This is a genomic window from Streptomyces luteolus (assembly GCF_029968015.1).
Classification (GTDB): Bacteria; Actinomycetota; Actinomycetes; order Streptomycetales; family Streptomycetaceae; genus Streptomyces; species Streptomyces luteolus.
Genome location: NZ_JASCIS010000061.1, coordinates 1 through 43,538 on the forward strand (window position 1 = coordinate 1; position 43,538 = coordinate 43,538).

Genomic DNA, 43,538 nt, shown 5'->3' on the forward strand with positions numbered 1-43,538 from the left:
CTAGCGAGGGGTAGTTGACTATGCCAGCGGCGTCCGCGTCCTTGCCGTGAGTGATGGCCGAGAGGGTGGCCAACGGGATGTCGCGGGCTGCGGCTCCAGGGTCGGTGACCAGCGGTACTTTGTGCGGCCCGAGGACGAGAGGGCTCAGGGTCATCGTGCGCCACTGGCGGGTGCCGATGGCGAACGGGCCGGAGGCCCACTCCACGGTGGCCTTGTCCTGGCACGTGACGAGCAGGACGAGGGGCAGTCCGTATTTGGAGTGCAGGTGTGCGGTGTAGTACGCCCAACTCGCGAGTTTGGCCTTGTCTTTCCTGCCCTGGGATTCGACGGCGAGCAGATAGCTGCCCTCGTCGCGCGTCCGCATGTGCAGCAGTGTGTCCACCCGTCGTTCCAGTGGCCTGGTCTCCGTGAGGTCGGTGGGCATCAGGGACACCTCGACGGGGTCCGGGAACGGCAGGCCCAGGGTGCGAAAGGTTCGGGAGAACACGTCGGGGATCTCCTGGAAGATCTGGTGCAGGGCTTCGTGGGGTGACCTGACCACGACGGGGACGTTAGGCGGGCCGCGCGGCATGCACCTCTGGCATATGCCTAATCAGTCACTCGATCGAGTGTGGATGGAGACCCGCCCTTGGGCTGCTGCTGCGGGGTCACAGGTAGTGCTCCCAGGTGTGACCGCCCCGGTGCTTCTCGAAGAGCCAGCAGGCGTCGCTCCCCGACGGGGTGGTGGACGGGCAGTAGGGGAGCACGTCCAGACGAGGCGGATGGCCGTCCTCCCACCGGGCCCAGGCGGCCCCCTCGCCACTGCCGGTGTCCAAGTCCCGGACCATCGCCATGTGTTCGCCGTACGGGTGGTGGTCCAGGTCGCAGACGGCCGTGCCGGGGACGGGTTCGTCGTCCACTGCGGGGTAGGCCATGGCCTGATCTCGCAGTTCCTCCGGCATGCCGGTCGCCGCGTAGCACCTCATGCGTCACCGCCCGGCGGGTCGGTCAGAGTGGCGGGCAGGAGGTCGTTGAGGGCTGCCTCCCACTCCACGCCGCCGCACAGCGGGCGCAGTTGTACACGCGGGCCCACGTGCCCCATGACCTGGCCCACGCGGTCGCGGGCGGCGTCCCAGACGGTGTCGCCGACGGCGGGCGGGGCCGTCACGCGCTCACCTCCACTCCGTGGATGAGCCGGGGGCCGATGTCCACTCCGTGCAGCGCCAGCCAGAGCTCCCGTCGCCGCGCCCGTTGCCGCAACAGCTCCTGCCATTGCTCTTCCTGCCGCCGACGTTGCTGCTCCTGTCGTCGCTCGTGAGCGATCACGTACGGGCGTACGAGCGGGGAGTCCTCGCCGCGCAGTACGGGGATGCGTACCACTGGGGCGGACACAGGGTGCGCGGCGGCCGGAGGTTCGGCGGGCAGCCGGTGCCGGCCGGGAGGGGCGGGCAGCAGGAATCGGAGCACCGATTCCAGCAGCCTCGCGATAGCGTGAGTCACGTCGTCAATTCCTTGGGTTGATGGCCATGCCCCCGGGCCGCTCCCAGTGCGGTCGCGGGGGTCTGTCGTGCGTGGCGGCTTCGTCACTCCAGGAAACTGTCTGGTCACGCAGAGCGGTACCGTTGTCGCGGGAGCCGTTTTTAAGAGCTTTAAGTTCTCGACGAGCGCGGGGAGTTGAGGGTCTGTGGGTACGCCGACGCCGAACGAAGGACTGCACCGCCTGTACCGCGAATCCGGCTGGACGCTGCGTCAGTTCGCCCAGGAGGTCAACCGCGTCGGCACGCAGCGCGGAACGCCCCTCCGGTACCGCGAGCCGTCGGTGCATCAGTGGCTGAAGGGGCACTTGCCGCGAGCGGACGTCCGGCCCTTGATTCTCGAAGCGCTCGCGCGCAGGCTCCGTCGCGCTGTCACGTACAGCGAAGCGGGCTTCCCGCCTGCCTCGGCCCATGGGCTGGCGCCCTCGAACCCAAGTACGGTGGAAGGAATCCTGGATCTTGGGAGGCGAGACATGGATCCGTCCCGCCGTGGCGTCATGGGGGCAGCACTCTTCTCCGTGGCCCTGACCGTGCCGAACTGGCCCGACGTGGTGGGCCGCATGGAAGCCGCCGGGGGTGGCGGCGTTCAGCGCATCGGGATGCCCGAAGTGAACATGGTCATCGACATGACCGAGCGGATCTCCGACCTGGACGACCAGTTCGGCGGGCGGCATGCGCGCCCCATGGCGGCGGCGTTCCTGGTCAACACGGTGTCGCCGTATCTACGAGCGGACGCGCCCGATGGCGTACGTAGGGCGATGCTGTCCGCAGCCTCGGATCTGCTGTACCTGACTGGGTACATGGCCGTGGACGAAGGGCTGCACGGCCTCGCTCAGAACTACTACCTCAAGGCCCTGGAACTGGCGGGCGCGGCCGAGGATCACCTTACGTACTGCACCACCCTGCGGGGCATGAGCGTGCAGGCGGTCGACCTGCGGCACGGTGCGAAGGCGATGGAACTGGCCGATGCCGCTGCTGCGGCTTCCCCCAACGCGGGGCCCCGTCTTCAGGCATTCCTCTCGGGGCAGCAGGCCCACGCCGCCGCGCAGATCGGCAACCGCAGTGCTGCCCTGCGGCATATCCGAGAAGCCGAGGCGTTCATGGACCGGGCAGAGGGCCGTGCCAAGGCGCTTGGCTCGTACGACCCGGCGTCGCTCAACTACCACGTCAGTCAGATGCGTTACGAACTCGGAGACGCAGAAGGTGCCGTCGAGGCGATGCAGCGGGCTGACCGGTTGCGTCCCAGTGTCTACCGGCGCACCCGCACGCATGAGCGGGGCACACTCGCCGAACGCCAATTCGCGATCGGCCACCTCGAAGCCGCCTGCACCACCTGGCACCAGGCCCTGGACGACTACCCCATGGTCCAGTCCGGCCGCGCCGACGACCGCATCAGGGCGATGTTCCGCCTCCTGCGCCCTCACCTGAAGAACGGCGCCGCGCGCGATCTCCACGAGCGGGCCCGACTGGTGACCCCGGCCTCACTCCTCGCCTGAGCCCCTATAGGAGCCGCCCAGCCCCTTGTCTGATGAACCATCAGCCCCCACGATGGCCCCCATCGTAGACATGACGATCCATCAGATCGAGGGGTTGCGGCCATGGTGGAAGCCTTCCCGCAGTGGAAGTTGTCGTACGGCATCCAACTGCCGATCCAGTCCCAGAGCACCCTCTACGCCGAACCCTGGGAAGCCGAAGCGGGCGCGGCCGACCTCGCCGAGATCGCGAGGACCGCCGACCGCAGCGGCTTCGCCTACATCGCCTGCTGCGAGCACGTCGCGATCCCCCGCCGACTCGCGGCAGCGATGAGCACCATCTGGTACGACCCCGTCGCCACCCTCTCCTTCCTCGCCGGGATCACCGAGAACGTACGGCTGCTCAGCCACGTCGCCGTCGTCGGCCTGCGGCACCCGCTCGCGAGCGCCAAGCAGTACGCCACGCTCGACCACCTCAGCGGCGGCCGGCTGGTCCTCGGTGTCGGGGCCGGGCATGTGCGCGAGGAGTTCGAGGTGCTCGGGGCGGACTTCGAGGGGCGTGGGGCTGTGCTCGACGAGACGATCGACGCGCTGCGGGCCGCGCTCGGCGAGGACGAGTACCCCGAACACCACGGTGAGCGCTACGAGTTCAGCGGGCTCGGGCAGCTGCCGCGCCCCGCGCAGGAGCGCGTGCCGATTTGGGTCGGCGGCTCCTCCGTGCCCGCCGTCCGCAGGGCCGCCACGCGCGGCGACGGCTGGCTGCCGCAGGGCGACCGGCGTACCGAACTGCCCGCGAAGATCGACCGGATCAGGGAGCTGCGCGAGGCGGCCGGAGTCGAGGCGCCGCTGACCGTCGGCACCATCGCCGAGCCGCTGTACGTGGGCGAGGCGGACTGGGACGTGGGCCGCTGGACCCTGAGCGGCAAGGCGGAGGCGATCGCCGAGTCGCTGCGCGAGTACGCGGCGATGGGCGTGCAGCAGATCCAGGTGCGGTTCCGGAGCCGTTCCCGTACCGAACTCACCGACCAGATGGCCGCGTTCGGGGCCGAGGTCGGCCCGTACCTCAACGACTAGGAGTGATCCATGGGCAAGCTGGACGGCCGTGTCGTCATCGTCACCGGGGCCGCGCGCGGCCAGGGCGAGCAGGAGGCGCGGCTCTTCGCCGCGGAGGGCGCGCGCGTGGTGCTCGCGGACGTGCTGGACGAGCAGGGCGAGGCGGTGGCCAAGGAGATAGGGGAAGGACGGGCGCGGTACGTCCACCTCGACGTGAGCAGGGAAGAGGAGTGGACGGCCGCGGTGGCCACCGCGAAGGAGGCGTTCGGGAAGGTCGACGGGCTGGTCAACAATGCGGGGATCCTCCGGTTCAACGCCCTGGTCGACACGCCTCTGGACGAGTTCATGCAGGTCGTGAACGTCAATCAGGTGGGGTGTTTTCTGGGGATACGGGCCGTGGCTCCCGCGATCGGCGAGGCGGGCGGCGGCACGATCGTGAACACCGCCTCGTACACGGCCGTGACCGGCATGCCCGCCGTCGGCACGTACGCCGCGACCAAGCACGCGATCCTCGGCCTCACCCGGGTCGCCGCGATGGAGCTGGCGGACAGCGGGATCCGGGTGAACGCGGTCTGCCCGGGCGCCATCGACACCGCCATGTCCAACCCGGCCCAGCTGGACCCGGACGCCGACCCGGCGGCGATGACGGAGGCGCTCGACGAGCTGTACCGGAAGCTCGTGCCGCTCGGCCGGGTCGGGCGGCCGCGTGAGGTGGCCGACCTGGCGCTCTTCCTGTCCAGCGAGGACTCCTCGTACATCACGGGGCAGCCGTTCGTGATCGACGGCGGGTGGCTGGCGGGGGTGAGCATCGTGTGACCGGTCCCCGGCAAGGCTCTGACCGGTCCCCGGCAAGGTTCTGACCGGCCCCCGGCAAGGCTCTGACGTGTCGTCAGGTATTGACGGTCGTCGTGTGCGGTGGAACAGTCGGGCCCGTCAGATCTGACGGTGCGTCAGGAAATTAAGGGCTAGGGGCGGTGAACTTCCTTGGAATTCGGGCTCTTTGTTCAGGGGTACGTCGGCAAGCGGGCGGAGACCGACCCGCTCGCCGAGCACAAGGCGCTGATGGAGGAGACCGAGTACGTCATCCAGGCGGACAAGTCCGGCTTCAAGTACGCCTGGGCGTCCGAGCACCACTTCCTGGAGGAGTACTCGCATCTCTCGGCCAACGACGTGTTCCTCGGCTACCTCGCGCACGCCACCGAGCGGATCCATCTGGGCTCCGGGATCTTCAACCCGCTGGCCCAGGTCAACCACCCGGTGAAGGTCGCCGAGAAGGTCGCCATGCTCGACCATCTCTCCGAGGGGCGGCACGAGTTCGGGTCCGGGCGCGGCGCCGGGTCGCACGAGATCCTCGGGTTCATTCCGGGCGTCACGGACATGAACTTCACGAAGGAGGTGTGGGAGGAGACCATCGCCGAGTTCCCCAAGATGTGGCTCCAGGAGGAGTACCAGGGGTTCCAGGGCAAGCACTGGTCACTGCCGCCGCGCAAGATCCTCCCCAAGCCGTACGGCAAGTCCCACCCCGCGATGTGGTACGCCGCCGGCTCCCCGCCCTCGTACGCGATGGCGGCGCGCAAGGGGCTCGGGGTGCTCGGGTTCAGTGTGCAGAAGGTGTCCGATATGGAGTGGGTCCTTGAGCAGTACAAGGGGGCGATCAAGGACGCCGAGCCCGTCGGGGACTACGTCAACGACAACGTGATGGTGACGTCTACGGCGATCTGCGCGCCCACGCACGAGGAGGCCGTGCGGATCGCGGCTCGCGGCGGGCTGAACTACCTGCAGTCGCTCGTCTTCCGCTACCACGACACGTTCCCTCGGCCCGAGGGCTTCCCGGTGTGGCCGGAGACGCTGCCCGAGTTCAACGAGGAGATCGTCGAACTCCTCATCGCCGAGGAGCTGTTGATCTGCGGTGATCCCGATGAGGTGCTTGCGCAGTGCGGGCGGTGGGAGCGGGCGGGGGCGGATCAGCTGTCGTTCGGGCTGCCGATCGGGATCTCCAAGGCTGACACCTTGCAGACGATTCGGCTGGTGGGTGAGCACGTGATCCCGAAGATTGACACGGATCCGGTCCATCGGACCACCCGCTTCCGCCAGGCCGCGTGATTTCTCCCCGCCCCGCCCCTTCCCGAAAGCCTGCGGCGCTTCGGGGGCCAGCCCCCGGACCCCCGCTCCTCAAACGCCGGAGGGGCTGAAAACAAGCCCCGGAGGGGCGGGTTTTCAGGGGCGCGGGGCTGTGACATTTGCGGCTCCGCCGCGGGGCGCGACCAGCCACGACGGCGCGGCAGCCGAACGACAGCTCCGCAGGATTTCGGGAAGGGGCGGGGAGGGGAATCCAAGCGCGGGGCCACGGGCATCCCGGACCAGTGACCCCGTACCTGTCCCGGCCGGAGCCCCCCGCGGCGGCCCCGGCCGGGGCAGAGCCACGTACGCAGACACGTACCGCAGACGTACCCCCAGCGAGAAAGGGACGCCATGCTCGACCACCTCATCAAGGGCGCGACCATCGTCGACGGAACCGGCGCACCCGCGTACCGCGCGGACCTCGGCATCCGGGACGGGCGGATCGCCGTGATCGCGGAGCCCGGCACCGTGACCGAAGAGGCCCGCGGCAGCGAGGACGCCACCGGCAAGGTGCTCGCGCCCGGCTTCGTCGACCCGCACACGCACTACGACGCCCAGCTGTTCTGGGACCCGTACGCCACCCCGTCCCTGAACCACGGCGTGACCACCGTCGCGGGCGGCAACTGCGGGTTCACGCTCGCCCCGCTCAACCCGCAGCGGCCCGGCGACGCCGACTACACGCGCCGCATGATGTCCAAGGTGGAGGGCATGTCGCTGGTCGCCCTGGAGGAGGGAGCGCCCTGGAACTGGTCCGGGTTCGGCGAGTACCTGGACCGGCTCGAAGGGCGGATAGCCGTCAACGCCGGTTTCATGGTGGGCCATTGCGCGCTGCGCCGGTACGTGATGGGCGAGGAGGCCATCGGTGGAAAGGCGAGCCCCGAGCAGTTGCAGACCATGCTCGACCTCTTCCACCGGGCCATGGAGGAGGGCGCCTGGGGGCTGTCCACCACCCAGTCGTCCACGCACTCCGACGGCGACGGGGCGCCCGTCGCCTCCCGGCACGCCGACCCCGAGGAGCTGCTCGCCCTGTCGCGGGCCGTCGCCGAGCACGAGGGGACGCAGCTGGAGGCGATCGTCGCGGGCTGCCTCGATCAGTTCAGTGATGATGAGATCGATCTGTTCGTGGAGATGTCCGCCGCGGCCGGGCGGCCGCTCAACTGGAACGTGCTGACCATCGACGCCGCCGTGCCCGAACGCGTGCCGCGCCAGCTCGTGCCGAGCGAGCGGGCCCGCAAGGCCGGGGGCCGGATCGTCGCCCTGACCATGCCCATCCTCACGCCGATGAACATGTCCCTCGGCACCTTCTGCGCCCTCAACCTCATCCCCGGCTGGGGCGACATCCTCGGCCTGCCCGTGCCCGAGCGGATCGCCAAGCTCCGCGACCCCGACGTACGGGCGGAGATGCTGCGCCGCGCCGACTCCAAGGAGGCGGGCGTCTTTAGGCGGCTCGCGGACTTCGGGCGGTACGTCATCGGCGACACCTACAGCCCGGAGAACGAGGGCCTTGAGGGGCGCGTCGTGCAGGACATCGCGGCCGAGCGCGGGCAGGACCCGTTCCAGTGCCTGGTCGAGATCTGCGCCAACGACGAGCTGCGTACGGTGCTTTGGCCGATGCCGCCGGACAACGACCCGGCGTCCTGGGAGCTGCGCCGGCAGACCTGGGAGCACGAGGACGTCATGCTCGGCGGCTCGGACGCGGGCGCCCATCTGGACCGCATGTGCGGGGCCCCGTACACGACGCGGTTCATCGGGGACTGTCTGCGCGGCCGGAAGCTGACCTCCCTGGAGCAGGCCGTGAAGATGCTGACCGACGACCCGGCGCGGCTCTTCGGCCTCGTCGACCGCGGCCGGATCACCGAGGGCTACCACGCGGACCTTGTCCTCTTCGACCCGGAGCGGATCGACGCGGGCAAGGCGACCCTCGTCCACGACCTGCCCGGCGACTCCCCGCGCCTCGACTCCAAGGCGATCGGCGTGAACGCGGTGTGGGTCAACGGTGTCGAGGCGCTCCGCGAGGACGTGGTGAGCGGCGCGGTGCCCGGCAAGGTGCTGCGCTCGGGCCGCGACACCCGGACGGTGAGCACCACATGACGTCCCAAGTACCTTTCCAGGAAAGCCTGTTCGTCGGCGGCGAGTGGGTCGAGCCGGACGGCGGGCACTACGAGGTGGTGAACCCGGCGAGCGAGGAGGTCGTCGGGCTGGCCCCGGAGGCCTCGCGCGCGCAGGTGCACGCGGCGGCGGCCGCGGCGCGCGCGGCCTTCGACGGCTGGTCGCGGACAAGCCCCGAGGAGCGGGCCCGCGTCCTCGACAAGGCCGCCGACCTGATCCAGCGGGACGCGGGCCCGGCCGTGCGGCTCGCCCGGGCCGAGACCGGCGCGACGACCGGCACGGCCCGCGGCATGCAGGTCGCGGTGGGCGCGGCCCGGTTCCGGCGGTACGCGAAGGGCGCCCTGGAGCCGGTCGAGGAGGCGCTCGCGCCGCAGATCACGGAGGCGGGGCCGATGGGCCCGGCGAGCGTGCTCGGCGCGCTCGCGGTACGCCAGCCGGTCGGCGTGGTCACCTGCATCACCTCGTACAACAATCCGTGGGCCAACCCGGCGGGCAAGGTCGCGCCCGCGCTCGCGATGGGCAACACGGTGGTCGTGAAGCCCGCGCCGCAGGACCCGCTGTCGGTGTACCGGATGGCGCGGGCCCTTGAGGAGGCGGGCGTGCCGCGCGGGGTGGTCAACGTCGTCTCCGGCACTTCGGTGGATGTCGGCGAGGCGGCCGTGGACTCCCCGGACGTCGACATGGTCAGCTTCACCGGCTCCACGGCCGTCGGGCAGCGCATCGCCGAGGTGTGCGGCCGGGGCATGAAGCGGCAGCTGATGGAGCTGGGCGGCAAGGGGGCGGCGCTGGTCCTGGACGACATTGACGATGCGGGCCTTGCCGCGGCGGTGCGCGGCATCGGCACGACGTACGCCTTCTACAGCGGGCAGATCTGTACGGCGCCCACGCGGGTGCTCGCGCAGCGCGGGATCTACGAGCGGCTGATCGAGAAGCTGACGGGCTACCTCGCCTTCATGAAGGTCGGCGATCCGGCGGCGCAGGGCACCGTGGTCGGCCCGGTGATCTCGGCGGCGCACCGGGACCGGGTCGAGTCGTACGTGGAGCTCGGGCGGAAGGAGGGCGCGCGGGTGGTCGCGGGCGGCGAGCGGCCGGACTTCGAGCGGGGCTTCTATGTCGCGCCCACCCTGCTCGCCGACTGCACCAACGACATGCGGGTCGCGCGCGAGGAGATCTTCGGGCCGGTGGTCGTGGTGATCCCCTTCGACGACGAGGAGGAGGGCGTACGCCTCGCCAACGACAGCGACTACGGGCTGATCGACTACGTCTGGTCCGGCGACGTGTCCCGCGCCTTCCGGCTCGCGCGCAGGCTGCGCGCCGGGGGCGTGGGCGTGAACACGGTGGGCCGGAACATGGAGGCGCCGTTCGGAGGGTTCAAGCAGAGCGGGGTGGGCCGGGACGTGGGCTCGTACGCGCTGCACGCCTACAGCGAGCTGCAGTCGCTCGTGTGGCCAGGGTGACGGGGCACCGGCGAGGGTTACGTAGCATTGGCCGAGGGTGACGGTGCGTGGGCCGAGGGTGACAGGAAAACACCGCACGGGAAAATTTTGAAACGGACATTTAGGGCGCTCCTGCGATTCCCGCATCGTGGAATTGCGGGAGTAGGCCTTGGTGTGGCGGGCCAAGGTGCGCAGGCGACCTGTGAATCGATGATCGATTACCGATTTGTATGGCCTGATTAAAGGGCGGTTACCCGGAGTTCAACCTTCCGGACATGGAAACCGCAGCACTTAACGTCCTGTTCATGACGCAGCTGGAAACCCCGCCCCAGGGCGGAGACACGGTACGGGGCGTGACCGAGGCCGGAAGCGGTGTGCGGTCCAAAGGGCTCGGCGGGAACTCCGTCGGCCTCGTCGGCAGTGCCGTCATCGGCATCTCGACCGTCGCCCCGGTCTACTGCCTCACCTCGACACTCGGCTCCACCGCGGGCGAGGTGGGCGTGCAGATGCCCGCCGTCTTCCTGGCCGGATTCCTGCCGATGCTGCTCGTGGCCTTCGCCTACCGCGAGCTCAACAAGGCGATGCCGGACTGCGGCACCTCCTTCACCTGGACCGTGAAGGCCTTCGGCCCGCGCGTTGGATGGATGTGCGGCTGGGGCCTGGTGATCGCCACGATCATCGTGCTCTCGAACCTCGCGGGCGTCGCCACCTCGTACTTCTGGCTCCTGGCCGGTGAGGTCACGGGCTCCCCGGCGATCGCGGCCCTGGACGACAGCAAGCCGGTGCACATCGTCACCTGCCTCGCCCTGATCGCCGCCGCCACCGCCATCAGCTACCGCGGCATGACGGCCACGAAGGGCGTGCAGTACGCCCTCGTCGGACTCCAGCTCGTCGTGCTCGTGATCTTCGTGACCATGGCGTTCCAGAAGGCGGGCAGCGGCGAGTTCGCCACCGGGCTCGACTTCTCCTGGTCCTGGCTGAACCCCTTCGCGGTGCAGTCCTTCGCCGCCTTCACCGCGGGCCTCTCGCTCTCCATCTTCATGTTCTGGGGCTGGGACGCCTGCCTCACCGCCAACGAGGAGACCTCCGGCAGCGAGAAGACGCCCGGCCGGGCCGCGCTCATCGCGATGGTCGTGCTCGTCGGCTCCTACCTCGCCACCGGCGTCGCCGCGCAGATGGCGGTCGGCTCGGGCGACAAGGGCCTCGGCCTCGGCAACCCGGACACGTCCGACAACGTCTTCGCCGCGCTCGCCGGACCCGTGATGGGCCCGCTGCTCGGCATCCTGCTCTTCCTCGCGGTCCTCGCCTCGGCGGCGGCCAGCCTGCAGACCACGTTCATCCCGGTCGCGCGTACGGTGCTCGCGATGTCGACGTACGAGGCGCTGCCGCCCTCGTACGCCCGCGTCCACCCCCGATTCAAGACGCCGGGCCGCGCGACGATCGTGGCCGGTGTCGCGACCGGCTTCTTCTACACGGTCATGACGCTGGTCAGCGAGCACGTCCTGGTCGACACGATCTACGCGCTCGGCCTCATGATCTGCTTCTACTACGCCCTGACGGCGTTCGCCTGCGCCTGGTACTTCCGCCGCGAACTCACCCGCTCGGTGCGGGACCTGGTCTACAAGGGCCTGTGCCCGGTCCTCGGCGGCGCGCTCCTGACGGCGGTCTTCGGCAAGACGCTGTACGACATGTGGGACCCGGCGTACGGCAGCGGATCGTCCGTCTTCGGTGTCGGATCCGTGTTCGTGATCGGCGTGGGTCTGCTCGCCCTCGGCGTGGTCATCATGATCGTCACGGAGCGGCGGAGTCCGGGGTTCTTCCGGGGGCAGGTTCTGACGAAGGACACGCCGGCCCTGGTCGTCCAGGACTGAGCGCCCAGGCCGCCGCCGGAAAGCGCTCGGCCCCGCCGCACCCTGACTTGGGGGTGCGGCGGGGCCGTTGTCATCGGAGAGTTGACGGCTCGATGGCCATGAGGCGGCTGGTGAATCCCTCGTTGCGCAGCCGGTCGTAGGCCTCCCGGACGTCGTCCGGCACGGGCAGGCTGATCATGAAGCCTTGCTCCGGGTAGATGAGGAGTCGCTGAAGCGCGCCTACGAGCATGTCGATCACCAGGCGGGCGTCCCGGATGGAGTCCACGTACTCATCGAGCGTCATCGGGGTGGAGGCACTGACGATCTCGACCTCGGGCCACAGCTTGCGGGCCGTAGCGTACGCGCGGCGCTCCTCGTACGGCTTGCTGATCAGCAGCACGGACTCCGGGTGTACGCCCGCCTCTTCGAGGACCTTCTTGGAGAACTCGATGTTCTGGCCGGTATTGCGGGCGTTGGGCTCCACGAGGACGGCTGAGCTGGGCACGCCGCGTTCCAGGGCTCGTTCGCGGTAGTGGACGGCTTCGCCGCGGGGCATGCGCTCGCGCGTCGTGGGGCTCGTGGCTCCGGTGAACACAAGCAGGGGCGCCAGGCCGCGCTCGTACAGGTCCACCGCCGTGTCGGCCACGCCGAGGTCGTGGCTGCCCAGGCCGATCGCCACTGAGCACGGCTTCAGGGTGTGGCCCATCTGGTGGTAGTCCCACAGGCGACGTACGTCGGCCCATGCCTGTGTCGAGATCATTGCTGCCCTTCCCGTCGGCCCCGCCGTTCCCCAACTCGGGTCTACGGCGGGGCTGTTGGTGCGCGGGTGGTTCAGGCGGCGCCCAGTCGGCCGTCTTTGACGCCGGTGAGGAAGTGTGAGAAAGCGTCAGTGTGGATGTTGAGGGTGGGGCCGGTGGGGTTCTTGGAGTCGCGCACGGGAACGGTGCTGCGGGTTGCGGCGAGGTTGGTGGCGACCTCTACGCACTGGCCGCCGTTGTCGCTGTAGGAGGACTTGAACCAGCGGGGGGATTCGGTCGTCACGGGGTGCCCTTTCTCAGCTGGCGGATCATGGCCACCGACTCCGCTTGGGAGAGCGATTCGGCCTGCAGTTGATGGTAGGCCTTCAACAGGGGCACTACGAACGTACTTTCCCTCTCCAGGCCGCCCCGGTGGGAGGACTCCGCGTAGGACATGAGTGAGCGGTCCGCCATCGTCAGCACAGTGACCGGAAGATTGAAGGGGCGCAGGACCCCCATGCTGAAGGGCGCGACCTGAAGCGTCGTGTTCGGTTGCTCCGCGAAGTCGATCAGGTGCGCCAACTGCGCGTCCATGGCCTCCGGTTCGCCGATGGGGCGGCGGACGCAGCCCTCGTCCAGCACGACGAAGATCTCCGGTGGATTCTTCCTGCGGTCCAGGATCGACTGGCGCTCCGCGACGACCGAGACGCGCTCGCGCGCCTGCTCCGCGGTGATCGCCCTCCGCTTGAGCGCGCTGTCCGCCAGCGCGGACGCGTACTGCGGTGTCTGGAGAAGGCCCGGTATGACGCCGACCTCGTACAGCCGGATCTCGGCGGCTCGCCCCTCGTAGCCCACGAACTCCGGGAATCCTTCAAGCAGCGAGCCGTGCTGCATCTCGCGCCACTGGCGTTCGAACGTGTCGGCGGTCCCATCGGTGCCCAGTGCACGGTCAACACTGCGCGAGAAGCGAAGAGTTGGAATCTTGCGACCAGTTTCGACGGCCGAGATGTGCGTGCTGGAGTAGTCCATCAGGATGGCCAGCTCTTCCTGCTTCAGCCCTTTCGACTCTCGCTCCCTGCGTAAGCGGGCCCCGAACGCTGCCGCTGGGCTGCTGTCCGGGTTCAGTTCCTTGATATTCACCATGCGGGCGCAACCTTTCCTGCCGCATTGACAGCTTGAATGCGATTTGACCCTAGGCCACGCTGAAGGCTCCCGGTAGTCGAATGACTACAGACAGGAGTAATTGTGTGCCCACCCCACATGCCCACCCCTGCCCCTGCGATCGGAACGCTTCTCCTGGACCTCGTCCGCGATCAACTCGGTGAGTTCCGAGGCGAATTGGGCAACCGCTGGTTCCTGCGGCCCGCGTGCGGGGGGACGGAGTGGGAGGTCGCCCCCGAGCGCACCCGGCCGGCCACCGCCGAACAGCGCTTACGTGTCGCGACCGCCCGGGCGAACGCCCGCTCCCGAGGGGAGTTGCTGTGACCGTCGATGCGCTCAAGGAGGCCGAGGAGGCCCTCGCCGAGCTGGACGCCGCCCTCGCCGCCGCCGGTGTCACGCTGCCGTCCCTCGGCGTCGACCTGGTCGCGTACACCCGTCAACAGCCGTTTGCCCTCGTCGAGTTGGGGCGCTGCAACGTCGCCACCGCCCGGGCTCTGACCGCCGCCCTGCGTGCAGGTAACACCCCATGCGTGCCCTCTTAGCCCGCGCCCTCTCCTGGGTCCCTTGGCGGCGACGCCCCGGACGGCACAGTGCGAAACACCTCGCCGCGCAGCGGGCCGCCGTACCCGTACCCGAACCCGTATCCCCGTGGGCCCGGCCGTGGACCTCCCCCTCGGCCGCGGACGTACGGGCGATCTTCCGGGACCCGCAGGTCCTCGCGCTGCCCACCCCGCAGCGCGAACGTGCGTGGGCCGCCGCGTTCGCGGAGCTGGGCGTGGACTACGACCACCCCGCAGCAGAACCCCTGGGCAGCCTCGTCACCCCCGTACGAGTTGCGGCATGACTGCCCATCGAGTCGTCCCGCCCCGACCGTGGGTGGGCAAGGACAGGAGGAGACCGCCTTGAGCGCCACCAGCATCGAACCCGCCGAACCCACCCAACCGTTCGCCATGCGCTTCGCCGCCCGGCAGACCAGTGCCCCCGCCGACACGACGGGCGTCACGTACGACAACCACCTGCAGGTTGCCCTCACCCGCGAGGGCAACCCGTGGGCGATGACCGCCGCCGGAGAGACCAGCAGCAACACGAACTCCGACAGCCGGAACGACGAAGGCACCGACTTCTACTAGGAGAGCTCGAGGTGACGGAACCTCACGGACCAAGCACAGGAGCGGTGCTGGTGCTGACCAACCAGCTCGACTCCACCGCGGACCTGGTCGTCGACCGGCTGAACCACCGGAACGTTCCGGTGTTCCGGTGCGACACCGCCGAGTTCCCCCTGGAACTCACGCTGACGGCGACGCTCGGGGAGCAGCGCTGGGGCGGAGAGCTCGACAACGGGCATCGAACCCTCGACCTCGCCGACGTGCGGTCGGTGTACTTCCGCAGGCCCGAAGAGTTCCGGTTGCCCGACAGCATGTCCGAGGCTGAGCGGCGGTTCGCCGCCGCCCAGTCGCGGGCGGGCTTCGTCGGGGTGGCCGTGGCTCTGCCGTGCCTGTGGATCAACCATCCCGCGCGGGACCTGGACGCGAACCACAAGCCGTGGCAGCTCGCGGTCGCCCGGTGCCTCGGCCTCGAACCGCCGCGCAGCATCATCACCAACAACCCTTACGTGGCACGGGAGTTCGCCACGCAGATCTGCGGGCCGGTCATCACCAAGAGCCTCGGCGCCCCGGTGGACACCGTGATCGTGGACCCCGCCGAGCTCGACGACTCCGTGCGGCTGTGCGCCCACCTGTTCCAGGAGTGGATCGACAAGGCGCACGAAGTACGGCTGACCGTGGTCGGCGGCCGGTTCTTCGCCGTGGAGATTCACGCGGGCTCCGCCGAGACCCGGATCGACTGGCGCACGGACTACGACAGCCTCACGTACGAACCGACCACCGTGCCCGACCGCGTACGGCACGCTGTCACCGCGTTCATGCGGCACTTCGGGCTGGTCTTCGGAGCGTTCGACTTCATCGTGACGCCGTCGGGGCGGTGGCGGTTCCTGGAGGTGAACCCCAACGGCCAGTGGTCGTGGATCGAGCACCGGACCGGCGTGCCCATCTCGCACGCCATCGCCGAACTCCTGGAGAAGGGCATGACGCATGAGTGACACCGGGCAGCACGCACAGACCTCACAGACCTCACGGAGTCTTAGGGCCCGTCTCGCCGACGAACTGGAACAGCACGGAGCGGTGCGCTCGCCGCACTGGCGGGCCGCCGTGGAGACGGTGCCTCGGGAGGCGTTCCTGCCGTCGTTCTTCACAGATGCGCCGGGCCGGGACGGCATCACCCGGTACACGCGGGTCAGCCGGAACAGCGGCGAGGGGGAGTGGCTGAGGCTCGTCTACCAGAACAGGACGTGGGTGACCCAGCTCGACCACGGCACCACGACCGGGGACGGCGGCGAACCGGTCCTCGGCGTTCCCACCAGCTCGTCCACGCTGCCGAGTGTCGTCGTCGGCATGTACGAGGACTTCGACGTACCGCAAGGCAAGCGGATCTACGAAGCGGGCAGCGGCACCGGCTATTCGACCGCCCTGGCGTGTGTCCGATACGGCGACGCGTTCGTCACTAGCACCGAGCACGATCCGCGCCTTTCCGCCCTCGTCAGCGAGCGCCTCGCGTCCCTCGGCCATCATCCGAACCTGTTGACCGGGGACGCCGCCCAGGTCAGCCCCTCGGGAGCGCCGTACGGCGGGGTCATCGCGACGTACTCTCCGAGCAGCGTGCCCGCGGAGTGGGTCGAGCAGACCGAGACGGGTGGGGTGATCCTCGTTTCCCTCGGCGGCAGCCTGGACGCGTACGGATACGTCCGCCTGGTCAAGACCGGCAACGGCACAGCGGAGGGCCGATTCCTCAACGGCGACGTGTCGTTCATGCTCTCCCGCGAGCTGACGCGGCCGGACATCGGGCCGATGATGCGGTCCGCGCTTGCCCGCCGGGGTGCTGCCCACCCCGTGGACGTCGGAGTCGATCCCGGCGTCCTGGAGAGCACCGCGCTGATGTGGGCCGCACAGATCGCCCTGCCCGGAACCGTGCGGGTGGGGCTCACCACGGGTGAGACGTCGGGCCGCTGGTTCCTGCACCCCGACGGTTCGTGGGCGGTCCTGGAGATGTCACCGGGCAAGTCGCCGCGCGCGTACGAGGCTGGGCCGAAGCGAATGTGGACGGCCCTTGAGGAGACCGCGGCGAGGTGGCTCGCCGACGGCCATCCCGGCATCGAGCGGTACGGGCTGACCGTGACCGGCGGCGAGAACACCGTCTGGCTCGACACCCCGGACCGGCCGGTCGGCGCACTCCCGGCCGGCCCGGGCCAGTCGTCTCGCTAGGCCGGACGCTTCGGCGAAAGCTCCGCCATCGCGCCCCAGCCCTGGGCGTCCGGGATCTCCACGTTGATGATCTCGGGCGTCGAGGCGATCGCGTCCGCCATCGCCTCCAGGCCCGCCTTGAAGTGGTCCGACTGGACGTGCGCCGCCCCCGCGTCCCCGTCCGCGAAGGCCTCGAGCAGGACGAACTGGTTCGGGTTCTCCACGGAGCGCGACCAGTCGAAGAACAGGTTCCCCGGCTCGGCGCGGGTCGCGGCGGTGAAGTCGGCGACGAGGTCGAGCCACTCGTCGGCGCGGTCGGCATGCACGGTGAAACGTACGGCGATGAAGATCATGGCTCCAGGCTGCCGCGCTCGGGCGGGCGGAGCCAAATTCAGCCGTGCATGCATTTTGCAGCTGACGGCTCTAAACTGCATTCATGACAGTCCTGACTATTCGAGACGTGCCCGACGAGGAAGTGCAGACGCTCAAGGTCCGGGCAGCCCAGGCCGGACAGAGCCTGCAGGCCTATGTGCGAGACCTCCTGGCCCGCGAGACGGCCAAGCCGACGCTTGCCGAGATGATGGAGCGCCTCGACCGCGAGGCGAACGCCGACGTCAGCGCCGGTGACGTGCTGGGGGTCATCGACGAGATGAGGGCCGGGCGGTGATCGTCGTCGACTGCTCGGCCCTGGTCCCCGTCCTGACCTCCGGCTCGGCCGATGCGCACCTCCTTCGGCAGCGCGTCGCCGAAGCGGGCTCCCTCTTCGCCCCCACCCTCCTCGACTACGAGATCCAGTCCGCGCTCCTGGGTCTGGAACGCGGCGGCAAGCTGAACCACAGCCAGGTCACCAAGGCGGTCGGCGACTACCGGCAGATTCCCCTGACGCGCCACGAGACGCTGCCGTTCTTCGACCGCATCCGCACACTGCGCCAGAACCTGTCCGTGTACGACGCCCAATACGTTGCCCTGGCCGAGGTCTTGGCCGCCCCGCTGATCACCTGCGACGCACGCATCGCCCGCAGCGGCGCGGCCAAGTGCCCGGTGGAGGTCTTCGGCGCCTGACGCAGGCCCGGCAGCCCGGATCTAGCTCCGCTCGCCCAGGAACACCGGGTTCGTGAACGCAGCAAGCGCCCCCGGCAGCCCCGGCACCGTCGCCGGGTGTCGTACCTCGGCGCGTACGTACGAGGCGTACGCGGGTGTCGTCCGCCACTCCACGCTGCCCGAGTCCGAGGTGAGCAGGGTGCCCTGGTCCGTGACGAGGCGGAGCGTGCAGCCCGGTGCCCCCGACACCTCCAGGCGGACCGTGACCGGGGCGTCGCGGTCGACGGCGAGGCGTTCGCCGATGCCCGCCCTGCGGCCCCGGCCGCCGACCGCCGAGAAGTCGAGGGAGACGGCGGAGGACTCCGCGACGTACGAACGTCCGGCCCGCAGGCCCGCGAGGATCGCCGTGCGGCTCAACTCGTCGGCGAGGACGACGGTTTGGGGGCCGCCGATCCGGTCCGGGTCGCGGTGGGCGTCGCTGCTGCCCATCGCCGGGATCCAGTGTCCGCGGCGGCCGGCCGCCTCCAGGCGCGCGTCCCAGTCGGCCAGCGACACCTCGTCGTCGGGCGTGTAGGGGCCGTTCCACACCTCCACCACGTCGGCCTCGCCGAAGCCGAACTTCCAGTTGCAGCCGATGCAGGTGGCGTGCGGGTGGGCGGGGACGACGAGCCCGCCGGCGCGACGGATCTCGCGGGCGTAGTGGCCGAAGCGGTTGTCGCGGGCCCGGTAGCGCCAGTCGACGAACGTGCCCGGGTCGGTGCCGAGCGCCACCACGTGGCCGTTGCGGGTGGTGACCTCCTCGCCGAGCAGGATCAGCAGGTCGTCACCCGCGTGCTCGGCCCAATGAGCGTGCGCGGCATGGGTGTTGTGCTCCGAGCTGTTGATGAAGTCGAGCCCGGCCTCGCGGGCGAGCGCGGCGATCTCGGCGGGGGTGCGGCGGCCGTCGGAGTGCACGGAGTGCAGATGGCAGTCGCCGCGGTACCAGGCCCGGCCCCGGCCCGCCGCCCGCTCCGGGGGGTAGCTGGGCCTCGGGGTGGCGCCGGGCGCGCCGTACCGCAGCGTGACCGTGATCTCGTACGCGAGGCCCTCGGGCGCGACCGTGTACGGGCCGAGTGCGATGTGCCAGGTGCCGGGGCGGATGCGGCCGGGCAGATAGCCGGGCGTGGCGGCGTCGGCGCGGACGAAGAACTCGCTGCGGGCGCCGCCGGACCAGCCGCGGAAGCCCCGGCCGCCGAGGTCGGTGCCGCGCTCGTCGAAGAGGCCGATGTCGAGCGCGTTGCCCTGGGTGCCGGGTGGCACGGCCGGTTTGTCGTAGCGGTAGGAGACGTGTAACTCCCGTACGCCGTCCGGGACTTCTACGGGTACGTAGACGTAGTCGGGGGAACCGGTGGGCAGCGTGCCGCGCACGGTTCTCGTGTCGTGACTGCCGGTGGCGCTCGCGAAGCTCACGCCGTTCAACGTAAGCGCGGTGGCGGCCGAGGTCACGAGCAGCGCGCGTCTGTGGATGTCGGTGCGGCGTATCGGGTGCTGTGCGTCCTTGCGCATGGTGGCGGCTCCCCAGGGGCGGACGGTGCGAAGTGGCGTACGCAACCCTGGTATTGAGCCGTGAACGGACCGGCAAGGGAAGAGGGCGGTACGGGTACGGGCACCCGTACCGCCGGAGCGTCAGGCCTCGGTGGTCGCCTCGGCCTCCGCGCCCTGCGGGATGCTGTCCATGAACGAGCTGACGGAGAAGACGGCGCGGCCGGGTCCCGCGGGGCCGTATCCGGGCGGGGAGGTCAGGCCGTACTCCTCAAGCGTCGCGCGGTAGGTCTCCAGGAGCCGGATGTGGTACTCCAGCGGCGCGCCCTGCGGGTTGGCCTTGCCGAGCGGGGTGGTCGGCTCCGGGCACCAGGTGGTGAAGCGGGGGACGACACCCTGTGACATGAAGAAGCGCAGGCCCTCGTGGGTGGAGGCGATGGCCTCGTCCACGGTCTGGAAGCCGAACGGCTCGGCCATCTCGACGCCCGCGACGAAGTTCGGGATCACGTTCCGCGCGCCGAACACGTCCCGGGAGTCCAGGATCCGCTTGTGCCACTCCTCGCGGCCGACGTAGCGCTCCTTGCCGGGGCAGTACAGCTCGAAGAGCCGCTTGTCCCAGACCTCGAAGTTCGGGTGGTAGATCTGGATGCCGTAGTCGTGGAAGCGCTTGACGTCGTCGAGCGGCAGCGCCTGCGCGACGACCTTGCCGATCCAGCGGCGCGGGAAGGTCTCCTCGATGGCCTTGGCGTAGCTGCCGTAGAAGTCGGCCTCGTCCTTGCCGCCGACCTTCGAGGTGATGGAGCCGCCGGTCAGGGTGTACGCGGTGGAGGTCTTGGCGGTGTCGTACTTGTCGATGATCTCAAGCGCTTCGAGGATCTCGTCGGACGGCTTCACGCCCGTGTACGGCCGGCCGGCGGCCTTGTGCTGGCGCCAGTTGTGGTTGATGTCGCAGTACTGGCACTCCTCCTTGGCGCCGAAGTACTGGCACACCCGGAAGACGGTGAGGTAGATCAGGTACCCCCACTGGATCGTCGGGGCCACCTCCATCACGGACTTCCCGTTGGACAGCTTGTGCCGGTAGTACTCGGGCATCGGCGGAAGCCCGACGTCCGAGATCCGCTTCCCGTCGAGGTAGAGCCCGAGTGTGCCGTGCTCGTCGCCCTTGACGCGGTACGGCGAGTCCGGGTTCACACGCACCGAGACGACGGTGCGGCGCAGCTCGTACGGGCCGCCGGTGAGCACGATCTCCTCCGGCGGCCGGTTCAGGGCGGCCTGGCCGAGCTCGGGCAGGGTGCGGTGGTCGAAGGAGAAGATGAAGTACGACTTCGGCTTCACGTCACCGCCGGACCCGTCGGCGCCTCCGGACAGCGCGGACTCGTCGAAGGCCATGCCGCCCCGCAGCAGGTCTTCCTTGATCACGGCTTCCCGTGGGACATGCGGGAAGCGTTCCATGAGGTCTTCGACGAGTGCGGTGCGATTCGGCGTCTCCATGTCCTCATTGGACCAGAGTCGTGCGGGCGGCTCGCGGTCCGGGTAGGTGACTCTCGCCGATTGACTTCGGAACGTATTCCGAACTATGGTGGGGGCATGACTGCTCCCACGGTTTCGTTCTCCGAGCTGTCCAAGAACTCGAAGCGCGTCGCCGAGACGCTGGACAAGGCGCAGCGGGTTCACATCGCTCGGCGCGACGGTGAGGACCTGTATCTCACTACGGCCCGGCACGATCAGCAGCGGGACGAGACGGCCGAGGTCGTAGCGCGCCTGCTCACGGCTCTGGTGGGAGCTGAGGGCGGGGATCGGGCCATCAGACGCGCATTGCCAGAGGTCTTCCCCTGGGTGAGGCACCTGTCCGGGGACGAGATGCGTGAGTTCGTCCAGGACCTCATCCACGCGACGCACGACGCAGTCGAGTTGGACGTCCACGCCAATCTGCACGGCACCATCGTCGAGTGGCGTGCGACGGCCCGCATCCTCGCCGACCCGGAACTCACCGCCCAGCTGATGCGGAACTACGCGGATGAGGACCACGGCGAGGTGACCGCACCTTGACGCCGAAGCGTGGAGACGACGTGGCCCCGCCGCCCGTCGGCGGGGAGTGGCGGCTGAAGTTCGGGACGAACGAAGCGGCCAAGGGCTGGGCCGAGTTGTGCGCCGAGGCTCCGGGCAATGCTCGCCGCTGCTTCGAGGCGCTGCGGGCCGATCCTGTGTCGTACGCAGACCGGGACCGGTAGCACCGGCTGCGCGGCCGGCTCGCGACCGCGACCATAGGTGGGCGCACGCATCCCCAGTGGGAGTACGAAGTCACGGCAGGAGGCCGCGTGCGCTACCTGGTCGACGAACCGCGCCGCACGGTGCACCTCGTGTACGCGTCGACGCGCCACCCCAAGGACACGGAGTAGCGCATGGGGCATAGCGGTTGGGGGATGCGGCGGGGGCGCACGGCCCCGGGGTACGAGGAGGCCGAGGGTGTGACCGAGGTATGGCGTGAGATCCGGCTGTCGTTGGCGCTCGCGCAGGCCGCGTACGTGATCACGCGTCGCGGCGGCATGACGGCGTCCCTGCGATCCGTAGCACCCTGAACACGTACGGTAGTGCAATCGGCGTTGCCCGTACGGGCGTTGAATAAACCCGCGTACCCCGCTCGTATCCTCGGGGGATGACGGATCAGCAGGCAGCCCCGAGTCCGCAGCCGCCCACCGCCAACTCCATGCGGCGAGCCCTCAAGCGGGCCCGGGACGGGGTCGCGATCGATGTGGCCGAGGCCGCCGTGCTGTTGCAGGCGCGGGGCGAGGACCTGGAGGATCTGGCCGCCTCCGCCGCACGCGTGCGCGACGCGGGCCTGGAAGCAGCGGGCCGCGCCGGTGTGCTGACGTACTCGAAGAGCATCTTCGTCCCGCTCACCCGGCTGTGCCGGGACCGTTGCCACTACTGCACGTTCGCGACCGTCCCCGGCAAGCTGCGCCGGGCCGGGCACGGGATGTTCATGTCGCCGGACGAGGTGCTCGACCTCGCCCGGCGCGGAGCCGAACTCGGCTGCAAGGAAGCGCTCATCACCCTCGGCGACAAGCCCGAGGACCGCTGGCCCGAGGCCCGCGAATGGCTGGACGCGCACGGCTACGACGACACCATCGCGTACGTACGGGCCATCTCGATCCGGATTCTCGAAGAGACCGGACTGCTGCCGCACCTCAACCCGGGCGTCATGTCCTGGACCGACTTCCAGCGGCTCAAGCCGGTCTCCCCCTCCATGGGGCTGATGCTGGAGACGACCGCCGAGCGGCTGTGGAGCGAGCCCGGCGGACCGCACCACGGGTCGCCCGACAAGGCCCCGGCCGTACGGCTGCGGCATCTGGAGGACGCCGGGCGCAGTTCCGTGCCGCTCACCAGCGGGCTGCTGCTCGGCATCGGGGAGACCCCGCAGGAGCGCGCCGAGTCGCTGTTCGCGCTGCGCCGTATCTCCCGTGCCTACCACGGCATCCAGGAGCTGATCCTGCAGAACTTCCGCGCCAAGCCGGACACGGCGATGCGGGGCATGCCGGACGCCGAGCTGGACGACCTGGTCGCGACCGTCGCCGTCGCGCGGCACATCATCGGGCCGTCCGGCTGCCTCCAGGCCCCGCCCAACCTCGTGGACGACGAGTTCGCGCGGCTCATCGCGGCCGGAGTCGACGACTGGGGCGGCGTCTCGCCCATCACGCCCGACCATGTGAACCCCGAGCGGCCCTGGCCCCAGATCGAGCAACTCGCCGCGAAATCCGCCGAGTCGGGCTTCCGGCTCGAAGAACGGCTCGCCGTCTACCCCGAGTTCATCCAGCGCGGCGAGCCGTGGATCGACCCGCGCGTCCTGCCGCACGTACGCGCCCTCGCCGACCCCGAGACCGGCCTCGCGAACCCGGACGCCGAGGTGCGCGGACTGCCCTGGCAGGAGCCCGAGGACAGCTTCGTCCCCTCCGGCCGCACCGACCTGCACCGCACCATCGACACCGAGGGCCGTACGTCGGACCGGCGAGACGACTTCGACGAGGTGTACGGCGACTGGGAGTCCCTGCGCGAACAGGCCGCGCCCGGGATGGTGCCCTCCCGCATCGACACGGACGTACGGGCGGCCCTGCGCGTCGCCGCCGACGACCCGACCCGGCTCACCGACGACGAGGCGCTCGCCCTGCTGCACGCGGAGGGGCCCGCGCTCGACGCGCTGTGCCAAGTGGCCGACGACGTACGGAAGTCGGTGGTCGGCGAGGACGTCACGTACATCGTCACGCGGAACATCAACTTCACCAACGTCTGCTACACCGGCTGCCGCTTCTGCGCCTTCGCCCAGCGCCGCACCGACGCCGACGCGTACACGCTCTCCCTCGACCAGGTCGCCGACCGCGCGCAGCAGGCCTGGGACGTGGGGGCGGTGGAGGTCTGCATGCAGGGCGGCATCCACCCGGACCTTCCGGGCACGGCCTACTTCGACATCGCGCGGGCCGTGAAGGAACGCGTCCCCGGCATGCACGTGCACGCCTTCTCGCCGATGGAGGTCGTCAACGGCGCCACCAGGACCGGCTTGAGCATCCGGGACTGGCTGGCCGAGGCGCGCGCGGCCGGCCTCGACTCCATCCCGGGCACGGCCGCCGAGATCCTCGACGACGAGGTCCGCTGGGTGCTGACGAAGGGCAAGCTGCCGGCGGCGACGTGGATCGAGGTCATCCGCACCGCGCACGAACTGGGCATTCGTTCCTCGTCCACGATGATGTACGGGCATGTGGACCAGCCCCGGCACTGGCTCGGGCACTTCCGGACGCTGGCCGCGATCCAGCGGGAGACCGGAGGGTTCACGGAGTTCGTGACGCTGCCGTTCATCCACACCAACGCGCCGGTGTACCTGGCCGGGATCGCCCGGCCGGGCCCGTCGACGCGTGACAACCGCGCCGTCACGGCCATGGCCCGGCTGCTGCTGCACCCGCACATCCCGAACATCCAGACCAGCTGGGTCAAACTCGGCACGGAGGGTGCCGCGGAGATGCTCCGCTCCGGCGCCAACGACCTGGGCGGCACGCTGATGGAGGAGACCATCTCCCGGATGGCGGGCTCCAGTTACGGCTCGTACCGCTCCATCGAGGACCTCGTCGCCATCGCGGACGCCGCGGGGCGACCGGCGAAGCCGCGTACGACGCTGTACGGCGAGGTGCCGCAGGAACGGCAGCGGGTCGCGGCGGCGTCGGACGGCCACTTGCCGCAGCTGCTGCCGGTGGTGGAAGGGGACTAGCCTCCTTCCGGCCCCCGCTCGCGCCGGTGCGGCTGGTTTCTCCTCAATCGCCGGAGGGGCTCAATTTGAGCCCCTCCGGCGATTGAGGAGGCCCGTCCGGCGAGGACTTTCGGTAAGGGGCGGGGAGGGGGAAAATAGCGCGCCCTGAACAGCCCGTCCCCGTTCGATTACAGTGCTGCGAAGTCGTGGAAGGAGGCGCGGTGAGCGCAGGTGTGACAGCGGTCTGGGGCCGCGCCGAACAGCAGGACTTCCGCAGCCGCGTACGGGGCTCACTCCTCGGCGCGGCGCTCGGGGACGCACTCGGCGCCCCCGTGACCCGCCTCGACCTGGAGGCGATCCGCACCGAGCACGGCGCGGAGGGCCTCGCGGACCTGGCCCCCGCGTACGGCCGCCGAGGCACCGTCACCGCGGCCACGCAGCTCGCCCTGTTCACCGTGGACGGACTGATCCGCGCCCAGGTCCGCCGGGACACCGGCGCCTGGCACCCGCCCACCGACATCCACCGCGCCCACCGCCGCTGGGCCGTCACGCAGACCGAGTGGGGCCCCGACGAGCGCCGCAAGGAGGACGGCTGGCTGGCCCGCGAGGAGTGGCTGTACGCCCGCCGCGACCCGGCCCGTGCCTGCCTCACCGGGTTCGCCGACGACGCGATGGGCACCCTGGAGACCCCGCGCAACCCCACCGAGCGCGGCCCCGAGGCCCTCACGCGTTCCGCGCCGTTCGGGCTGCTCGTCGGCTGGGAGCCGCAGCTCGTCCTGCAACTGGCCGTGGAGTGCGCCGCGCAGACGCACGGGCACCCCTCCGCGTACCTCGCGGCGGGCGCCCACGCGGTGATCGTGCACGCCCTGGCCCGGGGCGAGTCCCTGGACGGGGCGGTGCAGCGGGCGCTTGCCCTGCTCGCCACCCGGCCGGGGCACCAGCCCGTCACGGACGCGCTCAAGCAGGCGCTCGGCGCGGTCCGGCAGGGCATGCCGAGCCCGGCCCGGGTCGAGTCCCTCGCCGAGGAGGGCACGGCGGACGCGGTGCTCGGGGCGGCGGTGTACTGCGCGACGGTCTGCGAGGACATCCGGCACGGACTGCGGCTCGCCGTGAACCAGGGCGGCGACTCCTCGTCGGTGGCGTGCCTGACCGGTGCGATGCTCGGCGCCCTGCACGGCGAGACGGCCCTCCCGCCCGGCTGGGTGGCCGAGCTGGAGGGCCGTTCGACGATGCTTGAGCTGGCGGACGACTTCGCGATGGAGATGACCCAGGGACCCGCGCTGCATGGCCCTGCCGGGTCGTCGCCGGGGTGGTTGGCGCGGTACCCGCGCACGTAGCCGTTCGGTGGCGCCGCCTCAGCGGTTCGGTCGCCGCCTCAGCGGTTCGGTGACCGTCGCACGGCCAGGATCGCCACGTCGTCGTGCTGCTCTCCCTCTCCCTCTCCCTCTCCCTCTCCCTCTCCGGCGAACGCGCGCGAGTCGTCGTAGAGCGTGCGCGGCAGCTTGGTGGCGGAGAGCGGGACAAGTCGCCTGAGGCTCTCGGTGAGGGGGTAGAACTCGCCGTCGGCAGCACGCGTCTCGGTCAGCCCGTCCGTGGTCAGCAGCAGCGTCGCGCCCGGCGGGAAGGCGAACCAGTCGACCGTCGCGGGTTCGGCGGCGAGTTCGGCGAGGCCGAGGGGGACGCCGAAGGTGAGGGCCGGCGTGCTGACGGTGGTGTCGTGCAGTACCTGCGGCAGGACGTGACCGCAGTTGATGGCCTGCACCTCCGCGTGCGCGTCGACGCTGACGATGAGTGCGGTGACGAACCGTTCGTCGTCGCCGGTCTGCGCGGCGTAGGAATTGTGCCGTACGACGGAGGCGTCCAGGGCGTCGACGAGCGCGGTCAGGGTGGGCTCCCGGTGGGCCGTCGCACGAAAGGCGCCGATCACGGCGAACGCCGCCCCGACCGCGGGCAGGCCCTTGCCCTGTACGTCGCCGATGAGGAGGCGAGTGCCCCAGGGCGAGTCGACGACGTCGTAGATGTCACCGCCGACGAGCCGGTCCTCCTGTACGGGTTCGTACACCCCGTCGACCAGGACGTCGTCGGTGAGCAGGGGCAGCGGGCGCAGGATGTGGCGCTGCATCGCCGCGGCGGTCGAGCGCAGCCGCAGCATTTCCTGCTCGCGGCCGATGCGGCGGTGACAGGCGTAGACGGAGGCCGCGCCCAGGACGAGCGTGAGCAGAATCATGAGCATCCTGTCGAGCCACGGCCACCCGTCCCCCTGCCGGAGCAGCATGGCGGCGATGACCACGAGCCCGGTCCAGGCGAACACGAACTGCGTCTGGCGGACGGTGCACAGGGCGGATGCCGCTCCGGGCAGGAACACGAGCAGTCCGAGCAGCCACACCGGGGACTCCGACAGGGCCCCCAGGACCATCACCAGGAGCGTCACCGAGGCGACCGAGACCACGACTTCGGCTCCGCTCGGTGGCTCGATCACCTCGATCGGGCGGGCCGACCTCTTCTGATGCTTGCGGAGCATGGGACCTCCCGGGCGGATGGAGCATTTCCCCTCATACCGTAGGCAGGTTCGACACGGCCCGGTCTCGCCCCGCCGGACAGGGGCCCGGCCGGGCCAGCCGACCGCCCCCGCACCTCCGCCGTTCGCCCGATCACGGCCTGCCGGATACACCCCGGCCGCGATCACGGAGGCCGCGCTGTCCTGCTCGTACGACGGCGGGACCACCTGGACCGAGGCTCCGGTCCGCTCACTGACGAAAGGGCGTTGCGGAGGGCGGCTACCGCATCAGCTCACCCGCGTTCACCAGCAGCGACTGCCCCGTGATGGCCCGCGCCCGGTCCGAGGCCAGGAAGACGCAGGCATCCGCCACGTCCCCGTCCGTGGCCAGCTCCGGCAGCGCCATCCGCTCGCTGAGCCGCCGCTTCACCTCCTCCTCGGGTACGCCCTCGGTGTGCGCGGTGAACTGGACGTACGCCTCGACCGGCGGCCCCCACATCCAGCCCGGCTGGACCGTGTTGACCCGGATGCGGTGCGGGCCCAGTTCGCGCGCGAGGGAGTACATGGCGGAGACCAGGCCGCCCTTCGAGGCCGCGTACGCCGCCTGCCGCACCTGCGACGGCGCCGCCACCGAGGACTGCGTGCCGACCAGGACGAGCGCGCCGCCGCGCTCCTTGAGCGCCGGGAGGCAGGCCCGCGCCATCCGCAGGCTGCCGAGCAGATTGACGTCGAGCACGCTCTGCCAGGTCGCGAAGTCCGCGTCCTCCAGGCCGCCGAAGTGCGAGTCGAGGGCGGCGACTTGGACGAGCGCGTCGATCCGGCCGAAGCGCTCCACGGCAAGGGCGGCGAGGGCCCGGCACTGCTCCTCGTCGGCGATGTCGGTGGCCCGGTACGCGGTGTGCGCGCCGCCCGGGTCGATCCCGGCGGCCGCCTTGGCGAGGTTGGCCTCCGTGCGGGCGCCGAGCACGGCGTTGCCGCCGTCGCGGACCACGGCGGCGGCGACCTCGTGGCCGAGTCCGGCGCCGACCCCCGAGACGATCACGGTCTTTCCGTCGAGCAGCATCGGCGCCTCCGTAGCCCTGGTGGATTCCCTGACGGGGCGTCAGAGTAGGGCCGTCCTGCAGGGGAAGGAAGGGGAGCACCATGGGCGAGGAGACCCGCAGCGAGACCTACGCGGAGCTGGCGTCGGTAGGGCCGTACGGCGTGCGCCCCGGGCACGCCCTGATCACCATGGTCGAGCCGCACCCGGGCCACGAGCACGCCTACAACCGCTGGTACGAGGACGACCACTACTACGCGGGCGCGATGGCCATGCCCTGGATGTACGCGGGCCGCCGCTGGGTCGCGACCCGGGATCTGCAACTCCTGCGCCGCCCGGAGAAGTCGGCGGTCGCCCAGCCCGTCACGGCCGGCTGCTACCTCTCCACGTACTGGATCACCGAGGGCCGCTACGACGACCACATGCGCTGGACCGTCGGCATCAACAAGCGCCTGGGCCGCGACGGCCGCGTCCACCAGGACCGCACCCACGTCTTCACGGCCTTCCAGGACCACGTGGCCACGGTCTACCGGGACGGCGCCGGCGGACCGCGTGACTTCCACGCGCTCGACCACCCGTACCAGGGCCTCGTCCTGGAGGTCATCGACGCCGAAGGGCCCGAGCGGCGCGCCGAGTTGCTTGAGTGGCTGCGCTCACACCACCTGCCGGGCAAGCTCGCGCAGTCCCCGGCCGCGATGGTCGTCCTGTTCCGGCCGACCCCGCTGCCGGGCGACCGGATGTCGTACGTGAAGCAGGTCGAGGGTGTCGACGACCGGCTGACGCTGCTGTGGTTCCTGCAGTCCGACCCGCGTGCCTGCTGGCCGGAACTCTTCGCCGGACGCGAGGCGGAAGTGGCTGAATCCGGCCTCGGACGGGTCGAGTTGGTGGCGCCGTTCGTTCCCACGGTGCCGGGCACGGACCTCTACGTGGATCAGTTGCGGTAGGTCCGGGGGTTCCGGGGTTCTCGGGGAAAGGCCGAGCCCTCTCGGCCGGGACGGCGGACCAGTCGAGAGGGCTCTTCGGTGGAGCTGGTGGTGCGGTTGTGTTTCTCGTGGTGCTTGTCCTGCTCGTATTGCTCGTACTGCTTGTCCTGCTCGTACCGCTGGTTCTGCTGTCGTGCTCAGGATCAGGCGTCCCACGTACCCCGCGTGACCTGACCGACGAACGCGCTCCAGGACTCCGGAGCGAACGCCAGCGCCGGGCCCTCGGGGACCTTCGAGTCACGCACGTCGATCGCGTGCGTCACCGGGGACTTGACCTCTACACATGCGCCGTTTCCGGTGGAATACGAGGACTTGGTCCAGGTGTCCGTGACGCCTTGCTGAATTGCCATGTTCGCTCCGCTTGCCTATCGCCGGTTGTGTGGGGGTGCGATGCCAACGGCTGGATCTTGCTTGCTTGTTGTTGGCGTGATCGACGCTACTCGCCAACATCGGCGCGCGAGGCGGGCATTCACTCGACCGGATGGCATATACCGGTTGGGGCTTCCCTGTTGACGAGGCCAGGGTGTACCGTGCCGCGCCTTCAGAATCGAACGCTCCGGATACGGCGGTCCCCGGGTCGCTCAGGCTTGTTCGCGGGCATAGGCCTTGGCCGCTTCCGAGATGAACTGCCGGGTCTGGTCCACATTGAGGGCTTGCGCCCGCAAGTGCTCGTACATGACGCTGTACTTCTGCACGTCGTTCGCCTTCTCCAGGTAGAGGTCGCTGGTCACGCCCTCGATGTAGACGACGCTGGAGTCGGCGGCGTCGGGGAACTCGAGAATCGCGTACTGGCCGTTCACGCCCGGGTGCGCGCCCATCGTGAACGGCATCACCTGCACCGTGACGTGCGGCTCGTGCGACATCTCGACGAGATGCTCCAGCTGCTCGATCATCAGCTGCCGGTCGCCGACCACACGACGCAGCGCCGCCTCGTCGAGCACGGCCCAGAGCCGCAGCGGGGCCTCCCCGGAGTTGATCCGCTCCTGGCGCCGCATCCGGACCTGGACGCGCTTCTCGATGTCCGTGGTCGCGGTCTCCGGCAGCGCCCCGGCGATCAGCGCCTCGGCGTACGCGTGCGTCTGCAGCAGCCCGGGCACGACCTGCGGCTCGTACACGCGCAGCGAGGCCGCGTCCGTCTCCAGACCGATGTAGACGCTGTACGGAATGTCGCCGAAGGCGTGCCACCAGCCCTGCTGCCGGCTGTCCTTGGCCATCTGCATCAGCGACTCGACGACGCGGTGGTCCTCGACCTCGTACACCCCGCACAAGTCGCGGACATCGCGCTGGCTGATGCTGCGCCGGCCGTTCTCAAGGCGGCTGATCTTCGACTGGGAGACGAGGAGTTTGTCCGCCACCTCCTCGGCCGTCATGCCTTTGAGCTCGCGGAGCCTGCGCAACTCCTGGCCCAATCGGCGTCGCCTGACGGTGGGATTGACATTGGACGCCACGGGACGTGCACCTCCGGCTGCGGGCCTCTACTTTGCGTATCTACTGCTCAGCAGAGTGCCACCAACGAGTGTCATAGCGCTGGGAAACGGCGGATATGCGAGAGCGCGGGGCGGCGGCCGGTGTCGTCGTCCAGGACGACCGGCCACCACCCCGCGCTCCTGTGCGGCTCCCGAACCGGTCTCAGGGGGACTACGGTGCGGTGTCGGTGGTGCGAGTGGTGCGAGTGGTGCGGAGGTGGGGCTTGTGGTGCGGTGGATCTCTTCCCGGGCGTACGAGCCGTGCCTCAGTGGGCGACCGCCCGTGCCATGGGACCTCGGCGTGGCTGCATCGGAATCCCGCTGCCGCCGGCCTCCTGGGCGGCCGCACGGTCCGGTTTGCGGGCCGTGGCCGTGGCCGGGGAGCGGCGGGGCTGGGCCGCCACTCCGTTCTGGACGTCCATGACGGCGTGCGCCACGAGGCCGCCCATCGGGTCGTGCCTGATCAGATCCCGGAGGCGGGAGCGCGACGAGCGCCCTTCGTTCCCGGGATACAGGTGCTTGCCGAGACCGACCGCATGGGCCAGCGCGGCGAGCGCCGCGGTCCGCGGGTCCGGCGGGACGCCGGTGCGGATCGCGGAGTCCAGCCGGGACCTGATCTCCCGGCTGATGGCCGTGTCCGTCGCCTGGTAGCGAGTCGTCGGCAGCACTCCGCACATCTGGCCCGCCACGGCATGCACCATGCCGCACCGCTCCAGATGCGAGAGATAGGTCTGGCGCAACCCCAGCCGGGGCCCGCCGATCCAGTGGACCGCGCGCACCGGTGCCCCGCGCCTGCGGAGTAGTTCCAGTGCACAGTCCAGTGTCGGATCTCCGGTCGGCCGTGGTACTACCACGGCGATACGATCCCCGTCTGGGGCTATCCGTCCGGCCAGAGCCAGCTCTACTAGCTGTGCTCCTGCCAGACCGAGGTCGAGCGACTGCGGCTGCGCTGTGGTACCCGTGGTCGGGTCCAGAGCGAGCAGCAGAAGCTCCTCCGGAATTGTTCTGCGGCTCCTGCCCATCCATGCCTCCCCGCGTGGATGAATGACAGGGTGACCCCTCTCACATTGGTCTGTCGAGAGTGCGTGTCCGGTTCGTAATGGAACCGGGAGATATGTCGTTCTCGTCTAGCCCGGCGGGCAATCCCGCACACAGGACACTGGTACATGGTTCGGACACTGACGTAGCGCGCGAGTGTGGGCGCAAGGCGTATCGAGGAGGCATGGGTGGCGGGCGAGACCCCCGACACGTCGGGGAAGCGAAAGTCTTCGGGGACGTCCTCGGGCAGTTCTTCGGGCGACCGTACGGCGAGGTCTTCGGGCGAGTCCTCGGGCGAACCGGCGGCGAAGCCCGCCGACCCTCGGCTCGCCGTGTCCCGGCAGTCCGCCGCCGAGGAGGACGCTCCGGCGCGCGTCGACCAGCCGACGGCGGTGTTCTCCACGGCGGCGCCCTCTTCCGGGGAGGCGGAGGCGGAGTCGGAGGGCGCGGGGGAGGCCGATGCTTCCAAGGACGCCCGCCTGCGCGCGGCGGTTGCCGCCTGGGTCTCGGGATCCGACGGGAACGACGATTCTCGGCCACCTGAGGGCGAGGAGGCCCCCGAGTCGGCGGAAGAGCCCGTGGCGGAGGGCGAGGAGGCTGAGGGGGGCGCTGAGGACGCCGAGGACGCCGAGGGTGCGGAGGTGGATGCGGCGGATGCGGCTCCGGAGTCCGGTTCCGGGGAGGAGTCCGAGCCCGAGCCCGAGCCCGAGTCCGAGGCTTCGGAGGGGGCGGACGCGGCAGACGGGGGCGAGTCGTCCGACGGTGACGAGGCAGAGGCAGCGGACGAGCCCGCGGGCGCCGCCGGCGGCGCCGACCCCGCCGACCCCGACGGCGAAGAGTCCGGCGACGCCGACCCCGACGACGAAGAGGCCCCCGAGGACGAAGAGTCCCCCGGCGAGGCCAAAGCAGACGACGAGCCCGACGACGACGAGTCCAGCGACGCCAAGTCCGACACCGACGATCCCGGCGACACCGACAAGCCCGATGACGCCGACAAGTCCGTCGACCAGCCCACCGCGATCTTCAAGGCGCCGCAGGCGAAGGTCGACCAGCCGACGGCCATGCTCAAGCTGCCCGCCGACGCCGACGCCGACGCCGACGCCGACGCCGACGCCGACGCCGACGCCGACGCCGACAAGCCGGACCCGGGCAAGGTCGGGGCAGAAGGCGCGGGCCCCGAGCGCGAGTCCGAGCGCACCAGCAAATTCGTAGCCCTCAAGCCGCTCGACGAGCCGAAGGCGCCGAAGCAGCGGACGGAGAGTGCGAGCGACGCGAAGGCGCCCCAGAAAGCGGCAGCCGGTGCGGCGCTGCCGCCCGAGGCACCGGCGGCCGCCGCCGGTGCGCCCGGTGCCGCCCAGCTGGGCCCCGAGCGGACCACGCAGCAGCCGCTGCCGCCGAAACCGCCGCTCGACCTGCTCGCCGAGCTGACCAACCGGCCGAAGCCGCCGGAGACGGCGCTGCGTACCACCGTGCGCCGCGTCAAGATCTGGACGCCGCTGGTCCTGCTGCTCGTCGTCGTGTTTGCGGTCGTACAGGCCGTGCGCCCGCTGCCCACGCCTACGCTCGCGCTCACCGCCGACGCCAAGTACACCTTCGACGGCAGCGAGCCGAGCCTGCCCTGGCCGACCGAGGGGCAGGCGGTCGTGGACGTCGACGGGATCGGCAGCCTCGGAACGTACGGCGATGAGAAGCCCATCCCGGTCGGCAGTGTCGCCAAGGTGATGACGGCCTATCTGATCCTCAAGGAGCACAAGGCCACCGAGGAGCTGACCGTCGACAAGACCGCCGCTGACCACTACCGGACCGGCGAGCCCGCCAACGAGTCCGTGGTCGAGGTCGAGGAGGGCGACGTCATCACGGTCGAGGAGGCCATCAAGGACATCATGCTGCCGTCCGCGAACAACATCGCGAAGCTGCTTGCCCGTTGGGACAGCGGCGGCGACGAGAAGGCGTTCGTCAAGAAGATGAACGACGCCGCCAAGGACCTCGGCATGAAGAACACCACGTACACCGACGCGTCCGGGCTCGACGAGAGCACCGTCTCCACGGCCGTGGACCAGGTGAAGCTGGGCAAGGCCGTGATGGAGATCCCGCTGTTCAAGAAGATCGTGCGGATGCCGAAGTTCGACTCCACGACCTCCGAACGCCCCAAGGACCAGGCGAACTTCAACAAGCTGGTTCCGCTGTTCGGCGTCGTCGGCATCAAGACCGGCTCCACCACCAAGGCGGGCGGCAACCTGCTGTTCGCGGCGGAGAAGGAGATCAACGGCGAACGGCAGCTGATCATCGGCGCGGTCTTCGGCCAGCACCTGCCGCCGATCATCGACACCGCCACCGCCCGCAGCAAGGACCTGATCCTGCGCGCCCAGGAGCTCCTGGAGACCCGGACCGTGGTGAAGAAGGGCGATGTCGTCGGGCACGTCGACGACGGCCTCGGCGGCACCACCCCGGTCGTCGCCACCGAGGACGTCTCGGCCGTCGGCTGGCCCGGACTCACCGTCGACCTGGCCGTCGGCGACGGCGGCAAGACCGTCCCGCACAGCGCGAAGGCCGGTACGGAGGTCGGCGTCCTGAGCGTCGGCGACGGGAAGGAAGGCGCCGTGAAGGTGCCCGTGGCCCTCCAGGAGGACCTGACGGAGCCCGGGTTCGGGGCGAAGCTGACGCGTATCGGCTGACCGGCCGCGACCGCGTAGCCGCGACCGCGTACGAGCGTGAGGGGGAGCCCTGTCCTTCAGGGCTCCCCCTCACGCGTCCCGTGCTAGCTTCGCGAGACCGGGGGGGGCGGGCGCCGAGACGGCCTGAACAGAGCGGATGACACGGGGAGTTCCAGCGGTGACTGCGGTGGGACCGGGGGCGGACTACAGGCCGGACGACGCGACGGCAGGCGCGGCCCCCGCACGCCGCCCCGAACTCCCCGGACCGCGCGCCACACCCCCTGAAGAGCGAGCCGCACCTTCCGAAGAGCGAGCCGCACCTACCGAAGAGTCCGAAGAGCGGGCGGGCCCGCGCCGCCGCCGGACCCGCCGGGTCTACCGCCACCCCGTCCTCCTCACCTCCGCCCTCGCCTTCCTCGCGCACCTGCTCTGGATCTTCACCGTCGCCAACAGCGGCGGAGACCTCGCCGCGCAGGACGCCTGGGCCGAGTTCGCCGGGCGGCACCCGGACTCGGCGTACAACCTCGCCTGGTACGGCGGGATGCACCCCGTCTCGTACAGCGTTCTCTCGCCGTATCTGATGCATGTGCTCGGCGTGCGGACCACGATGACCGTCGCCGGGACCGTGTCGGCCGCGCTGCTCGCGCTCGTCCTGGTGCGGCTCGCCCGGGCCGGGGCCGTGCGGAAGCCGCTGCCGCCCGCGCTCGCCGGGGTCTTCGCGCTGTTCTGCAATGCCGCTTCGGGTCGGGTGACGTTCGGGCTCGGCCTGATGTTCGGGCTCGGCGCGGTCGCGGCGGTCTTCTGCCTGCCGTACCGCTTGCCGTACCGCCTGCCGTACCGCCTGCGGCACCCGCGCTGGGCCAAGGCCGCCGTCGCCGCGCCGCTCGCCGGTCTCGCGACGGCCGCGTCACCCGTCGCCGGACTCTTCGTCGGCCTGGTCGCGGTCGCGCTGTTCCTCCAGGGCAGGCGCCCGGCGGCGTACGTTCTCGGCCTCGCGCCGGTCGCCGTGGTGGCGCTGTCGGCCTGGCTGTTCCCGTTCTCCGGTACGCAGCCGATGCATCTGCTCTCGGCCGTGCTGCCGCTGTTCTTCGGCGCCGCCGTACTCGTCCTCGTACCGGCGCACTGGCGCACCGTGCGGCTCACCGCGGGCGTCTACGCCGTCGGCGTCGTCCTCGCCACGGCGATCGACTCGCAGGTCGGGTCCAACATCACACGGCTTCCGATGCTGTTCGCCGGTGTCGTGCTGCTCGCCGCGCTGCCGTTCACGCGTCCGCGCAGCCGCAGGTGGTACGCGCTCGTGGTGTGCTGCGCCGGGCTCCAGGTGTGGATCGGCGTGAAGTCCGTGGACGACGTCGTACGCACCACGCCGCGCGCGGCCTGGGCCCGTGAACTCGCCCCGCTGGTCGACGCGTTGCAGGACGCCGACGCCGAGAAGGGCCGCGTCGAGGTCGTCCCCGCGCGCAGCCACCGCGAGGCCTCCGCGCTCGCCCCGTACGTCAACCTCGCCCGCGGCTGGAACCGCCAGGCCGACAGGGAACGCAACCCGCTCTTCTACGACGGCACCCTGAACGCCGCCAACTACCGCGAGTGGCTGCGGCGTTGGGCCGTGCACTACGTCGTGCTGCCCAAGGACGAGCCGGACGGTGACGGCGGCGTGCGCGAACGGTGGCTCGTGCGGCAGGGCCAGCCGTATCTGAAGGAGATCTGGGGCGACGCCAACTGGCGGCTGTACGAGGTGAGAGACCCCATGCCGCTCGCCGACCCGCCCGCCACCGTGCGCCGTGCCGAGCAGGGCAGGTGGACGATCGACGTGAAGAGCGCGGGCCGCGTGCGCGTGCGGCTCCCGTACTCGCCCTGGCTGAAGCTCGTCGACGGCGAGGGCCGCGGCGTCCCGGCGCCGCGCGAGACGGAGGCGTCCGCGCGGCGCCCGGACGGACTGCCGAAGCGCTACGTCAACGTGGCCGGCTGCCTCGCCGAGACCGAGGAGGACGAGTTCGGCGTCCGCTGGACCGAACTCCTCGCCCCACGCCCCGGCACCTACCGCCTGGCGTCCCCGTACGACATACCGCGCGGCACACCTTGCCCGGAGGAGCTGCGCGGGGTGCGCTGAGGCCGGCTCCGGGGGCGGAGCCCGACAGGGGCGCGGGGTGGCCTACCGGTTCTGTACCGGGAACGCGATGTCGCACACCTCGTCCTGCGGGCCCGCCGCGTCCCAGTCCGCGAAGTAGATCTCCCGGCACGGCCCGGCGATCGTCAGGCCCTGCTCCGCGATCCATGCCTCGACCGCCTCGTACGCGGAGTTGATCTGCGGATGCGCGACCTGCGCCTTGGTGATCCGGGTGCGGACGAGCCGCGTCGCGGGCACGGTCCGGGCCCGGCCGCCGTGCCCGTTCGTCTCCGCCCAGGCACGTGCGGCGTCCGCGTCGGCGACCGGTACGCAGGACTCGGCCGGGCCGTCGCTCTCCTGGCTGACCTCCGCGTAGTACTGGACGAACGGCGCGTCCACGATGCCCCCGCACTGCTCCCGCGCGGCCTGCTCCAGGCGGCCGAGCGAGGCGCCGATGAACGCCGGCAGCTCGTGCGCGAGCGTGTGCCGGAACTCGCTGATCACCTGTTGCTCGGGTACGTCGACGGTCCTGATCTCGAACTTCTCGTACATCTCGGAACTCCTTCCGGTCAGGCGTCCACGGAGGTGATCCACGAGCGTCCGCTGCCCCGCCACCCGCTCCTCGACGGTTCTCCAGTACGCGGCGAGCGCCTCGGCCGCGACCGGGCCCGGCAGGTCCAGGAGCTGCCGGATGCGCGCGAGCGGCATGTCGAGCCGCCTGAGCAGCGTGATCAGCCGGGCCCGTGCCACCTGTGCGCCGCGGTAGTAGCGGTAGCCGGTGGCCTCGTCCACGTACGCGGGCGCGAGCAGCCCCTGCCGGTCGTAGAGCCGCAGCGCCTTGGGCGAGAGCCGGGCGCGGGCGGCGAAGACGCCGATGGTGAGGAGGGCGTCGTCGGGTGCTTGCGGTGCGTTCACGGGTTCATCCTCCGTGGCCGGGCGGCCGTTCCGCCCGGTCGGAGACTGAGCGTGGGGTCTGCCCCTGGGGCAAGGTCAAGAACTCGGTGGACCGGGCGGCGCGCGGGCGGATAGCGTGCGCCGCATGGCGAGCCCCGAGGCCTCCAGAGGCTAGCCACCGGACCACGCGTCCGGTGGCTGTACGAGTGGTCCTTCCAGGCGTGCGCGCGCCGACGTCGTATGTCGTACATCGCATGCCGCATGCCGCATGCCGCATGCCGCATGCCGCATGCCGCACGCCGACCCGTCGTACAGCCGAGGCCCACTCCCCTTCACCTCTCACCCCTGCCGCCCTCTGCGGGCAGGGCTGGAGTCTCGACATGCCTCGTGCACCTCGCATGCCCCGCATGCCCCGCAAGCCCCGCATGCCACGCAACGCCCGCATGCCCCTCACCGTCCATCTCCTCGGACTCGCCGTCTTCGCCATGGGCACGTCCGAGTTCATGCTCTCCGGGCTCGGCCCCGACATCGCCGCCGAGCTGCACGTCTCCGTCCCGACCGCGGCCACGCTGACCTCGGCGTTCGCCGTGGGGATGGTGGTCGGCGCCCCGGCGGCCGCGCTCCTCAGCCTGCGCTGGCCGCGCCGCCGGGCGCTGCTCGTCTTCCTCGGCGCCTTCCTGCTCACGCATGTCGCGGGCGCGCTGACGTCCAGCTTCGCGACGCTGCTCGCCCTGCGCTTCGTGGGGGCGCTCGCCAACGCCGGGTTCCTCGCGGTCGCCCTCGCTACGGCGGTCTCGCTCGTCCCGCCCGACGCCAAGGGGCGGGCGACGTCCGCGCTGCTCGGCGGGGTCACCGTGGCGTGCGTCGCGGGCGTGCCCGGTGGTGCGCTCCTCGCCCAACTGTGGGGCTGGCGCGCGGCGTTCTGGGCGGTGGCCGTGCTCTCACTGCCCGCACTCGTCGCCCTCGTACGGTCCGTACCCGTCGGACACGCGGAGGGAGCGCCCCGCCCGGACGCCCGCCGCGAACTTGCCGCTCTGCGCGGCCGGGACCTCCGACGCACGCTGCTGCTCGGTGCGTTGGTCAACGGCGCGACGTTCTGCGCCTTCACCTACCTGGCCCCGCTCCTCACCGGCGTCACGGGCCTCGCCGCGTCCTGGGTGCCGGTGCTGCTCGCGCTGTTCGGCGTGGGCTCGTTCGTGGGCGTCACGCTCGGCGGCCGGTACGCGGACACGCATGCCGCGCGCCTGCTGACCGTCGGCACGCTCGCCCTCTGCGCGGGCTGGCCGCTGTTCGCCCTCACGTCGAGCTGGGCCCCGGCGACCCTGGCCCTCGCGTTCGTCCAGGGCGCCCTGTCGTTCGCCGTCGGCTCGACCCTGATCTCCCGCATCCTGTACGCGGCCCCCGAGGCCCCGACCCTCGCCGGCGCCTACGCGACCTCATCCTTCAACATCGGCGCCGCCCTTGGCCCTTGGCTGGGCGGCCTGCCGGTCTCGGCGGGGGCCGGGTTCCGGGGACCTCTGTGGGTGAGCGCGGGGTTGGTGGCTGCCGCGGTGGGGGTGGGGGCGTTGCGGGCGTTGCGGGTTGCCGTACGGCGGGGGAGGGGGAAGGTGCGGGTGCGGGTTCGGACCTGACCGGGACGGTCGGCGGCCACCTGGTCCGGGCGAATCCGGGACGGTCGGCGGCCACCTGGTCCGGGCCAGGTGGCCGCCTCACACAGGGGTCGGGATCAGTCTCGTACGGCCGGTGTCCGTGGCCGGTGGGCCGGGGATTCAGTGGGCGGCGACGAGGCCCTGGGCGAAGCCGCCGTCGACGGCCAGCTCGACATTGGTGGTGAAGGTCGCGTCGGCGGCCAGGAAGAGCGAGGCCGCGGCGACCTCCTCGACCGTGCCGTTGCGCCCCAGCGGCGTGCTCTCGTCACCCTGCTGCTCGAACTCCCTGCGCTGCTCCTCCGTCAGACCGGCCACCCCCATCGTCGGCGTCTTGATGAAGCCGGGAGCGACCGAGTTCACCCGGATACGCCGGGGCAGCAACTCGGCCGCCAGTACGTGGGCCAGGGCGCGGGTGGCCTCCTTCGACGCGGAGTACGCGCTGAGCCCGGGGAAGACGACGTCGTTGGCGACCGTGGTGAACACGATCGATCCGCCGTCCTCGATCAGCGGGGCCAGAGCCTGGACGGTGAAGAAGACGCCCTTGGTGTTGACGGCGAACTGGCGGTCCCAGGACGTCTCCGTGACCTCCGCCAGCTCCGCGAACTCCGCGATGCCGTGGTTGACGAAGAGGTGGTCGACGCGGCCGAGCTTCTCCTGGGCGAGGTTGGCCAGGGCGGCGATGTCCGCCATGCTGGCCGCGTCGGAGCGTACGACGTGCGCCGCCTCGCCCTTGAGCTCCGACCGGGCCTCTTCGAGGGTCCGCTCACTGCGGCCCGTCAGGACGACCTCGGCGCCTTCGGCGAGCAGCGCCTTGACGATCGCCAGGCCCATACCGTGCGTCCCGCCGGTGACGACGGCCTTCTTGCCCGTGAACCTGCTCATGATGAATGACTCCTTCGGCTGGTTGTGCTCATGGCTTGTGCTCGTAGCTCGTAGCTCGTAGCTCGTAGCTCGTAGCTCGTAGCTCGTAGCTCGTAGCCCGTGGCTCGTGGTTGCGGTTGCGGGAACGACTCTGCTGGGCGGCGCATTCGGTCTGCCTGCGGTCTGCTTTCGGTCCGCTTTCCGTACGCTGGACCGATGCGCTTTGGGGTACTGGGACCACTGGCCGTCTGGAGGGCGGACGGCGATCTCGCGACGGTGCCGGAGGCGAAGGTGCGCGCTCTGCTCGCCGATCTCCTGGTCACGCCACGTCAGGTCGTCTCCGCCGACCGGCTGGTCGACGACCTGTGGGGCGAGACCCCGCCGGCCCGCCCGGCCGCGGCGCTGCAGACCCTGGTGTCCCGACTGCGCAAGGCGCTGGCGGCTGCCGGGGAGGACGGCCTGGTCGTGCACCGACCGCCGGGCTACCAACTGCGAGTCTCCGACGACGCGATGGACGCGGAACGTTTCCTCGCGCTGGCCGACCGGGCCCGTCGCGCCGCCGACCCCCGCGAACGGGCCGCGGGATTCGCCGAGGCACTGGCGGAGTGGCGAGGGCCCGCCTTCGCCGGTTTCGCGGACGAGCCCTTCGCCCGGGCGGCGGCGGCACGGCTGGAGGAAGAGCGGCTCCTGGTGCACGAGGAGCAGGCCGAGGCCCGACTCCAGCTGGGCGAACACGGTCCACTGGCAGGGGAGTTGAGGGAGCTGACCGAGCGTCACCCCTTACGCGAACGGCTGCGCGCGGCCCATATGCGCGCCCTGTACGGCAGTGGCCGTCCGGGTGAGGCGCTCGCGGTCTACCAGGAGGTGCGCCGCCTGCTCGCCGACGAGTTGGGGCTTGAGCCGGGCCCTGAACTGGCCGCGCTCCAGCGGCAGATACTCAACCAGGAGGGCCAGGAAGGCCTGTCCGCTTCTGCCACCCCCGTCGTCGTGCCCGCCGCTCAGGCGGAGTCGCTCCGCCCCCCGCCGGTGGCCGCGAAGCTGCCCGTTCCGCTCTCCGGCCTGATCGGGCGGTCGCGATCCGTGGCCGACGTACGGGCGTTGCTCGTCACGGAACGGCTGGTGACACTGACCGGCCCGGGCGGAGTCGGGAAGACCCGCCTTGCCCTGGAGGTCGCGGGCACGTCGGAGACCTACGAGCCGGAAACGTACGAACCGGAAACGTACGAACCGGAAACGTACGAACCGGAAACGTACGAGCCGGAAACCTACGACAGCGGGCCCCAATTCCCCGACGGCGTACGCCTGGTGGAACTTTCCGGCGCGGCTCGTTCGGCCGAGGCGTCGGGTCCCGCCGTCGACGAGCTGGCGGAGGTGGCCGCCGTGGCGCTCGGCATCAGGGACGACGCCCGTACCGGCGCACTGCCCCCGTCGGCGGCCGGCAGTCCGCACCCGTTGGCGGACCGGTTGGCGGACGCGTTGCGCGACCGGCGTCTGCTGCTCGTGCTGGACAACTGCGAGCATGTCATCGAGGCGGTGGCCGCCCTGGCGCGACTGCTGCTCCAGGCCGCGCCAGGAGTGCGCCTTCTGGCCACCAGCCGCGAGCCGCTGGGCCTCGCGGGCGAACAGCTGTGGCCGGTGGCCCCGTTGGGCGTACCGGAGCCCGGAGCCGCGCTGCCCGATGTGACGCGGTCGAGCGCGGTGCGGCTCTTCGTGGCGCGCGCCGCCGCCGCGTCGCCCGGCTTCACCCTCTCCGAGGGCAACGCCGAGGCGGTCGCCACCATCTGCCGCCGCATGGACGGCATTCCGCTCGCCGTGGAACTGGCGGCCACCCGGCTCCGCGTGCTGGGCACCGACGCACTCGCCGAGCGGCTCGACGACCGGTTCGGGCTCCTGACCAGCGGGCGGCGGGACGCCCCTGCGCGGCAGCAGACCCTGCGCGCGGTGATCGACTGGAGTTGGGACCTGCTGACCGCCGCCGAGCGCGCGGTGCTGCGCCGCCTGGCGGTCCACCCCGACGGCTGCACCCTGGACGCCGCCGAGGCACTCTGCTCCGGGGGCGGCGTGAAGCCCGGCGAGGTCGTCGACCTGCTGGCTCGTCTGGTGGACCGGTCCCTCGTGGTCGTCGCCGACAGCACACAGCGCCCCGCCGCCTCCGAAGAACCGCGCCCGCGCTACCGCCTCCTTGAGTCGGTGGCGGCGTACTGCCTGGAACAGCTGCGGGCGACGCCGCCGGAGCAGCACCCTGCGGGGGAGCAGTCGTACGGGGGCGGGCCCGCGACCGAGTACGACCACATGCGCCAGGCCCACCTCCGCTACTACGTCGAGCTCGCCGGGCGGGCCGAGAGCGGGCTGCGCGGCGCTGACCAGCAGCGTTGCCTGCACCGTCTGGACGCCGAAGCGGCCAACCTGCGCGCCGCCCTCGACACCGCGGCCGCCACGGGCGAGGCCGGGCTCGCCCTGCGCCTCGTGCGAGCCCTGTCCTGGTACTGGTTCCTGCGTGGCCGGCTCACGGAGGCGAAGCGCTGCCTGGCCACGGCGCTCGCCATCGGTCAGACTCCGGCGGCCACCGAGCGGAGGACCGGGGCGGCCGGTGCCGAGCGGAGGACCGGGGCGGCCGGTGCCGAGCGGAGGACCGGGACGGCCGGTGCCGAGCGGAGGACCGGGGCGGCCGGTGCCGACCGTGCCCACGTGGCCGCGTGGCACGCGGGAATGGTCCTGCTGTCCGGCGACCCGCTGGGCTCCGGACGAGCCGGTCGCGTACCGCTGCGGCTGTACGAGGAGATGACCGACGTCGGCGAGATCGGCCGGGTCGGCCCGGGCTGGTTCCTCGCCCATGCCGCGACGATGTTCGGTGCGCTGGAGGTGGGTGAGGAGCTGGTACGCCGGACGCTCGCCGACGCCCGGACGGCGGGCGACCGCTGGGGCGTCGCGGCGGCGCTGAGCGTACGGGGCGTACAGCGGTACGTACGAGGTGAGCTGGCGGCTTCCCGGTCCGACGCCGCGGAGAGCCTCGCCCGCTTCCGTGAACTCGGCGACCGCTGGGGCCAGTTGCAGGCCACCGGGGTCCTGGGCAGGCTCGCGGAGATCGAGGGCGACTACCGGTCGGCGGAGGCCGAGCACGAGAACGGCCTGCGCATCGCCGAGGAACTCGGCCTGTGGACCGAGGCATCGGTCCGCTGGTCCGAACTGGGCCGTATCGCGCTCCTCGACGGCGATCACGCGCGAGCCGAGCGACTCCACCACAACGGCCGACGGCTCGCCGTCCAGCACGCCGACCACCGCGCTCAGGAGTTCGCCGAGGTCGGACTCGCCCTCGGGGCCCGGCGCCAGGGACGCTGGGCGGACGCCGAGCGCTACCTGCGCCCCTGGCTGAAGTGGAACCGTCGCTTCGAGGCGGAGAACGGCACCGCCCTCATCCTCGCCGAACTCGGTTTCCTCGCCGAACTCCGCGGCGACCACGCCGCCGCCCTGGCCCTCCAAACGGAGGGCCTGACAGCCGCCCGTGCCACCGGGGACCCCCGAGCCGTCGCCCTCGCCCTGGAGGGTCTGGCGGGCGCCCATCACCTGGCCGGCCGCTCCGAAGTCGCCGCACGCCTCCTCGGCAGCGCCCACCGCGCCCGCACCGATGTGCGCGCGCCGCTGCCGCCGGCCGAACGCGGCGACGTCGACCGCATCACCACCGCCGTCCGCACGACCCTCGGCGAGTCCGCATTCGCTGCGGCGTTCGTGAGTGGGGGCGGCGAGGGCGGCGGGGGCACGGAGGGCGGCGAGGGCATTGAGGGCGGCGAGGGCGGAGGCTCCGCCTC

General features: G+C 70.9%; 40 protein-coding genes and 2 pseudogenes. 25 read left to right on the forward strand and 17 right to left on the reverse strand.

What is annotated here, in order from left to right; translation table 11 throughout:
- The 4 genes and pseudogenes from QIT00_RS35110 to QIT00_RS35125 all read right to left on the reverse strand — a co-directional run.
- Positions 1-541 (reverse strand): annotated as a pseudogene (locus QIT00_RS35110) (hypothetical protein); the annotation flags it as partial.
- Between the two features lie 106 nt (positions 542-647).
- Positions 648-914 (reverse strand): hypothetical protein, encoded by a 267-nt coding sequence (locus QIT00_RS35115; RefSeq protein ID WP_282539552.1) that lies wholly within the window; start codon positions 912-914, stop codon positions 648-650.
- Positions 915-961: 47 nt separating this feature from the next.
- Entirely contained in the window at positions 962-1,147 is a 186-nt protein-coding gene (locus QIT00_RS35120; protein ID WP_282539553.1) for a hypothetical protein, read from the reverse strand.
- Positions 1,144-1,479, reverse strand: coding sequence for a hypothetical protein (locus QIT00_RS35125; protein ID WP_282539554.1), 336 nt, complete (start codon positions 1,477-1,479; stop codon positions 1,144-1,146). Before QIT00_RS35125 ends, QIT00_RS35120 begins: the two co-directional genes overlap by 4 nt.
- A 184-nt stretch (positions 1,480-1,663) precedes the next feature.
- On the opposite strand from QIT00_RS35125, the gene QIT00_RS35130 reads away from it, so the two are divergent.
- From QIT00_RS35130 to QIT00_RS35160, 7 genes and pseudogenes are all read left to right on the forward strand, one after another.
- Positions 1,664-3,010, forward strand: a complete 1,347-nt coding sequence (locus QIT00_RS35130; RefSeq protein ID WP_282539555.1) for a tetratricopeptide repeat protein — start codon at positions 1,664-1,666, stop codon at positions 3,008-3,010.
- Between the two features lie 102 nt (positions 3,011-3,112).
- Complete coding sequence (locus tag QIT00_RS35135) at positions 3,113-4,060, forward strand: LLM class F420-dependent oxidoreductase (protein WP_282539556.1); 948 nt, start codon at positions 3,113-3,115, stop codon at positions 4,058-4,060.
- 9 nt (positions 4,061-4,069) lie between these two features.
- A complete protein-coding gene (locus QIT00_RS35140) occupies positions 4,070-4,855 on the forward strand; it encodes an SDR family NAD(P)-dependent oxidoreductase (RefSeq protein ID WP_282539557.1) in 786 nt (261 codons plus the stop codon).
- Between the two features lie 168 nt (positions 4,856-5,023).
- Positions 5,024-6,142: an LLM class flavin-dependent oxidoreductase gene (locus tag QIT00_RS35145; RefSeq protein WP_282539558.1), complete on the forward strand. Its 1,119-nt coding sequence runs from the start codon at positions 5,024-5,026 to the stop codon at positions 6,140-6,142.
- 339 nt (positions 6,143-6,481) lie between these two features.
- Positions 6,482-8,251, forward strand: a pseudogene (locus tag QIT00_RS35150) (N-acyl-D-amino-acid deacylase family protein); the annotation flags it as partial.
- A complete protein-coding gene (locus tag QIT00_RS35155; protein WP_282539559.1) occupies positions 8,248-9,726 on the forward strand; it encodes an aldehyde dehydrogenase family protein in 1,479 nt (492 codons plus the stop codon). The pseudogene QIT00_RS35150 and the gene QIT00_RS35155, both read left to right, overlap by 4 nt.
- A gap of 284 nt (positions 9,727-10,010) precedes the next feature.
- Positions 10,011-11,576 (forward strand): APC family permease, encoded by a 1,566-nt coding sequence (locus tag QIT00_RS35160; protein ID WP_282539560.1) that lies wholly within the window; start codon positions 10,011-10,013, stop codon positions 11,574-11,576.
- A gap of 70 nt (positions 11,577-11,646) precedes the next feature.
- Here the strand turns inward: QIT00_RS35160 and QIT00_RS35165 are convergent, their stop codons facing one another.
- The 3 genes from QIT00_RS35165 to QIT00_RS35175 form a co-directional block, all read right to left on the reverse strand.
- Positions 11,647-12,315 carry a YdcF family protein gene (locus tag QIT00_RS35165; RefSeq protein ID WP_282539561.1) on the reverse strand — a complete coding sequence of 223 codons (669 nt, stop codon included), beginning with the start codon at positions 12,313-12,315 and terminating at the stop codon, positions 11,647-11,649.
- A 71-nt stretch (positions 12,316-12,386) separates the two neighbouring features.
- A complete protein-coding gene (locus tag QIT00_RS35170; protein WP_282539562.1) occupies positions 12,387-12,596 on the reverse strand; it encodes a DUF397 domain-containing protein in 210 nt (69 codons plus the stop codon).
- On the reverse strand, positions 12,593-13,435 hold the full coding sequence (locus tag QIT00_RS35175; protein WP_282539563.1) for a helix-turn-helix domain-containing protein: 843 nt from the start codon (positions 13,433-13,435) through the stop codon (positions 12,593-12,595). The genes QIT00_RS35170 and QIT00_RS35175 overlap by 4 nt, the downstream gene beginning before the upstream one ends.
- Before the next feature lie 117 nt (positions 13,436-13,552).
- Between QIT00_RS35175 and QIT00_RS35180 the strand changes: the two genes are divergently transcribed.
- The 6 genes from QIT00_RS35180 (at position 13,553) to QIT00_RS35205 (ending at position 16,770) form a co-directional block, all read left to right on the forward strand.
- Complete coding sequence (locus tag QIT00_RS35180; protein ID WP_282539564.1) at positions 13,553-13,777, forward strand: hypothetical protein; 225 nt, start codon at positions 13,553-13,555, stop codon at positions 13,775-13,777.
- Positions 13,774-13,995, forward strand: a complete 222-nt coding sequence (locus QIT00_RS35185) for a hypothetical protein (RefSeq protein WP_282539565.1) — start codon at positions 13,774-13,776, stop codon at positions 13,993-13,995. Before QIT00_RS35180 ends, QIT00_RS35185 begins: the two co-directional genes overlap by 4 nt.
- Positions 13,980-14,297 (forward strand): hypothetical protein, encoded by a 318-nt coding sequence (locus QIT00_RS35190; RefSeq protein WP_282539566.1) that lies wholly within the window; start codon positions 13,980-13,982, stop codon positions 14,295-14,297. The genes QIT00_RS35185 and QIT00_RS35190 overlap by 16 nt, the downstream gene beginning before the upstream one ends.
- Before the next feature lie 58 nt (positions 14,298-14,355).
- Positions 14,356-14,583 carry a putative ATP-grasp-modified RiPP gene (gene tgmA, locus QIT00_RS35195; protein WP_282539567.1) on the forward strand — a complete coding sequence of 76 codons (228 nt, stop codon included), beginning with the start codon at positions 14,356-14,358 and terminating at the stop codon, positions 14,581-14,583.
- Between the two features lie 50 nt (positions 14,584-14,633).
- A complete protein-coding gene (gene tgmB, locus QIT00_RS35200) occupies positions 14,634-15,551 on the forward strand; it encodes an ATP-grasp ribosomal peptide maturase (protein ID WP_282539568.1) in 918 nt (305 codons plus the stop codon).
- Positions 15,552-15,633: 82 nt separating this feature from the next.
- Complete coding sequence (locus QIT00_RS35205; protein WP_282539569.1) at positions 15,634-16,770, forward strand: methyltransferase domain-containing protein; 1,137 nt, start codon at positions 15,634-15,636, stop codon at positions 16,768-16,770.
- Here the strand turns inward: QIT00_RS35205 and QIT00_RS35210 are convergent.
- Entirely contained in the window at positions 16,767-17,102 is a 336-nt protein-coding gene (locus tag QIT00_RS35210; RefSeq protein WP_282539570.1) for a putative quinol monooxygenase, read from the reverse strand. The genes QIT00_RS35205 and QIT00_RS35210 overlap by 4 nt on opposite strands.
- A gap of 83 nt (positions 17,103-17,185) precedes the next feature.
- Between QIT00_RS35210 and QIT00_RS35215 the strand changes: the two genes are divergently transcribed.
- Together QIT00_RS35215 and QIT00_RS35220 are read left to right on the forward strand one after the other, a co-directional pair.
- On the forward strand, positions 17,186-17,416 hold the full coding sequence (locus QIT00_RS35215) for a FitA-like ribbon-helix-helix domain-containing protein (RefSeq protein WP_282512525.1): 231 nt from the start codon (positions 17,186-17,188) through the stop codon (positions 17,414-17,416).
- Positions 17,413-17,811 carry a type II toxin-antitoxin system VapC family toxin gene (locus QIT00_RS35220; RefSeq protein WP_282539571.1) on the forward strand — a complete coding sequence of 133 codons (399 nt, stop codon included), beginning with the start codon at positions 17,413-17,415 and terminating at the stop codon, positions 17,809-17,811. Before QIT00_RS35215 ends, QIT00_RS35220 begins: the two co-directional genes overlap by 4 nt.
- Before the next feature lie 21 nt (positions 17,812-17,832).
- Here QIT00_RS35220 and QIT00_RS35225 read toward each other — a convergent pair whose 3' ends face one another.
- Both QIT00_RS35225 and QIT00_RS35230 read right to left on the reverse strand, forming a co-directional pair.
- On the reverse strand, positions 17,833-19,335 hold the full coding sequence (locus QIT00_RS35225) for a CehA/McbA family metallohydrolase (RefSeq protein WP_282539572.1): 1,503 nt from the start codon (positions 19,333-19,335) through the stop codon (positions 17,833-17,835).
- A 120-nt stretch (positions 19,336-19,455) separates the two neighbouring features.
- A complete protein-coding gene (locus QIT00_RS35230; RefSeq protein ID WP_282539573.1) occupies positions 19,456-20,802 on the reverse strand; it encodes a radical SAM protein in 1,347 nt (448 codons plus the stop codon).
- Positions 20,803-20,898: 96 nt separating this feature from the next.
- On the opposite strand from QIT00_RS35230, the gene QIT00_RS35235 reads away from it, so the two are divergent.
- The 5 genes from QIT00_RS35235 to QIT00_RS35255 all read left to right on the forward strand — a co-directional run bounded on the left by QIT00_RS35235 (position 20,899) and on the right by QIT00_RS35255 (position 25,881).
- Positions 20,899-21,360, forward strand: a complete 462-nt coding sequence (locus QIT00_RS35235) for a prevent-host-death family protein (protein ID WP_282539574.1) — start codon at positions 20,899-20,901, stop codon at positions 21,358-21,360.
- Positions 21,357-21,542 carry a hypothetical protein gene (locus tag QIT00_RS35240; protein WP_282539575.1) on the forward strand — a complete coding sequence of 62 codons (186 nt, stop codon included), beginning with the start codon at positions 21,357-21,359 and terminating at the stop codon, positions 21,540-21,542. Before QIT00_RS35235 ends, QIT00_RS35240 begins: the two co-directional genes overlap by 4 nt.
- A gap of 171 nt (positions 21,543-21,713) precedes the next feature.
- Positions 21,714-21,890 carry a hypothetical protein gene (locus QIT00_RS35245; RefSeq protein WP_282539576.1) on the forward strand — a complete coding sequence of 59 codons (177 nt, stop codon included), beginning with the start codon at positions 21,714-21,716 and terminating at the stop codon, positions 21,888-21,890.
- Positions 21,891-21,967: 77 nt separating this feature from the next.
- A complete protein-coding gene (locus QIT00_RS35250) occupies positions 21,968-24,565 on the forward strand; it encodes a bifunctional FO biosynthesis protein CofGH (protein WP_282539577.1) in 2,598 nt (865 codons plus the stop codon).
- Positions 24,566-24,765: 200 nt separating this feature from the next.
- Positions 24,766-25,881, forward strand: a complete 1,116-nt coding sequence (locus QIT00_RS35255; RefSeq protein ID WP_282539578.1) for an ADP-ribosylglycohydrolase family protein — start codon at positions 24,766-24,768, stop codon at positions 25,879-25,881.
- 38 nt (positions 25,882-25,919) lie between these two features.
- On the opposite strand, the gene QIT00_RS35260 is transcribed toward QIT00_RS35255, so the two are convergent.
- Both QIT00_RS35260 and QIT00_RS35265 read right to left on the reverse strand, forming a co-directional pair.
- Positions 25,920-27,065 carry a PP2C family protein-serine/threonine phosphatase gene (locus QIT00_RS35260; protein ID WP_282539579.1) on the reverse strand — a complete coding sequence of 382 codons (1,146 nt, stop codon included), beginning with the start codon at positions 27,063-27,065 and terminating at the stop codon, positions 25,920-25,922.
- A 256-nt stretch (positions 27,066-27,321) separates the two neighbouring features.
- Positions 27,322-28,104, reverse strand: a complete 783-nt coding sequence (locus QIT00_RS35265) for an SDR family oxidoreductase (protein WP_282539580.1) — start codon at positions 28,102-28,104, stop codon at positions 27,322-27,324.
- Between the two features lie 80 nt (positions 28,105-28,184).
- Between QIT00_RS35265 and QIT00_RS35270 the strand changes: the two genes are divergently transcribed.
- Positions 28,185-29,024 (forward strand): hypothetical protein, encoded by an 840-nt coding sequence (locus QIT00_RS35270; protein WP_282539581.1) that lies wholly within the window; start codon positions 28,185-28,187, stop codon positions 29,022-29,024.
- Between the two features lie 182 nt (positions 29,025-29,206).
- Here the strand turns inward: QIT00_RS35270 and QIT00_RS35275 are convergent, their stop codons facing one another.
- The 3 genes from QIT00_RS35275 to QIT00_RS35285 all read right to left on the reverse strand — a co-directional run bounded on the left by QIT00_RS35275 (position 29,207) and on the right by QIT00_RS35285 (position 31,551).
- Entirely contained in the window at positions 29,207-29,413 is a 207-nt protein-coding gene (locus QIT00_RS35275; protein WP_282539582.1) for a DUF397 domain-containing protein, read from the reverse strand.
- A 231-nt stretch (positions 29,414-29,644) separates the two neighbouring features.
- The gene (locus tag QIT00_RS35280; protein ID WP_282539583.1) at positions 29,645-30,511 is read right to left on the reverse strand and encodes a helix-turn-helix domain-containing protein; all 867 of its coding nucleotides are present in this window, start codon (positions 30,509-30,511) and stop codon (positions 29,645-29,647) included.
- Positions 30,512-30,795: 284 nt separating this feature from the next.
- Positions 30,796-31,551, reverse strand: a complete 756-nt coding sequence (locus QIT00_RS35285) for a GOLPH3/VPS74 family protein (protein WP_282539584.1) — start codon at positions 31,549-31,551, stop codon at positions 30,796-30,798.
- A gap of 204 nt (positions 31,552-31,755) precedes the next feature.
- Here QIT00_RS35285 and QIT00_RS35290 point away from each other — a divergent pair, with 204 nt between their 5' ends.
- Positions 31,756-34,242 carry a D-alanyl-D-alanine carboxypeptidase family protein gene (locus QIT00_RS35290; protein WP_282539585.1) on the forward strand — a complete coding sequence of 829 codons (2,487 nt, stop codon included), beginning with the start codon at positions 31,756-31,758 and terminating at the stop codon, positions 34,240-34,242.
- A 157-nt stretch (positions 34,243-34,399) separates the two neighbouring features.
- On the forward strand, positions 34,400-36,331 hold the full coding sequence (locus tag QIT00_RS35295) for an MFS transporter (RefSeq protein WP_408909915.1): 1,932 nt from the start codon (positions 34,400-34,402) through the stop codon (positions 36,329-36,331).
- A 42-nt stretch (positions 36,332-36,373) separates the two neighbouring features.
- Here QIT00_RS35295 and QIT00_RS35300 read toward each other — a convergent pair whose 3' ends face one another.
- Positions 36,374-37,243: a MerR family transcriptional regulator gene (locus tag QIT00_RS35300; protein ID WP_282539586.1), complete on the reverse strand. Its 870-nt coding sequence runs from the start codon at positions 37,241-37,243 to the stop codon at positions 36,374-36,376.
- Positions 37,244-37,665: 422 nt separating this feature from the next.
- Between QIT00_RS35300 and QIT00_RS35305 the strand changes: the two genes are divergently transcribed.
- Positions 37,666-38,853, forward strand: coding sequence for a Cmx/CmrA family chloramphenicol efflux MFS transporter (locus QIT00_RS35305; protein ID WP_282539590.1), 1,188 nt, complete (start codon positions 37,666-37,668; stop codon positions 38,851-38,853).
- Positions 38,854-38,991: 138 nt separating this feature from the next.
- Here the strand turns inward: QIT00_RS35305 and QIT00_RS35310 are convergent, their stop codons facing one another.
- Positions 38,992-39,753: an SDR family oxidoreductase gene (locus QIT00_RS35310; RefSeq protein ID WP_282539587.1), complete on the reverse strand. Its 762-nt coding sequence runs from the start codon at positions 39,751-39,753 to the stop codon at positions 38,992-38,994.
- A gap of 195 nt (positions 39,754-39,948) precedes the next feature.
- Here QIT00_RS35310 and QIT00_RS35315 point away from each other — a divergent pair.
- A partial coding sequence (locus QIT00_RS35315) for an AfsR/SARP family transcriptional regulator (protein WP_282539588.1) occupies positions 39,949-43,538 on the forward strand: 3,590 nt, incomplete at its 3' end.

Excerpts from the sequence above, each read along its gene's own strand:
- QIT00_RS35115 (WP_282539552.1), bottom strand. The coding sequence starts at position 914 with ATGGCCTACCCCGCAGTGGACGACGAACCCGTCCCCGGCACGGCCGTC.
- QIT00_RS35135 (WP_282539556.1), top strand. The coding sequence starts at position 3,113 with ATGGTGGAAGCCTTCCCGCAGTGGAAGTTGTCGTACGGCATCCAACTG.
- QIT00_RS35140 (WP_282539557.1), top strand. The coding sequence starts at position 4,070 with ATGGGCAAGCTGGACGGCCGTGTCGTCATCGTCACCGGGGCCGCGCGC.
- QIT00_RS35155 (WP_282539559.1), top strand. The coding sequence starts at position 8,248 with ATGACGTCCCAAGTACCTTTCCAGGAAAGCCTGTTCGTCGGCGGCGAG.
- QIT00_RS35160 (WP_282539560.1), top strand. The coding sequence starts at position 10,011 with ATGACGCAGCTGGAAACCCCGCCCCAGGGCGGAGACACGGTACGGGGC.
- QIT00_RS35165 (WP_282539561.1), bottom strand. The coding sequence starts at position 12,315 with ATGATCTCGACACAGGCATGGGCCGACGTACGTCGCCTGTGGGACTAC.
- QIT00_RS35175 (WP_282539563.1), bottom strand. The coding sequence starts at position 13,435 with ATGGTGAATATCAAGGAACTGAACCCGGACAGCAGCCCAGCGGCAGCG.
- QIT00_RS35180 (WP_282539564.1), top strand. The coding sequence starts at position 13,553 with ATGCCCACCCCTGCCCCTGCGATCGGAACGCTTCTCCTGGACCTCGTC.
- QIT00_RS35190 (WP_282539566.1), top strand. The coding sequence starts at position 13,980 with ATGCGTGCCCTCTTAGCCCGCGCCCTCTCCTGGGTCCCTTGGCGGCGA.
- QIT00_RS35210 (WP_282539570.1), bottom strand. The coding sequence starts at position 17,102 with ATGATCTTCATCGCCGTACGTTTCACCGTGCATGCCGACCGCGCCGAC.
- QIT00_RS35215 (WP_282512525.1), top strand. The coding sequence starts at position 17,186 with ATGACAGTCCTGACTATTCGAGACGTGCCCGACGAGGAAGTGCAGACG.
- QIT00_RS35225 (WP_282539572.1), bottom strand. The coding sequence starts at position 19,335 with ATGCGCAAGGACGCACAGCACCCGATACGCCGCACCGACATCCACAGA.
- QIT00_RS35230 (WP_282539573.1), bottom strand. The coding sequence starts at position 20,802 with ATGGAGACGCCGAATCGCACCGCACTCGTCGAAGACCTCATGGAACGC.
- QIT00_RS35235 (WP_282539574.1), top strand. The coding sequence starts at position 20,899 with ATGACTGCTCCCACGGTTTCGTTCTCCGAGCTGTCCAAGAACTCGAAG.
- QIT00_RS35245 (WP_282539576.1), top strand. The coding sequence starts at position 21,714 with ATGGGGCATAGCGGTTGGGGGATGCGGCGGGGGCGCACGGCCCCGGGG.
- QIT00_RS35250 (WP_282539577.1), top strand. The coding sequence starts at position 21,968 with ATGACGGATCAGCAGGCAGCCCCGAGTCCGCAGCCGCCCACCGCCAAC.
- QIT00_RS35260 (WP_282539579.1), bottom strand. The coding sequence starts at position 27,065 with ATGCTCCGCAAGCATCAGAAGAGGTCGGCCCGCCCGATCGAGGTGATC.
- QIT00_RS35265 (WP_282539580.1), bottom strand. The coding sequence starts at position 28,104 with ATGCTGCTCGACGGAAAGACCGTGATCGTCTCGGGGGTCGGCGCCGGA.
- QIT00_RS35270 (WP_282539581.1), top strand. The coding sequence starts at position 28,185 with ATGGGCGAGGAGACCCGCAGCGAGACCTACGCGGAGCTGGCGTCGGTA.
- QIT00_RS35275 (WP_282539582.1), bottom strand. The coding sequence starts at position 29,413 with ATGGCAATTCAGCAAGGCGTCACGGACACCTGGACCAAGTCCTCGTAT.
- QIT00_RS35285 (WP_282539584.1), bottom strand. The coding sequence starts at position 31,551 with ATGGGCAGGAGCCGCAGAACAATTCCGGAGGAGCTTCTGCTGCTCGCT.
- QIT00_RS35305 (WP_282539590.1), top strand. The coding sequence starts at position 37,666 with ATGCCCCTCACCGTCCATCTCCTCGGACTCGCCGTCTTCGCCATGGGC.
- QIT00_RS35310 (WP_282539587.1), bottom strand. The coding sequence starts at position 39,753 with ATGAGCAGGTTCACGGGCAAGAAGGCCGTCGTCACCGGCGGGACGCAC.